This window comes from Sphingomonas flavalba, from assembly GCF_004796535.1.
Taxonomy (GTDB): domain Bacteria; phylum Pseudomonadota; class Alphaproteobacteria; order Sphingomonadales; family Sphingomonadaceae; genus Sphingomonas_L; species Sphingomonas_L flavalba.
Map to the genome: position 1 here is coordinate 56,461 of NZ_SPHY01000009.1, position 57,671 is coordinate 114,131.

The 57,671-nt window shown below is 67.7% G+C and carries 49 protein-coding genes and 1 tRNA gene (2 of these 50 only partly in view); 23 read left to right on the plus strand and 27 right to left on the minus strand.

All coding sequences use genetic code 11. From position 1 onward, the window contains the following. Positions 1–1,032 carry the 3' portion of a carboxyl transferase domain-containing protein gene (locus tag E4A53_RS09915; protein WP_136162949.1) on the plus strand. The gene continues 564 nt to the left of window position 1, outside the view, so the window shows 1,032 of its 1,596 coding nt (coding positions 565–1,596); its start codon lies off the left edge, out of view; the stop codon is at positions 1,030–1,032. A gap of 5 nt (positions 1,033–1,037) precedes the next feature. Next, a complete protein-coding gene (locus E4A53_RS09920; RefSeq protein ID WP_136162950.1) occupies positions 1,038–2,900 on the plus strand; it encodes an acetyl/propionyl/methylcrotonyl-CoA carboxylase subunit alpha in 1,863 nt (620 codons plus the stop codon). Between the two features lie 9 nt (positions 2,901–2,909). On the opposite strand, the gene E4A53_RS09925 is transcribed toward E4A53_RS09920, so the two are convergent. Beyond that, complete coding sequence (locus E4A53_RS09925; protein WP_136162951.1) at positions 2,910–4,214, minus strand: MFS family transporter; 1,305 nt, start codon at positions 4,212–4,214, stop codon at positions 2,910–2,912. Positions 4,215–4,243: 29 nt separating this feature from the next. Next, on the minus strand, positions 4,244–5,446 hold the full coding sequence (pcaF, locus tag E4A53_RS09930) for a 3-oxoadipyl-CoA thiolase (protein ID WP_136162952.1): 1,203 nt from the start codon (positions 5,444–5,446) through the stop codon (positions 4,244–4,246). 219 nt (positions 5,447–5,665) lie between these two features. On the opposite strand from pcaF, the gene E4A53_RS09935 reads away from it, so the two are divergent. Both E4A53_RS09935 and E4A53_RS09940 read left to right on the plus strand, forming a co-directional pair. Then, positions 5,666–6,403 (plus strand): DUF1134 domain-containing protein, encoded by a 738-nt coding sequence (locus tag E4A53_RS09935; protein WP_136162953.1) that lies wholly within the window; start codon positions 5,666–5,668, stop codon positions 6,401–6,403. A gap of 85 nt (positions 6,404–6,488) precedes the next feature. Continuing rightward, positions 6,489–6,579 (plus strand) — tRNA-Ser (locus tag E4A53_RS09940). 79 nt (positions 6,580–6,658) lie between these two features. Here E4A53_RS09940 and araD1 read toward each other — a convergent pair. From araD1 to E4A53_RS09970, 6 genes are all read right to left on the minus strand, one after another. Continuing rightward, positions 6,659–7,624 (minus strand): AraD1 family protein, encoded by a 966-nt coding sequence (gene araD1, locus E4A53_RS09945; RefSeq protein ID WP_136162954.1) that lies wholly within the window; start codon positions 7,622–7,624, stop codon positions 6,659–6,661. An 84-nt stretch (positions 7,625–7,708) separates the two neighbouring features. Then, positions 7,709–8,302, minus strand: a complete 594-nt coding sequence (locus tag E4A53_RS09950) for a hypothetical protein (RefSeq protein ID WP_136162955.1) — start codon at positions 8,300–8,302, stop codon at positions 7,709–7,711. A 361-nt stretch (positions 8,303–8,663) separates the two neighbouring features. Then, positions 8,664–10,886 carry a glycoside hydrolase family 31 protein gene (locus E4A53_RS09955; protein ID WP_136162956.1) on the minus strand — a complete coding sequence of 741 codons (2,223 nt, stop codon included), beginning with the start codon at positions 10,884–10,886 and terminating at the stop codon, positions 8,664–8,666. Next, on the minus strand, positions 10,883–11,785 hold the full coding sequence (locus E4A53_RS09960) for an NAD(P)-dependent oxidoreductase (protein ID WP_136162957.1): 903 nt from the start codon (positions 11,783–11,785) through the stop codon (positions 10,883–10,885). The genes E4A53_RS09955 and E4A53_RS09960 overlap by 4 nt, the downstream gene beginning before the upstream one ends. Then, a complete protein-coding gene (locus E4A53_RS09965) occupies positions 11,782–12,960 on the minus strand; it encodes an L-rhamnonate dehydratase (RefSeq protein ID WP_136162958.1) in 1,179 nt (392 codons plus the stop codon). Before E4A53_RS09965 ends, E4A53_RS09960 begins: the two co-directional genes overlap by 4 nt. Before the next feature lie 2 nt (positions 12,961–12,962). Beyond that, the gene (locus E4A53_RS09970) at positions 12,963–14,222 is read right to left on the minus strand and encodes an MFS transporter (RefSeq protein ID WP_239018245.1); all 1,260 of its coding nucleotides are present in this window, start codon (positions 14,220–14,222) and stop codon (positions 12,963–12,965) included. Between the two features lie 194 nt (positions 14,223–14,416). Between E4A53_RS09970 and E4A53_RS09975 the strand changes: the two genes are divergently transcribed. After that, complete coding sequence (locus E4A53_RS09975) at positions 14,417–15,169, plus strand: FadR/GntR family transcriptional regulator (RefSeq protein WP_136162960.1); 753 nt, start codon at positions 14,417–14,419, stop codon at positions 15,167–15,169. A 25-nt stretch (positions 15,170–15,194) separates the two neighbouring features. On the opposite strand, the gene E4A53_RS09980 is transcribed toward E4A53_RS09975, so the two are convergent. Beyond that, positions 15,195–16,799, minus strand: a complete 1,605-nt coding sequence (locus E4A53_RS09980; protein ID WP_239018246.1) for an amidohydrolase — start codon at positions 16,797–16,799, stop codon at positions 15,195–15,197. 265 nt (positions 16,800–17,064) lie between these two features. Here E4A53_RS09980 and E4A53_RS09985 point away from each other — a divergent pair, with 265 nt between their 5' ends. The 5 genes from E4A53_RS09985 to E4A53_RS10005 all read left to right on the plus strand — a co-directional run bounded on the left by E4A53_RS09985 (position 17,065) and on the right by E4A53_RS10005 (position 22,041). Then, positions 17,065–17,952 carry an ROK family protein gene (locus tag E4A53_RS09985; RefSeq protein WP_206366295.1) on the plus strand — a complete coding sequence of 296 codons (888 nt, stop codon included), beginning with the start codon at positions 17,065–17,067 and terminating at the stop codon, positions 17,950–17,952. Between the two features lie 54 nt (positions 17,953–18,006). Continuing rightward, entirely contained in the window at positions 18,007–18,780 is a 774-nt protein-coding gene (locus E4A53_RS09990) for a hypothetical protein (RefSeq protein WP_136162962.1), read from the plus strand. Positions 18,781–18,783: 3 nt separating this feature from the next. Then, a complete protein-coding gene (locus E4A53_RS09995; RefSeq protein ID WP_136162963.1) occupies positions 18,784–19,272 on the plus strand; it encodes a GNAT family N-acetyltransferase in 489 nt (162 codons plus the stop codon). Positions 19,273–19,346: 74 nt separating this feature from the next. Next, positions 19,347–21,116 carry a tetratricopeptide repeat protein gene (locus E4A53_RS10000; RefSeq protein WP_136162964.1) on the plus strand — a complete coding sequence of 590 codons (1,770 nt, stop codon included), beginning with the start codon at positions 19,347–19,349 and terminating at the stop codon, positions 21,114–21,116. Positions 21,117–21,288: 172 nt separating this feature from the next. Beyond that, positions 21,289–22,041 carry a maleate cis-trans isomerase family protein gene (locus tag E4A53_RS10005; RefSeq protein ID WP_136162965.1) on the plus strand — a complete coding sequence of 251 codons (753 nt, stop codon included), beginning with the start codon at positions 21,289–21,291 and terminating at the stop codon, positions 22,039–22,041. On the opposite strand, the gene E4A53_RS10010 is transcribed toward E4A53_RS10005, so the two are convergent. The 3 genes from E4A53_RS10010 to E4A53_RS10020 are packed head-to-tail and all read right to left on the minus strand — an operon-like array spanning position 22,038 to position 24,650. Further along, complete coding sequence (locus tag E4A53_RS10010; RefSeq protein WP_136162966.1) at positions 22,038–23,210, minus strand: hypothetical protein; 1,173 nt, start codon at positions 23,208–23,210, stop codon at positions 22,038–22,040. The genes E4A53_RS10005 and E4A53_RS10010 overlap by 4 nt on opposite strands. Positions 23,211–23,239: 29 nt before the next feature. Then, positions 23,240–23,632, minus strand: a complete 393-nt coding sequence (locus E4A53_RS10015) for a RidA family protein (protein WP_136162967.1) — start codon at positions 23,630–23,632, stop codon at positions 23,240–23,242. 43 nt (positions 23,633–23,675) lie between these two features. Continuing rightward, a complete protein-coding gene (locus tag E4A53_RS10020; protein ID WP_168694353.1) occupies positions 23,676–24,650 on the minus strand; it encodes a LysR family transcriptional regulator in 975 nt (324 codons plus the stop codon). A 234-nt stretch (positions 24,651–24,884) separates the two neighbouring features. Here E4A53_RS10020 and E4A53_RS10025 point away from each other — a divergent pair, with 234 nt between their 5' ends. The 5 genes from E4A53_RS10025 to E4A53_RS10045 all read left to right on the plus strand — a co-directional run bounded on the left by E4A53_RS10025 (position 24,885) and on the right by E4A53_RS10045 (position 32,123). Next, positions 24,885–25,979: an Ldh family oxidoreductase gene (locus E4A53_RS10025; protein ID WP_168694354.1), complete on the plus strand. Its 1,095-nt coding sequence runs from the start codon at positions 24,885–24,887 to the stop codon at positions 25,977–25,979. Between the two features lie 157 nt (positions 25,980–26,136). Continuing rightward, a complete protein-coding gene (locus tag E4A53_RS10030) occupies positions 26,137–28,401 on the plus strand; it encodes a TonB-dependent receptor (protein ID WP_136162970.1) in 2,265 nt (754 codons plus the stop codon). Positions 28,402–28,457: 56 nt separating this feature from the next. Next, entirely contained in the window at positions 28,458–29,648 is a 1,191-nt protein-coding gene (locus E4A53_RS10035) for a M24 family metallopeptidase (RefSeq protein WP_136162971.1), read from the plus strand. A 109-nt stretch (positions 29,649–29,757) separates the two neighbouring features. Beyond that, positions 29,758–30,858: an aminotransferase class V-fold PLP-dependent enzyme gene (locus tag E4A53_RS10040; protein ID WP_168694355.1), complete on the plus strand. Its 1,101-nt coding sequence runs from the start codon at positions 29,758–29,760 to the stop codon at positions 30,856–30,858. Then, positions 30,855–32,123: a hydantoinase/carbamoylase family amidase gene (locus E4A53_RS10045; protein WP_136162973.1), complete on the plus strand. Its 1,269-nt coding sequence runs from the start codon at positions 30,855–30,857 to the stop codon at positions 32,121–32,123. The genes E4A53_RS10040 and E4A53_RS10045 overlap by 4 nt, the downstream gene beginning before the upstream one ends. Positions 32,124–32,150: 27 nt before the next feature. Here the strand turns inward: E4A53_RS10045 and E4A53_RS10050 are convergent, their stop codons facing one another. The 4 genes from E4A53_RS10050 to E4A53_RS10065 all read right to left on the minus strand — a co-directional run bounded on the left by E4A53_RS10050 (position 32,151) and on the right by E4A53_RS10065 (position 34,354). Beyond that, entirely contained in the window at positions 32,151–32,654 is a 504-nt protein-coding gene (locus E4A53_RS10050; protein WP_136162974.1) for a flavin reductase family protein, read from the minus strand. A 71-nt stretch (positions 32,655–32,725) separates the two neighbouring features. After that, a complete protein-coding gene (locus tag E4A53_RS10055) occupies positions 32,726–33,505 on the minus strand; it encodes a sulfite exporter TauE/SafE family protein (RefSeq protein ID WP_136162975.1) in 780 nt (259 codons plus the stop codon). A 7-nt stretch (positions 33,506–33,512) separates the two neighbouring features. Continuing rightward, on the minus strand, positions 33,513–34,031 hold the full coding sequence (locus tag E4A53_RS10060) for a rhodanese family protein (protein WP_136162976.1): 519 nt from the start codon (positions 34,029–34,031) through the stop codon (positions 33,513–33,515). A gap of 5 nt (positions 34,032–34,036) precedes the next feature. Beyond that, positions 34,037–34,354 carry an ArsR/SmtB family transcription factor gene (locus E4A53_RS10065; RefSeq protein WP_136162977.1) on the minus strand — a complete coding sequence of 106 codons (318 nt, stop codon included), beginning with the start codon at positions 34,352–34,354 and terminating at the stop codon, positions 34,037–34,039. Between the two features lie 69 nt (positions 34,355–34,423). Between E4A53_RS10065 and E4A53_RS10070 the strand changes: the two genes are divergently transcribed. Then, entirely contained in the window at positions 34,424–35,317 is an 894-nt protein-coding gene (locus E4A53_RS10070; RefSeq protein ID WP_136162978.1) for an MBL fold metallo-hydrolase, read from the plus strand. On the opposite strand, the gene E4A53_RS10075 is transcribed toward E4A53_RS10070, so the two are convergent. After that, complete coding sequence (locus tag E4A53_RS10075; protein WP_136162979.1) at positions 35,257–35,967, minus strand: GntR family transcriptional regulator; 711 nt, start codon at positions 35,965–35,967, stop codon at positions 35,257–35,259. The two genes, E4A53_RS10070 and E4A53_RS10075, sit on opposite strands and share 61 nt — an antisense overlap. A gap of 163 nt (positions 35,968–36,130) precedes the next feature. On the opposite strand from E4A53_RS10075, the gene E4A53_RS10080 reads away from it, so the two are divergent. The 7 genes from E4A53_RS10080 (at position 36,131) to E4A53_RS10110 (ending at position 43,684) form a co-directional block, all read left to right on the plus strand. After that, positions 36,131–37,369, plus strand: coding sequence for an NRAMP family divalent metal transporter (locus E4A53_RS10080; RefSeq protein WP_136162980.1), 1,239 nt, complete (start codon positions 36,131–36,133; stop codon positions 37,367–37,369). Between the two features lie 11 nt (positions 37,370–37,380). After that, the gene (locus E4A53_RS10085) at positions 37,381–38,151 is read left to right on the plus strand and encodes a LamB/YcsF family protein (RefSeq protein WP_136162981.1); all 771 of its coding nucleotides are present in this window, start codon (positions 37,381–37,383) and stop codon (positions 38,149–38,151) included. A gap of 55 nt (positions 38,152–38,206) precedes the next feature. Next, positions 38,207–39,802, plus strand: coding sequence for a 5-oxoprolinase subunit B/C family protein (locus tag E4A53_RS10090; protein ID WP_136162982.1), 1,596 nt, complete (start codon positions 38,207–38,209; stop codon positions 39,800–39,802). After that, positions 39,780–41,564, plus strand: a complete 1,785-nt coding sequence (locus tag E4A53_RS10095; RefSeq protein ID WP_338054989.1) for an acetyl/propionyl/methylcrotonyl-CoA carboxylase subunit alpha — start codon at positions 39,780–39,782, stop codon at positions 41,562–41,564. The genes E4A53_RS10090 and E4A53_RS10095 overlap by 23 nt, the downstream gene beginning before the upstream one ends. 154 nt (positions 41,565–41,718) lie before the next feature. Next, positions 41,719–42,081, plus strand: coding sequence for a DUF2147 domain-containing protein (locus E4A53_RS10100; RefSeq protein WP_239018247.1), 363 nt, complete (start codon positions 41,719–41,721; stop codon positions 42,079–42,081). Further along, entirely contained in the window at positions 42,078–43,073 is a 996-nt protein-coding gene (locus E4A53_RS10105; RefSeq protein WP_136162984.1) for a L,D-transpeptidase, read from the plus strand. Before E4A53_RS10100 ends, E4A53_RS10105 begins: the two co-directional genes overlap by 4 nt. Continuing rightward, positions 43,070–43,684, plus strand: coding sequence for a murein L,D-transpeptidase catalytic domain family protein (locus E4A53_RS10110; protein WP_136162985.1), 615 nt, complete (start codon positions 43,070–43,072; stop codon positions 43,682–43,684). Before E4A53_RS10105 ends, E4A53_RS10110 begins: the two co-directional genes overlap by 4 nt. 98 nt (positions 43,685–43,782) lie before the next feature. On the opposite strand, the gene E4A53_RS10115 is transcribed toward E4A53_RS10110, so the two are convergent. From E4A53_RS10115 to E4A53_RS10160, 10 genes are all read right to left on the minus strand, one after another. After that, complete coding sequence (locus E4A53_RS10115) at positions 43,783–46,569, minus strand: TonB-dependent receptor plug domain-containing protein (protein WP_206366296.1); 2,787 nt, start codon at positions 46,567–46,569, stop codon at positions 43,783–43,785. A gap of 110 nt (positions 46,570–46,679) precedes the next feature. Continuing rightward, positions 46,680–48,740, minus strand: a complete 2,061-nt coding sequence (locus E4A53_RS10120; protein ID WP_136162987.1) for a c-type cytochrome — start codon at positions 48,738–48,740, stop codon at positions 46,680–46,682. A gap of 341 nt (positions 48,741–49,081) precedes the next feature. Beyond that, positions 49,082–49,936, minus strand: a complete 855-nt coding sequence (locus E4A53_RS10125) for a 3-keto-disaccharide hydrolase (protein ID WP_168694356.1) — start codon at positions 49,934–49,936, stop codon at positions 49,082–49,084. Between the two features lie 65 nt (positions 49,937–50,001). Then, positions 50,002–51,237, minus strand: a complete 1,236-nt coding sequence (locus tag E4A53_RS14650) for a cupin domain-containing protein (protein WP_168694357.1) — start codon at positions 51,235–51,237, stop codon at positions 50,002–50,004. A gap of 29 nt (positions 51,238–51,266) precedes the next feature. Continuing rightward, positions 51,267–52,133, minus strand: coding sequence for a phosphoenolpyruvate hydrolase family protein (locus E4A53_RS10135; RefSeq protein ID WP_136162989.1), 867 nt, complete (start codon positions 52,131–52,133; stop codon positions 51,267–51,269). 28 nt (positions 52,134–52,161) lie between these two features. Beyond that, on the minus strand, positions 52,162–53,391 hold the full coding sequence (locus tag E4A53_RS10140; RefSeq protein ID WP_136162990.1) for a Tm-1-like ATP-binding domain-containing protein: 1,230 nt from the start codon (positions 53,389–53,391) through the stop codon (positions 52,162–52,164). Between the two features lie 157 nt (positions 53,392–53,548). Further along, positions 53,549–55,294 carry a phosphoenolpyruvate hydrolase family protein gene (locus tag E4A53_RS10145; RefSeq protein WP_206366297.1) on the minus strand — a complete coding sequence of 582 codons (1,746 nt, stop codon included), beginning with the start codon at positions 55,292–55,294 and terminating at the stop codon, positions 53,549–53,551. A 255-nt stretch (positions 55,295–55,549) separates the two neighbouring features. Beyond that, positions 55,550–56,749 (minus strand): NnrS family protein, encoded by a 1,200-nt coding sequence (locus E4A53_RS10150; protein ID WP_136162992.1) that lies wholly within the window; start codon positions 56,747–56,749, stop codon positions 55,550–55,552. A 239-nt stretch (positions 56,750–56,988) separates the two neighbouring features. Next, positions 56,989–57,528, minus strand: coding sequence for a DUF488 domain-containing protein (locus E4A53_RS10155; protein WP_136162993.1), 540 nt, complete (start codon positions 57,526–57,528; stop codon positions 56,989–56,991). Next, a protein-coding gene (locus E4A53_RS10160) for a hypervirulence associated TUDOR domain-containing protein (RefSeq protein WP_239018248.1) crosses the window boundary here: on the minus strand, positions 57,525–57,671 show its 3' portion. 93 nt of this gene lie beyond the right edge of the window; only the last 147 of its 240 coding nucleotides appear in the window; the start codon falls outside the window, past its right edge — the gene reads right to left on this strand; it ends in the stop codon at positions 57,525–57,527. Before E4A53_RS10160 ends, E4A53_RS10155 begins: the two co-directional genes overlap by 4 nt.

Below are 57,671 nucleotides of genomic sequence, written 5' to 3' on the forward strand. Positions count from 1 at the left end.
ACTGCCGGCGGTGCCTATGTCCCGGCGATGGCGGATGAAAGCGTCATCGTCCGCAATCAGGGGACGATCTTCCTGGCCGGCCCGCCGCTGGTCAAGGCGGCGACCGGCGAGGTGATCTCGGCGGAGGAACTGGGCGGCGCCGAAACCCATGGCCGTAAATCCGGCGTCGTCGATCACGTCGCCGAAAATGACGAACATGCCCTGCTCATCGTCCGCGACATCGTCGCGACGCTCGGCTCCGGCGGCGGCGCGACGCTCGACCTTACACCGCCCCACCCGCCAAAGCTCGACCCGCAGGACCTTTACGGCATCGTGCCTCAGGACGTGCGCGCGCCCTATGACGTCCGCGAAGTGATCGGGCGGATCGTCGACGGCTCGGAACTGCACGAATTCAAGGCGCTCTACGGCACGACGCTGGTCTGCGGCTTTGCGCGGATCTGGGGGATGCCGGTCGCCATCCTCGCCAATAACGGCGTGCTGTTTTCAGAAAGCGCGCTGAAAGGCGCCCATTTCATCGAACTCGCCTGCCAGCGGCGGGTGCCGCTGCTGTTCCTCCAGAATATCTCCGGCTTCATGGTCGGCGGCAAGTATGAAGCAGAAGGCATTGCAAAACATGGCGCAAAGCTGGTGACGGCGGTCGCCACCGCCAGCGTGCCGAAGGTGACGGTGCTGATCGGCGGCAGCTTCGGCGCCGGCAATTACGGCATGTGCGGCCGGGCCTACCAGCCGCGCTTCCTGTTCACCTGGCCGAACGCGCGGATCAGCGTGATGGGCGGCGAACAGGCCGCGTCGGTGCTGGCCACCGTCCACCGCGATGCCGATACATGGACGCCGGAACAGGCGGAGGCGTTCAAGGCGCCGATCCGCCAGACATATGAGGACGAAGGCAATCCCTATTACGCCACCGCGCGGATGTGGGACGACGGCATCATCGATCCGGTCCAGACCCGCGACGTCCTCGGCCTCGCCTTCGCCGCCGCGCTGAACGCCCCGATCCCGGAGCGCGCCCGCTTCGGCCTGTTCAGGATGTAACCGCGATGATCGAATCCCTGCTGATCGCCAATCGCGGCGAAATCGCCCGGCGGATCATCCGCACCGCGCGGCGGCTCGGCATCCGCACCGTCGCCGTCCATTCCGACGTCGACGCGGCGATGCCGTTCGTGCGCGAAGCCGATGCCGCCGTCTGCATCGGCCCGGCGGCTGCGCGCGAATCCTATCTGGTGCCGGAAAAGATTCTGGCCGCCGCCCGCGAAACCGGCGCGCAGGCCATCCACCCCGGCTATGGATTCCTGTCCGAAAATGCCGATTTCGCGGAAGCGGTGCAGGCCGCCGGGCTGGTCTGGGTCGGCGCGCCGCCGGCGGCGATCCGCGCGATGGGGCTGAAGGACGCGGCAAAGGCGCTGATGATAAAGGCCGGGGTGCCGGTCACCCCCGGCTATCTCGGCGAGAATCAGGACGCCGCCTTCCTTCAGGCCCAGGCCGACGCGATCGGCTATCCGGTGCTGATCAAGGCGGTCGCCGGCGGCGGCGGCAAGGGCATGCGCCGCGTCGATGCCGCCGGTGCCTTCGCCGACGCGCTCGACTCCTGCCGGCGCGAGGCGGCGGCCGCGTTCGGCGACGATCGGGTGCTGATCGAGAAATACATCCTCGGCCCCCGCCATATCGAGGTGCAGGTGTTCGGCGACAGCCATGGCAATGTCGTGCATCTGTTCGAACGCGACTGCTCGCTGCAACGCCGCCATCAAAAGGTGATCGAGGAAGCCCCCGCCCCCGGCATGGACGCGGACACCCGCGCCGCCCTCTGCGCCGCGGCGGTCAAGGCGGCTCAGGCCGTGGATTATATCGGTGCCGGAACGATCGAATTCATCGCCGACGCCTCCGAAGGCCTCCGCCCCGACCGCATCTGGTTCATGGAAATGAACACCCGCCTACAGGTGGAACACCCGATAACCGAGGCGGTAACCGGGCAGGATCTGGTCGAATGGCAGCTCCGCGTCGCCAGCGGCGAACCCCTGCCCCGCCGGCAGGAAGAACTGGCGATCGGCGGCTGGGCGATGGAGGCCCGGCTCTATGCCGAAAACCCTGCGACCGGCTTCCTGCCGTCGACCGGCCCGCTCGATCGCCTCCGCTTCCCCGCCGGCGCCCGCATCGACAGCGGCGTCGAGGAAGGCGGGGAGGTCACGCCCCATTACGACCCGATGATCGCCAAGCTGATCGTCCACGCCGCCACCCGCCCGGCCGCCGCCACCGCGCTGGCCAGTGCCTGCGCTGCGGTTCAGGTCTGGCCGGTCAAGACCAATGCCGGCTTCCTCGCCCGCGCTGCCGCCCACCCTGATTTCGTCGCCGGCCGCATCGACACCGGATTCATCGAACGCCACGCCGCCGCGCTGATCCCCGACGGCGCACCACCCGCCGCTGCGTGGCAGACCGCCGCCCACGCACTGCTCCCCACGGATGCCACCGCGCCATGGACGGCACTGACCGGCTTCCGCGCCAATGCCGCGCCGGAATGCCGCGTCGCGGTCGCCATCGCCGGAGAAACGCAGCTCGTCACCGTCGACGGCCCCGCCCCCGGCACCGTCGTCGAAGTCGCCGGCGAAACCGTTTTATTCCTGAACGGAGAGGCATGGCGCTGCGGCCCGGCTGTCGCCGCCGGCGCCGGCGGCGACGGTCCGTCGGACGGCATGATCCTGGCGCCGATGCCCGGCCGCGTCGTCGCGGTCGACATCGCGCAGGGCGATACGGTCAGCCGTGGCCAGCGGCTGGTGGTGCTGGAAGCGATGAAGATGGAGCAGGCGCTGCTCGCCCCGTTCGACGGCGTCGTCGCCACGCTGAAAGCGGTTACCGGCGCTCAGGTCTCCGAAGGCAGCCTGCTCGTCCAGGTCGACAAGCCGGCCTGATCGCGCTGTTCAAACCAGAGCATCGGCCAGCGGGTCGTGCCGCCGGGTGTCGCGCATCAGCAACGCGGTCACCAGCGACAGCAGGCAAACGCAGGTGACATACCAATAGAAGCCGCTCTCATGCCCGCCCTGCTTGAAACGCAAGGCGATGAACTCCGCCGTCCCGCCAAACAGCGCGTTGCCGATGCCATAGGCCAGGCTGACGCCCAGCGCGCGGACATGGACCGGGAACAGCTCCGCTTTGAACAGACCGCTGATCGCGGTGTAGAAGCTGTTGATCGCCAGCCCGCACAGCACCAGTGCAAAGGCGGCGAACGGGCTGCGGACGGTGGCGAGCAGCGACAGTAGCGGCAGGGTAAACAGCGTCGCCAGCACCCCGAACAGCAGCATGTTGCTGCGCCGCCCGATATGGTCCGACAGCAGGCCGAACAACGGCTGCATCAGCGCGAACGGGATCAGCACCGCCGTCATCACCCAATTGGCGGTCGGCGCGGCCATATGGGCGGTGTTGACCAGATATTTCTGCATGTAGGTCGAAAACACGTAAAAGATCAGCGAACCGCCGGCGGTCAGCCCCAACACGGTCAGGAACGCCCGCCAGTGCGGCAGCAACGCGCGGATGCTGCCGGCATCGGCGCGGCGCCCCTCCTCGCGTGTCGTCTCGTGCAGGACATGGCGGAACAGCAGGATCGTCATCGCCGCCACCGCGCCGACCAGGAAGACGATGCGCCAGCCATAGCTGCGCATCGCCTCGTCGCTGATCGTCGATTGCAGGACGAGGATGACGAGCAGCGCGAGCAACTGCCCGCCGATCAGCGTCACATACTGGAAGGATGCGTAGAAACCGCGCCGGCCGCTGAACGCGATCTCGCTCAGATAGGTCGCGGCCGTGCCGTACTGGCCGCCGGTCGAAAAGCCCTGGATCATCCGGCCGATCAGCAGCAGCAACGGCGCGAGCGCGCCGATCTGCGCATAGGTCGGCAGCAGCGCGATCAGCAGCGCGCCCAACCCCATCATCACGATAGAGACGACCATCGCGGCGCGCCGGCCGTGCCGATCGGCATACCAACCGAAATACCAGCCGCCGAGCGGCCGCATCAGGAAGCCGACCGCGAAGATCCCGGCGCTGGCCAGCAGTTGCGCGGTGCGGTCGCCGCTCGGAAAGAAGGCGGATGAGAAATAGAGCGCGGTGAACGCGTAGGCGAAATAATCGTACCACTCGATCAGATTGCCCATCGAGCCGGCGATGATCGCCCGCATGCGCTGGCTCGCGGCCAGGCCGGGGGCAGCGGCGGATATGCCGGTCGTCGTCATCCCCTACGGCTCCGCCTTCGCGCCCTGCCCTAGACTCGTTCGACCGCCATCGCGATGCCCTGCCCGACGCCGATGCACATCGTCGCCAGCGCATAGCGGCCCTGGCGGCGCTGCAATTCTTCCACCGCCGTCATCAGGATACGCGCGCCACTCATCCCCAGCGGATGGCCGAGCGCGATCGCGCCGCCGTTCGGGTTCACATGCTCGGCATCGTCGGGCAGGCCGAGCCGGCGGGTAACCGCCAGCCCCTGCGCCGCGAACGCTTCGTTCAGTTCGATCACGTCGATCGCGCCGATGCCGAGGCCAAGCCGGGCGAGCAGCTTCTCGGTGGCCGGCGCAGGGCCGATCCCCATCACCCGGGGCGCTACCCCCGCCACCGCCATGCCCAGAACTCGCGCGCGCGGCGTCAAGCCATGGCGCTTCGCTGCCGCTTCAGACGCGACGATCAGCGCGGCGGCGCCGTCGTTGACCCCGGATGCATTGCCCGCCGTCACCGTGCCGTCGGGCCGGACGATCGGCCTCAGCGCCGCCAGCGCCTCAAGGCTGGTCGCGCGCGGATGCTCGTCGCGATCGACCACGACGGGGGGCTTCTTGCGTTGCGGGATTTCGACCGGAACGATCTCCGCATCGAAACGGCCGCTGGCCTGGGCCGCAGCGGCGCGCATCTGGCTGCGCAGCGCGAACGCATCCTGGTCCTCGCGCGAAATGCCGTGCTCGTCCGCGACGTTCTCCGCCGTCTCCGGCATCGAATCGATGCCCCAGGCGTCGCGGAACCGCTTGTTGACGAAGCGCCAGCCGATCGTCGTATCGTGGATCTCCGGGGCGCGGGCGAAGGCGGCGGACGCCTTCGGCATCACGAACGGCGCCCGACTCATGCTCTCCACCCCGCCGGCGATCAGCAGGTCCAATTCCCCGGCGCGGACCGCCCGCGCCGCCGTCCCGGCCGCGTCCAGGCCCGATCCGCACAGCCGGTTGATCGTCGCGCCGCTGGCGGTTTCCCCCAGGCCAGCAAGCAGCGCCGCCATCCGCGCGACATTGCGGTTGTCTTCGCCCGCCTGGTTGGCGCAGCCGAGCAGCACGTCGTCCAACGCGCCCCAGTCGACCGACGGGTTGCGCGCGATCAGCGCCTTGATAGGTTCCGCAGCAAGGTCGTCGGTCCGCACCGGCGCCAGCGCGCCGCCATATCGGCCGATCGGAGTCCGCACCGCATCACAGATGAAGGCTTCGGTCACACGCATTTCTCCGTTCCGCAATCCGCCCCCCCGCTGTGACGGCGAAACGCGCCCAAGCCAAGCCCCCCGGCCTGCGCTCGCCCGAAAATGCTGCGCGTGGGCCGTTGCTTGACCCCACCGACTCACTCTGGCGCAGAATCGACTCGGGCCGTCGTGCGTTCATTGAAGGGTCAGGCGGCGCGGCGTTACTCTCGGTGCTCATGGGTGGGGTTTGACGCAATGACAATTTCTCTCGGCAGCCGAATGACGATCCTGCTGGCTGCGCTGGCCATCGCCACAGCCCCGGCGACGGCGCAGGTGCGCACCGTGGATCCGAACACGGCGATCGACGCGGACGTGACGCCGCCGCCCGGCCAGGCGAACATCCCCTACGACCAGACGTTGCCAGCGGAAGCACCGCCGCCCCCTGCCCCGGCGACCGATCCGGCCGCAACGTCATACGCTGCCCCCGCCTCGACCCCGGCGCCGGCGTCGGCCACCTACAAGCAGGACGATCTGATCGGCGCGGCGGAGGGCGTATTCGGCAAGGGCGCAAAGGGCCTCGCCGACCTGATCGAGAAAATCCTGAAGGATCAGGGCGAACCCAATGCCTATATCGCCGGGCGCGAGGCGGGCGGCGCGCTGGTCGCCGGGCTGCGCTACGGCTCCGGCACGCTGTTCCACAAGGTGGAGGGCGAGCGCCCGGCCTACTGGACCGGCCCGTCGATCGGGTTCGACGTGGGGGGCAACGCCGGCAAGACGTTCATCCTCGTCTATAACCTCTACGACAGCCAGGACCTGTACCAGCGCTTCCCGGCGGGCGAGGGCAACGCCTATTTCATCGGCGGCTTCACCGCCAGCTACATGCGCCACGGCGACATCGTGCTCATCCCGATCCGCGTCGGCGTCGGCTACCGCCTTGGCGCCAATGTCGGCTACATGAAATTCAGCGAAAAGCAGCGCTGGCTGCCGTTCTAGATGGCAAGCCCAGCCCGCATGCCTGAACGCAGCCAGCGCTTGCCCGCGCCGCCGCCAGCGATTAGGGGCGTGCTTCCCAGGACGCGGAGCGGTGGCCGAGTGGTCGAAGGCGCACGCCTGGAAAGTGTGTAGGGGTTAACAGCCCCTCGAGGGTTCGAATCCCTCCCGCTCCGCCATTTATGCCGACAACACGCTGGGTGATTTTCGGCTAGACATCGACATTGAGGGACACGACTGATCCCGCGGCATCAAGCCTCATAGGGTTTTCACCCGGACATCTTCGATGGGCGCGATCTCCACGGCATTGCGGACCGGAAGGCGAAACGGCGCCGCTTCGATCTCGAACAGGTCGCCCGGTTCAGTGCGGAGCCCCGCGCTGAACGACAAGGTCGCCGTGCCGAAGAAATGAACGTGGAGGTCGCCGGGGCGGCGGAACAGCCGGTATTTGAAATGATGGTGTTCGAGATTCTCGATGCTGTGCGACATATTGGCTTCGCCCGAAAGAAAAGGCTTGTCCCATATGGCCACGCCATCGCGCAGAATGCGGCTGGTGCCGCGCACATCGGCGGGCAGGCCGCTCACCAGCAATTCGGGGCCAAGCGCCGCCTGGCGTAGCTTCGAGTGGGCAAGCCAGAGATAGTTTCGGCTTTCCGTCACATGATCCGAAAATTCGTTCGCCAGCGCAAAACCAAGGCGGACCGGCACCCCATCGTCGTCAATCAGGTAAACCCCGGCGATCTCCGGCTCTTCGCCGGCATCGCCCGCGAATGACGGTGAACGGATCGGCTGGCCGGGGGCGACCAGGGACGAACCGTCTCCCTTGTAGAACCATTCGGGCTGCACGCCCGGGCCGCCGCCGGCTGGCTTTCCGCCCTCCATTCCCATCAGGAACATCTTCATCGAATCCGTCAGCTCGGCCGTTTCGGTGACGGCGCGATGCATCTTGTCGCGTCCCTCGGCCGAGCCGAGATGGGTGAGGCCGGTGCCGGTAAGCAGCATATGCGCGGGATCGGGGTGGTCGATCGGCGGCAGCAGTTCGACGGTATCGAGGTCGATGCCCTCGCCGCCGGGAACATCGGTAAGCCTGGTTCCGCTGCGCAGTGCCGCCAGCGCCAGTTCACGCACGCTTGTCGCACCCGGCACGACGCGCACGCCGGCATCGTCGAACCGCGCCACGCCACGCGCGCCATCGCGGGCAAACTGAATGAGCGAAACCGTCATATCTTGTCCGTCTCCCGATGCGACGGTCCGGGCAGCCCCGGCCAGTCGCCAATTTTCACCCACCCCGTCATCGGCAGGCGCCACCTAGCGTTCGGCGATTTCGCCTTCGTCCAGCCAGCTTGCGGTGGGCGCGACGCGCCCGCGCTGATGGGCCGGATCCGATGCCGGCTTGCCCTGATTGGCGTTTGGCCCGTAGAAACTCTGTTTGGCGACCGACCGGTCACGACCGGAGATCAACCAGATTTCGCCGAACGCGTCCTCCGGGATAACCGGCGCCGGCTTGTCGGTGGCGCGCGCGATGATTTCCGACGCGTAATCCTTGCTCGCAATGACGAGCACGGGGCCTCGTTCCTGGGCAAGGTCGCTCAGGAGCGCATCGATCTTTTGCGGATCGAACAGCTTGGGGTTCACGCGAAGCTCGATCGACAGCCAGGCGGAAGTGTCGAGCGAAACTTGTTCGGTCGCGGTGTAGATCGCCACCGGCGGCCGGGCGTTGAACGCGTAGTGGGAGAGCCGGCGCGCGTTATTGGCACCCACCTCCGTCAAGCGCGCATGGCTACCCTCACCCCGATATTCGAGATGGCGCATGACGTACAAATCGGGAAGCTGAGGAGCCGCGACGGTTGCGACGCCGTTCACCAGCAAAACAAATGCAATAAGTGTGCGGAGAAGAAACATCGAACGGCTCCTCAAGCCATGGTTAACAGGATGAAATTGGCAGCCTCGATCGCGGCGCCCAGGCCATGCGCCGCCGCCGGGGCAGGCGGGGCACCGCCGCGCCTTTCTCGCCAACCACATCGGGAACGCCGGCGAGGGCCAGGAGGCCATCCGAACCGGCCGGGGCGACACGGCACCCGTCGACGTTTCCCGGCGCCCGTATCGCGCCAAGGCGGATGGATTTGGTGACGCCGCTGAATAGTACAGGCGCCAGTATCGCGCGACGCGGCGGAGAGAAAATAGGCGCGCCGGTGACCATAGGCATTATAACTCCCGCTTTTCGCTCATAGCGTTTTTGTCCACGAACCGGGCGCCCGTCCGGTCAGACCCGGAGCGTCGCCTCGCCGTTTTGGAGTTCGAGCTGCAGTGTCTTGTCTTCGCCCGCGATGCGCACGGCGAAGCTGCGCGGCCCGGCGGGGCCATGCGATTGCCGAACCCGGAGCGTGCGAGTTTTGTCGGTCCAGCTGAAGGCGAAGCGCATATAGGCGCCCTGCCGATAGTCGAAGCTGTCGCCGTCGTCCTCGTAAAGGTCGCCGGTGCCGTCGGCGCCAGGGTGGACGAGCAGCGTGATCGGCTCATCGCTTTTTTCGCCGGTATGCTGCTTGACCGGGCCAAGCGGCACGACCGCGCCGGCGCGCACGTAAAGCGGGGTGGTCGCCAGATCGACCGCACGCTCGATCTCCCGCCCGCCTTCGACCGTCTCGCCGGTCCAGAAGTCGATCCACTGCCCTTTCGGAAGATAGAGGCGGCGTTGCGTGGCCCCCTTTTCCACGACTGGTGCGACAAGAATATGCGGGCCGAACAGATACTGGTCGCCCTGCTTCACCGCTTCTGGCTCGTCGTGGTGGAACCACAGCGAACGAATGATCGGCATACCCGTGGTGACGCTCTCGTGGACCGCGGTGTAGAGATAGGGGATCAGGCGATACCGCAGCTCCAGATATTGGCGACAGATCGGTTCGACACGCGGATCGATCAGATCCGCCGGGTCGGGATTCCACTGGGCCGTCTCAGGAAAGCCGCGATCGCCTTTGGTCCAGCCCCAGGGCATGTGCATCCGCCAGTCGCGCCCGTGCGAGCGGAACAGCGGCGTAAAGGCGGCGAACTGGAACCAGCGCGTATAAAGTTCGCCGGTGAACTCGTCCCGGGATTGGAAACCGCCGATGTCGGTGCCCCAATACGGAACGCCGCTGATCGCGGTATTGATGGCGATCGGCACGTGCGTGGCGAGCGCCGACCAGCGCGATTCGATGTCGCCCGACCATAGGAAGGCGGCGAAACGCTGCATGCCCGCAAAGCCATTGCGATGCAGCGCGTAAACCCGCTTACCTGGCCGATAGAGCTGCTGCCCTTCGAAATACATCCGGTTGCGCGCGAGGCGTGAGGACGGATCGAGGCCGTCGCCCTGGTCGGGCCACCAACCGTCGACCCCCATGTCGGTCAGCGGCTTGTGGAAACGCCAGTAGCAGCTCGCCTGCCGGTCCGGCGGCCAGCGCCCGTCGGGCAGGCGGCCGCTGGGCAGCGGCGGTGCGGTACACGGATCGGTCACCCGTCCGGTCAACCGCCGCCCTTCGATGACGACGTGGATGACGACCTTGAAGTTCTCCGCCTTCAGCGCCGCCATCGACGCCTCAGGATTAGGGAAAGCTTTGGGATTCCAGTCGAACTCGCCATTATAGCTGTTCCAGCCCGACGGGGCGAAGCCGGTGCTGAGGTAGATCATCGCGTCGCAGGGCAGCTTGCGCGCACGGAACTCCTTCGCCTCGGCAACGATCTCCTCGGGGGTGCCGAGCGTGCGGTGCGACTGCTGATAGCCAAGCGACCACAGCGGCGGCATCTCGGGATAGCCGGTGATCTCGGCATAGGCGCGCATCAGCTCGGCCGGCTTGCGCGACACGACGATGAAAAGATCCAGCGGACCGCCCGATACCGTCGGCATGAAACGTCCCGGCGCGCTGGTCATGTCGAACGAACCGACCGGCTGGTGGATGAACATCGCCCAGCCGCCGGTGCCGACCAGCCACTGGATGGGCACCCGCGAGCCGTGTGTCGCCAGCTTGTAGCCGCCGGCGCCGCTCTTCATCTCATCAAGGGAGCCGCGGCGGTCGAATTGCGGCCCACCCTGCCCCAACCCCAGCAATGGGCCGTCGCCAAGCGTAAAAGACAGTGCCCCCGCTTCCCAGACAAGCCTTTGCACTTCTGCGCCCGACGCGTCTGTGACAGCGATCGACAGGGGGCTTGAGGCGACACGAAAAGTGAGGCCGCCGCAGCGCAGCGTGCGCGGCTTGCCGCCGGCGGTGAAGCGCACGGACGGCGCCGGCCAGCTGCGCTCGGCAAGCGACCCGCTTTCCTCCGGCTCGACCGCCACGCCGTTGACTACCGGCAACAGCGTGATGCGAACGATGCCGCGCCCGATCTCGGCAAGCCGCAATTCGAGCGGCGGCTGGGTCGCTGCATCCACCGTCGCCGCGGCGCGCGTTCCCAGCATGGTGACGGAGGCGGCAAGCGCTTGCAGGCCACCCCGGCGCGTCAGTCCGTGTTTCATCCCGGCTCCCCTTTTGTCGATGGTATGTCGCGGATCGGCTCGACGATCGACGCGATATCCTGCTCTTCGAATCCCGCTTCCGCGGCGGTGAGAAAGCGCTCGCGCGCCGCACGGGCGGAGACGAGATCGATCCCCGCCGCGCCGAAAGCGTTCGCCGCATAAGCCAGATCCTTGGCCATCAACGGCACGACGAAATGCGGCGTATAGGTGTGATCGAGCATACGCTGCCCGACGGCGCGAACGAGCGGACTGCCGGGCGCTCCGCCCCCCAGCAACGCCAGCGACCGGACGGGGTCGAGCCCGCTCCGCTCGATCATCGCGACGGCTTCCGCCAGCGATGCGACCTGAACCCCGCACAGAAAATTGTTGATCAGCTTCAGCGTCGCGCCGCTGCCTATCGGCCCAAGATGCTCAACGTCGGTGCCGAGCGCTTTCAGTACAGGGCGAGCCCGCGCCAGCGCCTCGGCGTCACCGCCGACGAGGAATTTCAGCGCACCGCTGCCGGCCTGATCGCGACTGCCGGTCACCGGCGCGTCGAGGAAGCCGATGCCGCTCGCCGCCATCTCTCCGGCGAGCGCGCGCACCCAGTCAGCGGTGAGCGTGCTCGATTCGATCGCGACCGCACCCGGCTCCATCGCCTCCAGGGCGCCATCCGGGCCCAACCAGACGGAACGCGAGGCATCGTCCGTCGCCAGCATCGCGATGACGACGGCGGCGCCGCGAACCGCATCGGCCGGGCTCACCGCGACACGTGCCCCCTCAAGCCCCGGTGCCCTGGCGCGCTCTGGGCTCCGGTTCCAGACCGTCACGGGAAAGCCCTGCGCAAGCAGCCGGCGCGCCATTCCGCCGCCCATCAGCCCAAGGCCAAGGACGGCGACCGGGAACGGCCGGGCGGTCATTCCGTCACCTCGAAGCGGGCGAGCGCCCGCTCATCGATTTCGAGGCCGAGGCCCGGCACCGCATCGTCGAGCTCGACGAACCCGTCCTTCGCCATCGGCTCGCCCTTGAAGATCAGCCAGAACAGCTCGTTTCCAACTTCGACGTCGACAGGCGGAAAGAATTCGGCGATCGGCGAATTCAGACTCGCCATGACGACGTGATAATTGTGCATCTGCCCGGCATGCGGCACGACCGGGATCGAATGCGCTTCCGCCAGCGCCGCGATTTTCCGCGCGGCGGTGAGGCCGCCGACGCGGTTGGTGTCGAACTGGATATAGTCGACCGCCTTCGCCTCGATGAGTTGACGGAAGCCGTAAAGCGCGAACTCGTGCTCGCCGGCCGCGATCGGGGTCGTGCCGAATCGGCGCAACTCGGCGTAGCCGTGCACGTCGTCGGGAATAATCGGCTCTTCCAGCCAGCGCAGATTGAACGGTTCCAGCAGCCGCATCATCCGCTTGGCGTAATCGAGGCTCCAGCCCATGTAAGCGTCGGCCATGATGTCCACGCCGTCGCCGACCACCTCACGCACGGTGCGGACAAGGGCGAGGTTGCGCTGCATGCCGTCCGCGCCGTCCACCGGGCCCCAGCCGAAACGCAGCTTCATCGCCTTGTACCCGTCGGCCTTGTAACGCGCCGCCTCGGCAGCAAGCACGTCGAGCGGGGTCGAATAAAGGCGGCTGGCATAAACCGGGATCTTCGGCTTCGTGCGGCCGCCCATCAGCCTGTAGCAGGGCTGGCCGGCGGATTTGCCCATCAGGTCCCACAGCGCGATATCGATCGCGCTGATCGCGACCATCGCCACGCCTTTGCGCCCATAGGCCATCGTGCGGCGGTACATGTGCTGCCACAGGAATTCGGTATCCCACGGGTTCTCGCCGATTAGCAGTGGCGCGAGATGACGGTCGATCAGCGCCTTGGTGACGTGCGGCGACAACGCGGCATTGCCAATGCCGACATGCCCGTCATCGGTGAAGATCTCCACGACAAGCCAGCCGTGGAACGTGAATGCCCCCATCGTTTCCGGCGACAGCATCGGCGACACCAGGTCCATCGGGTTGGTGCAGAAATGCGGCGGCAACGGCGCCGTTTCGCCGGCCCATCTGACGACGCGGGTACGAATCTCGGTTATCTTCAAGATCAGGCCTTTCGAGTGAAATTCAGAGGCGCGATGCGCGGGACGGCGACGCAGACAAGCGCGAAGGCGATGACGTGGAGTGATGCCGCCACCGTCAGCACCGGCGTGTAGCCATAGCCGGCATCAAGCATCCAACCGGCCGCCTGGCCCATCGCAACGCCGCCAAACGCGCCACCAAGGCCGATCAGCCCCGCCAGCTTGCCGAGTGCCCCGCGCGGAACGAGATCGGTCGGGAGAGTCATGACCAGGGTGGACCAGCTCTGCTGGCCGAAGAAAGCAAGGCTGAAAAGGAAAATCACCAGCCCAACCGACGCGGCGAACGGAACGAGCATGACGAACGGCATGAAGGCGACACTGATGCCCATCGCGATCTTGCGCGCCGCGTTGACCGATCGTCCGCGCTTCAACAGGCGGCTCGAAAGATAGCCGCCGGCGAGACTGCCGACGCCAGAGGCGGCATAGGGGATCCAGCCGATCGATGCGGCACTCTTCAGGTCGAAAGCATGGGCCTCGAACAGATATTTGGGCAGCCAGAAGATGTAGAAATACCAGGCGGCGTCGCTGAGGAACTTGGCGCCGACGACACCGGCCACCTCGCGCCGTGCCAGTAGCATGCGGAGCGAGGGCGCGACTGCGGCGGCGGCCTGTTCGGCGTCGTCATCGAACGCCACACCGGGCGTGCGATAACTCCACCACCAGCCCACCGCCCAGGCGATACCCATCGCACCGGTGATGAAGAACACCCACCGCCAGCTGCTCAGCCCCATCCAGTCGCCGTGCGTAAGGATCAGCGCGATCAGCGGCGGCGCGATCACGGCGCCAACGGCGGTGCCGGCATTGATGATGCCCATTGCGGTGGCGCGATCCCGCACGGGAAACCATTCCGCCACCGCCCGCGTCGCCGCCGGAAAGCCGCCACCCTCGCCCACGCCCAGCAAGAGGCGGCTGGCGGCGAGTGCGAGAACGCCGCCAGCCAGCCCGTGACTGGCACAGGCGAGCGACCAGAACAGCATGATGACGAGGAAGCCACGTCGCGTGCCGATGCGGTCGAGCAGCCAGCCGCCGCCGAGATACATCAGCCCGTAGGTGACGAGGAAAGCCGAATCGAGCGCCGCCTTGACCTGGTGGCCGATCGGAATGTCGGCCTCTATGCTCTTGATGGCCCAGGGCAGCGTCTGCCGGTCGAGATAGCTTATCGCGATCGCCGCCGCCACGAGCAGCGCGATCCCCCATCGCCCCCTGAGCGTATCCATCGGCGACATGCGGGCCATATCAGGCGCGGTCTTTCAGGCGGATCAGCATGGCATCGCCTCCTACTAGTCTGACCAGTATCGCACGCTTTAGGGCGGCACAAGATCGTATACGATGAAAATACGTCCACATAGTCTGACCAGTTCAATGGTGTGCGGCTGGTGAGCGGCTTGACGCCATTGAAGGACGACGCCACCACGACACGATGGAAGAAGCGCCCAGCGATCTGCCTGCCAAGCCCGCAGAACCTCCAAAGCAGATACACGACACGATTGCCCACGACCTCGGTGTGGCGATCGTCAGTGGCGCATACGCCCCCGGCGACATGCTTGCTGGGGAAGCCAAGTTCAGCTCGGAACTCAAGGTCTCACGCGGAGCATACCGCGAAGCCATCCGCATTCTCGCCGCCAAAGGGCTGGTGCAGAGCCGGACCAAGAGCGGCACGCGCGTGCGTGAGCGCCGTCATTGGAGCATCCTTGATCTCGATGTCCTCGCCTGGATGTTCGAGACCGAGCCCAGCGAGACCTTCATCCGGGATATCTTCGAATTGAGGCTGATGGTCGAGCCGATGGCGGCGGCGCTTGCCGCAACCCGGCGCACCAGCCGCGAACTGGGCCGCATGGGCCATGCCCTCGAAGAGATGGAGCGGTTCGGCCTATTGAGCGAGCAGGGGCGCGCCGCCGACCAGGCGTTCCATAACCTCGTATTGGAATCGACACGCAACGAGGCGGTGATGTCGCTTTCCAGCACTATTTCGGCAGCGGTGGGCTGGACAACGCTGTTCGCGCGGCGTGAGCGTGCCGCGGTCAGAGACCCGATGCCTGACCATTACCGGCTGTTCGACGCTCTGGCGCAGAGCGATCCGCACCAGGCTCGAACCTGCATGATCGCCCTGATCGACCACGCGTTGCACGACGCGGGTGTCACCTCCGCGCTGGACCCGGCGTTGTCCGCCTAGAATTTGTCGCAGTCCGGCAGGCTACCTACTCCGTCGCCCCGGCCCCCAGCGTCGGCCATTTTACGCCCAGTTGCTCCAGATACGAACCATAGCGTTGCGGGTCATAGTATCGCTTGGCCAGTTCTGGCCTGTACCGCGCCATAAACTCCGCGTTCAGCCAGGTCGCCGGTGCATCGTCCTTGGTCAGGACGGGCACATACTGCTGGTTCTTGGTCTGCACGTCGCGAAAATAGGCTTTGGCGTCGGCCAGCAGGCGCGGCCTGGTCAGCAAGTCGACGATCGTCATCGCCATCACCTTGGCGCCCGCCTGCACGCCCTTGTGCGCAATCGGTGTCGCCATGGCGATCGCATTGGCCCAGTTGTGCCCGGGCAGGCCGGGGATGTTGGAAGGATAGCGGATCGTGATGGTCGGCACCGTCCAGCTGACATCGCCGATGTCGTCCGACCCGCCCGATTTCAGTGCCTCGGGCGCGGGCGGCGGGCCAAGCGCTGCCAGCTTGGTTTCCAGGCCGTCCGTCACCGTCGCTTTTATGTTCGCCTGCACCGCTTTGGCGAACGCCTGGTCGTCGGCATCCCACCTGGGCAGTCCAATCGCGCCGATATTGACCTGCGCCGCTTCCGCCATCGGGCGGTTGAAGTGCTGGATCGCAGCGGAGCCGAGCAGCCGGCGGCTGACGGTGGTGCTGGTCATCTTCGCGGCGCCGTCGGCGATATCGTCGGCGGTCTTCAGCATGTCGGCGATCGCCGCGAAACTCTGCTCGCGCAGGTAGAACCAGATCTTCGCTTCGGAGGGCACGACGTTCGGCTGGTCGCCGCCGTCGCTGATAATATAGTGTGAGCGTTGCTCGGGGCGCAGATGCTCCCGCCGCATCTCCCAGCCCGTCGCCATCGCGACCACGCCGTCCAGCGCCGATTTCCCGCGCCAGGGCGCGCCGGCGGAATGCGCGCTCTCGCCCTTGAACATATATTCGACGCTGACCACGCCCGTGCCACTGGGCTGGCCCCAACTGGTTGAAAGCTGGCTTGAGACATGGCTGAACAGCGCCGCGTCGACATCCTTGAACACGCCGGCGCGGACCATATGGGCCTTGCCGCCCAGCAACTCCTCGGCGACGCCCGGCCAGATCACCAACGTCCCCGGCGTCCGTGTGCGGACCATCCAGTCCTTCACCGCCAGCGCGGCGACGATGTTCACCGCCTGGCCGCTGTTGTGCCCCTCGCCATGGCCGGGCGCGCCGTCGACCATCGGCTGGCGCCACGGGATGCCCGGCGTCTGGCTGGCCTTGGGAATGCCGTCGATATCGCTGCCGACCGCGATGACCGGGCCGCCGGTGCCGTTGGTCCACCGCGCCACCCAGCCGGTCGGCAGGCCGGCGACGTTGCGGTCGATGGCGAAGCCTTCCTTTTCGAGAAGCGCGGTCAGGTAGCGCTCGGTCTCCCGCTCCTGAAAACCAAGCTCGGCATAGCTGAACAACTGGTCGTTGATCACCTGCGCCACCTTCGCCCGCGCTTCGACGCCGCGGACGACATCGGCCTTGGCCCCGGCCGGTACCGCCTGCGCGACCAACGGCGCCGGCAACGCCACGACACCCGCCACCAGGGCAGCGCGCAGCGCCAGCCCCCCGACCACGCTAGCCCATGTGCGCCGATCGCTCCGCATAGTCCGTAATCCTCCCCGTCAACCGAGTAGCCGATGTCACGGCCTCGCCGGCGGAAGAGAACACCAGCCGGCCGAAACCGGCGGCGCCCGCCCCCGTCGGTTCGACTTATAGCCGCACTTTGGCCGTTGCGAAGGCATACCGGCCGACAATGCCGAACTCCAAATCGTTCCGCCCAATCATCGCAAGGGAGGAATGGATATGGCTGCGCGACCGGCAACGGCGCTATACCAGAGCATGGCCCAGCCCGCACTGATCGCCGGCCTCGAGCTGGGCGGCACCAAATGCATCGCCATTCTTGGCAGCGGGCCTGACATCGTTCACGCCAGCGAGACGCTACCGACAACGGACCCGGAAACCACGCTCTCCGGGTTGGAGGCGATACTCGACGGCTGGACGTTCGATGCGCTCGGCGTCACCGCCTTCGGGCCGCTCGAGCTTAACCCGGACCATGCCGCCTTCGGCTCCATTCGCGCGACACCGAAACCGGGCTGGACTGGCACCGACATCGCCAGCCGGCTCGCCGCGCGCTACCGCAAACCCTTGGCGATCCAGACAGACGTCGTCGGCGCCGCGCTGGCCGAAGCGCGCTGGGGCGCTGCACGCGGGCTGGCGAATCATTGCTACATTACGATCGGCACCGGCGTCGGTGTCGGGCTGATTGCCGGAGGCCGCCCGGTGCAAGGCGTGGCGCATGGCGAGGCCGGGCACATGCGCGTCGCCCGCGCTGGTGGCGACGAGTTCCTCGGCAACTGCCCGTTCCACGGCGATTGCGTCGAAGGGCTGATCGCCGGGCCGGCGCTGGCCAGGCGCTTCGGCCGGCCGGGGCGCGAAATCGCCGACGACGCGCCCGAATGGGCCCTGTTCGTCCACGATCTTACCGGGTTGCTGCACAACCTGGTGCTGACAGCCGCACCGGAGCGGATCGCGATCGGCGGCGGCGTTATGGCGACGCGGGAGCAACTGTTCCCCCGATTGCGCAACGCCCTTGCCGACAGCATCGGCGGCTATGGCATTCTGGCCGATTATGCCGCGCAGCTCGACCGGCGCCTCGGCCCACCGGGGCTTGGCACGCTGGCCGGGCCGATGGGGGCAATCGCGATGGGGCTGGACGCGCTCGGGTAGTGACCTGCGCGCGCGCCTGCCCTACGGCATGGCCCGGGCGACCGGGGGAGGACCATGACGGTAGCGGACAAGGCGCAGATCGCGGGGATCATCATCCAGACCAGCGCGCTGATCTGGGCGATATGGCAGTTCCGCCTCGAAAGTACGCGGCGGCGCCTGGCGCAGGAAGCGGAAAACCTGCTGCGGCGGGACAATGAGGCAAAGGCGCTCAGCGCCCAGCGGATCGAGATCTACCAGCGGCTGGAGATCGAATCGAACCGCGTGTTCGAGTTCGAGGCGCGCCACCCCCAGTTGGTGCCGATGATGAAGCGGCGGCTGGCGCCGGTCTACAGCCTCGACGAACTGAACGTCCAGAACGAGTATGGCGACCGCATGGATGCGCGGCAGATCGCGATGATCGCACGCAAATATTACGAGATGAACTGCAACCTGTTCGAAATCGCGGCGCGGCTGCGCAAGCTCGACCTGATCGACGCCGACGTGTTCGGCAGCTGGGTCGCCTGGTATTTCGATACCGGCACCGAATGGGGCTTCCGCGCGCTGTGGGCCGACCTGCGCGACAACTATACCGCCGATCTACGGGGCATCTTCGACCCGCTCTGCGTCGCGCTGATCGCCGCATGGGACGTCCCCCACGCCGAAGGCCGACTGAGTCCGGTCCGCGCCGACAGCAGCCTCCCGGACGTAACAGAGGAGGAGGTGGAACGCCGCCGCGGCGCGTTCTACGAACAGATCGGTACGCTGCTCGCCTGCCCTGTGATTTCGGGGTGGATCCGGAAAGTCGACGAATCCCAGCTACCGCAGCCTCATCCCATGGCGTATTGCTGAACCATGACAGACTATCGCTGGGCGCATGCCGGGGAACTGCCGGCAATCGCATCCTTCTTCGCGCGCATCGTCGCCCTCGACGATTCCTATGTCAGCCATGGCGAAGTGCAGACCGGGCTCAGCGTCGACGGGCGCACATGGGTCGCCGATCTCGACGCCCGTATGGCGGAGGACATGACCGCCCTTGGACCGGAACGCTCGGTAGCGGTGGCGATGGATGGAGACAGGCTGCTCGGCGCCACGATCGTGCTGTGGGAAGTGACGCCGCGGGTATCCTTCATGGTGGTGGAGGACATGGCGATCGATCCGGCGACCCGCTCCGGCGGCGTCGGAGCCGGCCTGCTCGCCTTCGTCGAGGCGGAAGGGGCCGAGCGCGGCATGCAATGGGCCTTCCTGGAAAGCGGCCTGCATAACGACGGCGCGCACCGGTTCTTCGAACGCCACGGCTTCCACGTGATGTCCAAGGTGTTTTCAAAGAAACTGCCCGGGTAAATCGACATACGAAAACGGTCCTCGGCCGCTCGAATTCATGATAGCATCCGCCCTACGCTATCGGGGGAAAGCGTATGCGGCGGTTGTGGAAGGTCTGTGCGATCGGCGGCGCCGGAGTGGTTCTCGCCAGCTTCTCATCGGGGCCGCGCCTGTCGCCCGCCAGCCTGGCCGCGCTTGATCCCAGCCGGCTGGCAGCCGCTGCTTGCGGCTCGAAAGACGCCGGCGCCACCCTTGCCCGCGCACTCCTGGCGGCTGCCGCCGTCGCCGCGCCGGCAAGCGCCGCCCGACCGATGCCGCTCTACCCCGACCTTATGGTCTCGCCGTTCCGGGTGACGACGGACAGCCCCGACGCGCAGCGCTATTTCAGCCAGGGCCTGCTGCTCACCTACGGCTTCAACCACGCCGGCGCGGTCCGCTCGTTCCGCGAAGCCCAGCGGCTCGACCCCGCTTGCGCGTTGTGCTGGTGGGGTGAGGCGCTGGCGCTCGGCCCCAACATCAACGCGCCGATGGACGATCGCGACCACGGCGCCGCGCTGGCGGCACTCGGCCGGGCGCTGGCGCTGCGCGACCGCGCAAGCCCGCGCGAACAGGCGTTGATCGACGCCATGGCCGGCCGCTATTCACCTGCCGCCGATGCCGACCGGGCGGCGCTCGACGTCGCCTATGCCGACGCGATGCTGGCGGTGGCGCGGCAATATCCGGACGACAACGACATCGCCGTGCTCGCCGCCGAGGCGGCGATGGACACCACCCCTTGGAACTACTGGGAAGCGGACCGGCGCACGCCGATCGGCCGCAGCGGCGAAGCGATACGGCTGGTCGAAGCCGTGCTGGCCCGCGACCCCACCCACCCGCAGGCCGCCCATCTCTACATCCACCTGCTCGAAGCGAGCGACCCGGCGCGAGCCGAAGCGGCGGCCGACCGGCTGGCGACGCCGGTTGCACCAAGCGCCGGCCATCTGGTCCACATGCCCGGCCATATCTACGCCCGGCGCGGCCGCCACGCGGACTCGATCCGGGTGAACATCGCCGCCGTCCGCGCCGACGAAGCCTTCATCCGGGCGACCGACGACCAGAGCCTCGTCCGCTACGGCTATTACCCCCATAATATCCACTTCATCGTCACATCCGCCCAGATGGCCGGCGACATGGCGACCGCGATCGGCGAGGCGCGCCGCCTGCGTAGGGTGCTTGATCCGGCAACCTCCGCCCGGATAGCGTGGATCCAGGCGATCGACGCCGCGCCCTATCTGGCGGCGGCGCAATTCGCCGCGCCCAAGGCGATCCTCGCCATGCCGGCACCCGACCGGCGGCTGCCCTATGCGGCGGCGATGCGCCACTATGCCCGTGCCGTCGCGCACGCCCGGTTGCGCGACGGCCGGGGCGTTGCCGGTGAACTGGCGGCGATGGCCGAACTGGCGCAGGCGGACGGCGTCGCTGCGATGGTCGAGCAGGGCGTTCCCGTCCCCGACCTGCTGGCGCTAGCGGCGGCGGTAGTGCGGGGCCGCCTTGCCGGGGCGCAGGGCCGGCACGGTGAAGCGGCGAACGAATATCGGCGGGCGATCGCCATCGAGGCCGGCCTGCCCTATCAGGAACCGTCGCTCTGGTATTATCCGGTCAGCCAGTCGCTCGGTGCCGCACTGTTCCACGACGGCCGCCATGCGGAGGCGGCGGCGGCCTTCCGCACAGCGCTGATCCAGGCGCCGAACAACGGCTGGGCGCTCTACGGCCTGATGCGAAGCGAAGCGGCACAGGGCCACGCGGCAGAAGCGGCGGCGGCGCGGCAGGCGCTCGACCGGGCGTGGCTCGGCGACCGGCGCTGGCTACGCATGGATCGCTTGTAACCCCACCGTGCGGCGAGAATGACCTTATTGGTTTTTGACGATTTATCGCCGGGATCGGCGCGGCGATCCTGCTCGTGCGGGGGCTCCGTAGCGTAGCACGCCCCGCCGGTGTCTCAACCGACGAGGAGAGCGCCTTGCGAACCAGCAAACTTGCAACCGGCCGGGCACCGGCATGACGACGGTCATCGACGCCGCCTATGACGGCGGGCCGGGTAAAAATGCGGTTTTCGGCTTGCTGACCACCCAAAGCGATATGGTGAGCGAGCAGGAGGTCCGCACCTTCATGCCGGAAAGCGACATCGCGCTGTGCGCCAGCCGGTTCGCCACCGGCACCCGCGGAACGATGAAGACGCTGCGCGCTATCGAGGCGGCAATCCCGGCTGCGCTGCGCCTGCTGCTGCCAGACGACCCGATCGACGTGATCAATTTCAGCTGCACCTCCGCCTCAGCCGTCATCGGTATCGATCGGGTCGAGGCGGCGATCGCCGGCGTGCGGCCGAACTGCAGGCAGACCAACCCCGTCACCGCCGGCATCGCCGCCATGCGCCACCTCGACATGCGGCGGATTGGCCTGCTGACGCCCTATCTACCTGACATTCACCAACAAATGGAGGCATGCTTCGCCCGGCATGGCATCGAAACGATGGCAGGCGCAACGTTCGTCACGGAGACCGAAGCGCAGGTCCGCGCACTCAGCCCGGACCGGATACGCACGGCGGCGATGACGCTCGGCGCGGCGGCAGTCGACGGCCTGTTCATCTCCTGCACGTCGCTGCGCTGCTCCGGCATCATTGCGGCGATTGAGCGGGAAACCGGCAAGCCAGTAGTGACCAGCAATCAGGCCGCAGCCTGGCATATGCGCCGCCTGGCCGGGATCACCGCGCCGGTGCCGGGCTTTGGCCGGCTGCTGGCGACGGAGGGCTAAGCCCGCGCTGCTTCCGCCGAGCGGATCAGCAACTGGTAGAGCAGCATAGAGACGAGGGTGATCGCGAAGCCGGCGCTGATCACCGCCGCCATGCCGGACCCGCCGAGCAGGAACGACGCGGTCATCGGCGCCAGGCCGAACCCAGCCTTGACCGCCAGCATATGAACGATCGGCAGCCGCCCGCTGTCGTCCACCTCCGACACCGCGCCGAAGCCGTAGAAGACCGTCGCGGTGGAAAATTGCAGCAGGAAGGTACCGACCAGGAAAACCGACATGCTGCTGGTCAGGCCGATGGCGGCGATACCCACCAGCCCGAGGGCGAACAGGATGCCGGCGATCGTCTTGCGCCGCGTCTGGCCGCCGCCAATCATCGTCAGCAGTGCGCCGACGCAGCCGCCGGCCAGGCCGACGTCGAAGACCAGCACGGTCGCGTCGGCGGGCAGGCCGGCCGCCCTGGCGGCGCCGGGAATGCTGACCCACAATATCATGAAGCCGGCAGCGAACAGGAAGTTGGCGGCGGCGGTGTAGCCGAACAGTGCGGGGGGCAGCGAGTGGCGCGGCGCGGCGCCGGCAGTCGCCGCGTCCGGCAGCACCACCACCCGGTCGAGCAGCATGGCGGAGGCGAGACCGACAAACTGCAGGGCGAACATGCAGCGATAGATGATGCTGAGCCCCCCGGCGCCGCCTTCGCCGAGCGAGGCGACCAGCGCACCGAACAGCATCTGCGCCAAAGTGAGCAGGGCGAAGCAGCGGTCGGGGAAGCGCGCGTGCGACAACGCCGCCAGGCCAAGCGCCATCGCGATGCCGCCGGCCGTGCCCGAAAGCAGGCGCAGGACGAGCAGCAGCCCGGCCGCGTCGAGCGTCAGCGACCCGGCGTTGGCAAGCAGCGCGACCCCAACCGCGATGAGTGCCCATTTGCGCGGCTCTGCGCGGACGAAACGGAACAGGGCCAGCGCGGCGCCGATGAACATGCCGGCCGGGTCGGCAGAGCCGATCAGGCCGGTCCACAACTCCGGCACGCCATTGTGACGCAGCGCCGCCACGACGAGCGGCACGACGAGGAAACCGGCCGATCCGGCCAGTGCGACCAGCAACCCGGCGGTGACCGGCAAACCGTCCCGAAGCTTTTCCCAACTCGTCTGCTTCGCTGGTCGCTCGCTATCCGTCATACCGGATTCCTGGTCCTTTCCCTGCCCGGTCAGGGCAGCAGCGCGATCGCCTCGATCTCAATAAGCAGACCGGGCAAGGCGAGGCCGCTAACCCCGACCAGCGTCTGCGGCGGGTGGGCGGCGCCCCCGGTCACCTCGTCGATCGCGTTGGTGATCAGCTGGAACTCCCCGGGGAAGCGGGTGAAGATCGTCCGCTTGATGATATGGTCCCAGCTGACGCCGGCGACCTGCATCGCCGTTTCCAGGTTGCGCATCGCTGCGACGGTCTGGGCGTGCAGGTCGTCCTCGCCGATCAGGTCGAAATTGGGGTCGAGCGCCGTCTGCCCGGCGAACATGACCAGCTTCGTACCCGATGCGATGGCGATGTGCGAAAAGCCGGGCGCGGGGTGGAGCGATGGGGGGTCGATCAGTTCTCTGGTCATCGTGACGGGCCTCCTCATGGCGAAAAGCCCGAGGCTATGGCAATCAGCTACCCTGCTCCATTGCGCTAATGCGATGGCCATATTGATCGGCCGCTATGGACGCCTTGCTGCCCTCCTCGCCCATCTCGCTCAACTCGCGGGCCGTCTCTATCGCATGGAGGATGATCGGGTTGGACAGCGAACTCTTGCGGAAGACCAGGCCGCCAGGGAAGTTGCAGCCGTAGCGATCCGGAGCGATCCGGTGCAGGTCGCCGCGGCTGAGCCAGGGTTCGGCCAGCACGTCGCTCAGATAACCAACATAGGCGCCCGACATGATGAAGAAGATCGACGATTCCGACGATGACGTAATCTCGCTGTCGTCGCCGCGCAGCGGGTTGATGAACGGCGCGTTGATGTCGAACACCACCGACGCAAAGTTTTTCAGCAGCTCGTCGGTGATCCGGCTGTCCGCCACCTCGGCCAGCGGGTGAGTGCTGGCGCAGTAGATGTTCGAATGCATGTCGAACAGCGCGATCGTCTCCAGGTCGCGGTGGAGGAATCCGGTTTCCATATAGGCAATGTCGAACTCGCCCTTGTCGATGCCGTCCTCCAGTTCGGCGGAACTGCGTACCTCCAGCTTGATCCTGAGCTTCGGGTTGCGTGCATGAAGGCGGTTGATCAGCGCCGGCAACCCGGCGAGCGCATAGTCGCGCGACACCACCTGCGATACGCCGATCGACAGCGAACCGTGCAGCTCGCGCGTCACCTCGGACGCGCTGGAGATGAAATCATTCATATCCTGCTCAAGCTGCCGCGCCGCTTCCAGGATCCGCCGCCCTTCCGGCGTCAGGGTAAAGCCGGCCCGGCCGCGCCGGCACAGCGGCACGCCCAGCCGCTGTTCCAGCAGCTTGAACTGGATGCTGATCGTCGACTGGCTGATGTTCGTCGCGCGAGCGGCGGCGCTGAACCCGGCTCTCTCGGCCACTTGGACGAACAAACGCAACAGCTTGATGTCCGAAGGCTGCAAGCGGGTAATCATTGCATTTCGCCCAAATTCCTGTCTCGCGCCCCGTTTTACGACGCGGCTAGGATGTAGACGCGGCAGGGGACCGTCAAGCAGCCATGATGCGGCGCAGAAAAACGCGGCAGGCGGCGATGGCCCTATTGCCATTCCACTATTCATCGATTTCGCAACTGCTCTCTAGGATGGCCGGTGGGCGCGAGACTTCGACGGGCCCGCCGCGCAGAACTGCGAATGAGGAGCAGGACTCCGATGACCGAACCCGCCGCGCTTCTTCCGTTCGACCAAATCGAACGTCTTTACGCAGACGTCGCCCTGTCGCTCGGCGCCAGCGCCGAGGAAGCGGCACTCTACAGCCGCTGCTTCGCCACCGCCGACCTGCGCCACGATACCCAGGGCCTGCCGCTGTGGCTGGAGTGGGCGCTGCCGATGGTCGAGGCCGGCGGCGCCCGCTTCGGCATCCCGCTGAACGTCACCGCGCAATCGGCGGCGACGCTTGCCGTCGACGGCGGCGGCGGCGTCGGCCAGGTCGTCGCGACGCGAACGATGGGTCGGCTGATCGCCATGGCGGCGGAAAGCGGCGCCGCCATCGGCTGCATTGCCAACGGCACCGATATGGCGATGACCGCCAACTACGCGATGCAGGCGCTCGATCACGGCTATATCGGCCTTGCCGCCAACACCGCCGGCCCGGCCAGCGTCGCGCCATGGGGCGGCCGCTCGGCGGCGTTCGGCACCAATCCCTTCTCCCTGGCCGTGCCGTCCGGGGCGGGCGCGCCAATCGTCATCGACATGTGTTGCGCCGCCTATTCGATCGGCACGCTGGTCGAAGCCGGGCGCGCCGGGCTGGTCACCGGGGCGCCGGTGGTCGCGGCCGCCGACGGCAGTTACAGCACCGATCCGGCGAGCATCATCAGCGACCTTGCCGCGCGCGAACCGGCGCTGCTTGGCGCGATTCTGCCGGAAGGGGTGCGCAGCGCGGCGCTGTTGCTGATGGTCGAACTACTCGCCGGGCTGCTCAGCGGCAACGGCACCTCGCGCGATCAGACAGACTGGTCGATGGTGCGTCCGCCCCGGGTCGGCGCGTTCCTCTGCGTCATTGATATCGCCCGTTTCGTGCCGCTCGCCCGGTTCGAGGCCAGCGTCGCCGCCTTCGCGGACGCGTTGCGCGCGATGCCGCCGGCCGAGGGATTCGAGGCGGTTCGCCTGCCCGGCGACCGCGCAGCACGGCTGGCGGCGGCGCGGCGCAGCGCCGGCATCGCGGTCAGTGCGCGGCATTGGAGAATGATCGAAGCGGTTTGCGCCCGCCGTGGCGTCGCTCTGCCTAGCCCGGTGACGGGTTCATGATGACCCTATCGCAAAACCGCAATTTATCCGTCGGCGCTTCGGGGCGAACCTCCGCACACTTCCCCCGTCCCGGTTCCAGATCGCCGAAAGTCGACGCGACACAGCGCACCGGGAAGGGGCAGGACGGACAGCAAAGTCGCCTTCAGGGAGAGTGAACATGACGACCAGCCGCCCCGCCAATCCTCTTGCCCACCGAATCTGCCTGTCTTGCGTCGCGGCGCTGCTCGGCTCCACCGCCATGCCGGCACTGGCGCAGGCGCCGTCCACCAGTGCCGCCGCCCATGCCGATGACGACAGCATCGTCGTCACAGCCCAACGCCGCGAGCAGCGGCTGAACGATACGCCCGTCGCGGTCAGCGCGCTGTCGTCGGAAGCGATAAGCGATCTGCAGGTCCGCACCGCCGCCAACCTCGTCGGGCTGGTGCCGAACCTGTCGGCCAGCAACCCCGGCACGTCGCTGCAGTTCAACGTGCGCGGCCAGGCGCTTATCGACGTGTCGGATGTCAATGAAGCGCCGGTCGCAGTCTATGTCGACAACGTCTACGTCGCCGCCACCGCCGGCCAGGGTTCGCAGCTGTTCGATCTGGAGCGGGTAGAGGTTCTGCGCGGGCCGCAGGGCACGCTGTTTGGCCGCAACGCCAGCGCCGGCCTGATCCACTTCGTCTCGCGGGCGCCTACCGAGTTGCTCGACGGCTACGCCAACGTCCAATTCGGCAGCTACAGCCAGTTCATTGCCGAGGGGGCTGTCGGCGGGTCGCTGGCGCCGGGCGTGCGCGGGCGCATTTCAGTCCAGCGCAACGTCGACGGCGGCTACCAGAAGAATCTCGGTTCCGGCGGCGGGCGGTTCGGCAAGACCGATACGCTGTCCGGCCGTGCCCAGCTTGCCTTTGATCTCGGCGAGGACGCGACGCTGAACCTGCGCGGCTACGGCACGCGGCAGCGCAACGTCCATCCGCTGTTCGCCTATATGGGCCGGCTGGATTCCAGCGGGAACGAATGCGCCCCCGCTGCGGTGCTGGCCAGCCAGTGCATGTCGGCGACCGGCTACCGCGTCGCCGACCCGAAGCCCGATCGCGGCTATAGCGAGCATACGCCCGACACCCTGCCCGATCACGTCAACCTGTACGGCACCGACGCGCAGCTGAACTGGAATTTCGGCCGGGTCACGCTGACCGCGATCACCGCCTACATGAAGCTGAAGCGCAGCCTGGCGGACGATGTCGATGCGTCGGACATCGGCATCGGCAATTACGGCGATTTCAACTACACTGAATTGTTCAAGGTCAAGGCGCGCCAGTTCTCGCAGGAAGTCCGCCTCTCGGGCGGCGAGGGCGGCCTCTACTGGACAGCTGGCGCCTTCTATTTCAACGACCGGCGCCGCGCATCGCTTTCGGTCGAGGAACTGGCGGCGACACCGTCCGATTACGACACGATGGGCCTGGTGCGGACTAAAAGCTGGTCCGCCTTCGGCCAGGTCGACTATCCGCTGTCGCCGACCGTCACGGTCAGCGGCGGCCTGCGCTACACCAGCGACAGCAAGCGCGCCCATATCGACACCTGCGATCAGTTCAGCGGCTGCGCGACGATCAACAGCGGCAACTTCGCGATCAAGGACGATAACGTATCGTGGCGCGCCGGCCTCGAATGGCGGCCGAACAGCGACTGGCTGCTCTATGGCACCGCATCGTCGGGCTACAAAAGCGGCGAGTTCAACGTCACCTTCCTCGGCGGCGTGCTGGCCAACGCCAATCCGGTCGGCGCGGAAAAGACCTACAGTTTCGAAATCGGGTCGAAGGGCAGCCTGTTCGACGGCGCGGCGCAGTTGAACCTGGCGCTGTTCCACACGACGACCAAGGACAAGCAGGCGATCGCCACCACCTCGCTCAGTTCGACGTCGCTGATCAGCATCGGCGATCTCGTCTCCTACGGCGCGGAAGCGGAGCTGACGGCGAAACCGGCGCACTGGCTGCGCACCAGCCTGTCGGTCGGCCTGCTCAATACCAAGATCGACGCACCGGCGAGCGTCACCGTCACTCGCAACTACGGTCGGGTGCCGCTGGCGCTGGACGGCAATAATTTCGTCAACAGCCCGGCGGTGTCGATCAACGGCCTGATCCGGCCGACGATCCATGACGGCGCGCTTGGCAAGATCGACCTGCAGGCCGACTTCCACTGGCAGTCGAAGAGCGATCTCGACATCGCCAACAGCCCCTACGACAAGCAGGGCAGTTATGGCTGGGTCAACCTGCGCGCCTTCTGGACGGACGCAAACGACCGTTTCAACGCATCGATCTTCGTCGAGAACCTGACCGGCACCGAATACTATGCCCGCGCCGCGTCGATCGGCGGCCTCGACTTCCGCTTCAACGTCTGGGGCAGCAAGCCGCGCATCTTCGGCGCGCAGTTCGGCGTCCGCTTCTGAGCGGCGCCGGCATCTTCCCCAATCCCGCAATCGCAAACAGCATCGAAGGAACAAAAATGTTTTTCATCAATCAGGGCACCGGCCCCCTCGTCGAACCGACAGCGTTCGAGGATGCGGAGTTCGAGCGGCGCCTGGCCGGTACGCGCGCGCTGATGGCCGAACAGGGGCTGGACGCGCTGATCTGCTTCGCGCCGGAGAACCTCTATTACCTGACCGGCCACGACACGCCGGGCTACTACTGGTACCAGGCTTGCGTCGTCACGCACGACCATTTGCCGGTGAACGTCATCCGCAAGCTGGAGGCGACCAACACCCTCGGCCGCAGTTGGTCCCGGATGGTCGTCGAATATGAGGACGTGCAGGACCCCGTCGCCGCGACGCTGTGGCTGCTCCAGGACCTGGGCGTCGCCGGCAAGCGCATCGGCTACGAGAGCGAGACCTTCTTCCTGACGCCGAACCAGTATGACCGGCTGCGCGACGGCGTCGCCAACACCGGCGGCACCTTCGTCGGCACCCCGGCGCTGGTCGAGACGATGCGCTCCGTCAAGTCGGAGCCCGAGCTGGCTTACATTCGCCGCGGCGGCAAGATCCTCGCCAAGGCGATGGCGGCCGGCTTCGAGGTCGCCGGCGAAGGCGTGACCGAACGCGCCGTCGCCGCCCGCGTCAACGAAGTGCTGATCGCTGAAGGCAGTTGTTACCAGGGCCTGCCGACCTTTCTCGGCACCGGCCCGCGCCCGGCGCTGGCGCACTCGACCTGGTCGGACCGGGTGATGGTCAAGGGCGACGCGCTGGCCTACGAGATTTCGGCCAGCGTAGAGCGCTACACCTGCGCGATGTTTCGTATGGGCGTGGTCGGCCAGCCGTCCGACGACTATCTACGCAAGATGGACGCGTGCAAGGCCGCACTCCACGCCATCCTGACCACCGCGCGCGACGGCGTGACGGCGGGCGAGGTGTTCGCGGCGGGCAACAAGGCGTTCCTCGACGCCGGGTTCAATGACGGTCTCGGCCGCCGCCTCGGCTATTCGGTCGGCATTTCCTATCCGCCGGACTGGGGCGAGGGCCACATCATCGACCTGCGCCGCGACAGCGAGAAGGTACTGAAGAAGGGCATGGTTTTCCACACTACGCCGGGCCTGATCTATTTCGGCCACGAGGTGATCAACATCAGCCAGACGATGATCATCACCCAGACGGGCACCGAAGTCGCAACTGGCGGCTTCCCGCTCGACGCCGTCGTGGTATGACGGGGGCATGCTGGTCATGACTGCTGTTCCCACACCCGCCACGTCCGCGGCGGCGCTGCTGCCGGAAGTACTTGCTTTCCGGAAGCGTTTCCCGATCTTTCGGAACAAGGTGCACCTCGCCAACAACGCGATGGGCGCCGTGTCCGACGTCGTCGAGAAGGCGCATCGCCAGTTTCTCGACGATCGAATCGAGCAGGGGGCCAGCTGGGAAGCCGCGCTTGAACAGCATGACAGGCTTCGTGACGGCTTCGCGACCCTGATTGGCGCGAAGCCGCACGAGATCGCCCTTTGCTATGCGGCGACCCAGGCGCTCGGCGTCGTCTCGTCCTGTTTTGACTGGCGCGACCGCCAGACGATCGTGTTCGACGACTACAGCTTCCCGTCGGTGACGCAGTTATGGCGCGTGCAGGAACGGCGCGGCGCCCGCGTCCGCCAGGTCGCCGCCGATGCGGACGGACTGATCCGGCCCGAATATTTCACTCCGCAGATCGACGAAAGCGTAGCGATCGTCTCCGCCTCCCACGTCTGCTACAAGAATGGCCACCGGCTCGACGCCGCCGGCGTCGCACGCGAGGCACATGCCGCCGGCGCGCTGTTCGCCCTCGACGACTATCAGAGCTGCGGTAGCCGGCCGTTCGACGTGCGGGCGGCCGACGTCGACATCCTCGTCGCCGGCACGGTCAAGTTCATGCTCGGCTCGCCGGGCGTTGCGCTGATGTATGTCCGCGAGGAGCTTCACGACCAGTTGCACCCGACCGTCACCGGCTGGTTCGGGCAGGAATCGCCGCACGCGATGCGGATCGACGCCCATGTCGAGGCGCCGGACGCGGCGAAGTTCCAGATCGGCACGCCGGCGCTCTGCGCGATCTACGACAGCGTCGCCGGGCTGGAACTGCTCCAGTCGGTCGGCGTCGACAAGGTGTCGACCTGGATCGACCATATCACCGGCGTGCTGTTCACCCGGCTGGCCGAGGAAGGCTTCGTGTCGGCAACGCCGAGTGATCCGGCGCAGCACGGGCCGCAAGTGGCGATCCGCTCGCACGACGCGGCGAAGGCGGTGGAGATGCTGGCGGCGCGCGACATCACCAGTTCGCATCGCGACAACAACATCCGCACCGCCTGGCACTTCTACAACACGCCCGATGATGTCGAGGCGCTGATCGAGGGGTTGAAGGCGATCCGGCCACTGATGGTAAGCGCCGACGCATGACCGCGCCCGCAGCGGCGGCGCGGTCGCCCGGCGGCGCCATCCGGATCGATGCCGAACGGCTGATGGCCGATATGCGGACGTTCCGCGGCTTCGGCGCGAACGGGACCGGCGTCGTCCGCCGCGCCCTGTCCGCCATCGACGTCCAGTCGCGCGAATGGCTGGCCTGCCGCTACAGGGACGCGGGGCTGGTCGCGACGACCGACCGTGTCGGCAACGTCTTCGGTCATGACCCGCGCCATACGCGTGCGGTACTGATCGGCTCGCACGGCGACACTCAGCCGCGCGGCGGCTGGCTCGACGGGGCGATGGGAGTGATCATCGGGCTGGAAATCGCCCGCGCGGCGCGAGAAGCGGCGCTCGACACAGCGCTCGGCATCGATACCGTGTGCTGGAGCGACGAGGAAGCGCGCTTCGCCCATTTTCTCGGTAGCCGCGCCTATTGCGGCCTGTTGCCCGACGACGAGGTCGCGGCGGCGACCGACGACGCCGGCATACGCCTGACCGACGCGATCGCAGAGGCCGGCTATGCCGGCCTGCCGCCGCGTGGCGCCGATCCGGCTCGCCACGCCGCCTATCTTGAGGCGCATATCGAGCAGGGGCCGGTGCTCGACCGCAGCGGCGATCAGCTTGGCGTCGTCACCGCCATCGTCGGTGCGCGCGAATTCCTTGTATCCTTTTCGGGCGAGGCGAACCACGCCGGCACCACGCCGATGGCGCTGCGCAAGGATGCCGGGCTGGCGATGATCCGCTTCGCAGCCGCGCTCGACGCGCGCTATGCCGACGCGGCCGACGACGCGATCGTCTGGACGATGGGCCGGATCGAGATCGCGCCCAACGCGCCCAGCATCGTGCCGGCCGGCGCGACGATCAGCGTCCAGTTCCGCGGGCCGGACCTGGCGATGCTCGACCGGTTCGAGGCCGAGCTGATGCGGCTTGTCCTTGAGATCGGCAAGGATGGCGGCCCGGTAGGCTGCATCGTGCGCCAGATCCTGGACTATCGCCCGACGCCGATGGACGAAGCGGTCACCACTATCGTCGCCCGCGCCGCAGAACGCACCGCGCCAGGTCGCTGGCGGCGGATGCCAAGCGGCGCCGGCCACGATGCCCAGTTCATGGCACCGCTGATGCCGGCCGGCATGCTGTTCGTGCCCAGCATCGGCGGTATCAGCCATAGCTTTGACGAGGACACCGCCGAAGAGGACATCGTCGCCGGCTGCCGCGCGCTGGCGCTGGCGGCGGAAGAAGTGGCCACCCGCTTCACCTGATTGACACGCTGGCGACCCCGCCCCCGGTCAGCCCCCGTAAAACACCTTCTCGCCCAGATCCTTCATGTGCAGCACCGCCTCGTCCGGGCGGCCGTCGATCGCTCGGTTCAGATGCGCGTCGGTGACTTCGGCGACGAAGATATGGTGATCACCCCGCTCGACCACCTCCAGCAGGGTCAGTTCCACGGCCGCCGGCGCACCGGTCAGGATCGGCGCGCCGTTGGCTGCCCAGGCGACTGTCTCGCCCGACAGCTTGCCGTCGGCATATTCGGCCGGCTTGAAAAAGGCGAAGGCCGGTCCCTGCTGCCCCTGCCCCAGAACATTGAGCACCAGTCGCCCGGCGCTGCGGCCGACCGCATAGGCGCCGGAATCGGCCTTGACCCCGATCGCGACCAGCGGCGGCGCGAAGCTGGTCTGCGTCACCCAGTTGACCGTGGCAGCGGCGATGTCGCCGTCCTTCGTCCCCGCCGTCAGCACGTAGATGCCATAGGGAATCATCCGCAGCGCCGTCTTTTTCGCCTGCTCGTCCATCGCGAATCCTCCTCCTTGCCGTCACCGCCAAGGATGACGCAACGCGGCGCGCCAAGTCCAGAGGGCGGCGGTCAGAGGGCAGTCAGCACGACATAGGCGCCAATCGCGACGACCAGCAACGCGAACAGCCTTTCCAGCAGGCCCTTGCGCGCGCCGATGCGCCGGCCCAACGCCAGCCCGGCGGCAGCACCGCCCAGCCCGCCCGCGACCAGCAACGCCGCCAGCGACCAGTCGACCAGCCCCGACAGCGCATAGGAGGTCGCCGTCGTCAATCCCAACGCGGTGACGACGACCAGCGACGTGCCAACCGCATAGGCGATCGGCATCGCCGTTGCCGCGATCAGCCCCGGCACGATCAGGAAACCGCCGCCGATGCCGAAGAACCCCGCCGCCAGCCCAACCGCGAGACCGATGCCGACCAGCCGGGGGAGCAGTGCCGGGGCGCTGGCGACGGTCAGGCCCACGTCGGGCACCTCCGGTACCCGGCGGCCGCGCAACATTGACAAGCCGACACCGATCATCAGCAGCCCGAACAGCATCAGCAGGCGCTGGCCGTCGATCGCCTTGCCCAGCTCGGCGCCGATCGCCGCCCCGGCGACACCAGCGGCGGCGAAGATCATCGCGCACGGCCATTTGACCGTGCCGGTGCGGGCATGGCCGGCAAGGCCGATCAGCGCATTGGCGGCAACCGCGACCGCACCGGTGCCGATCGCGACATGCGGCGACCCGACGCCGACCAGATAGACGAGCAACGGCACCGCCAGGATCGAGCCGCCACCGCCGACCAGGCCCAGGACCACGCCGATCAGCCCCCCGGAAGCGAGCGCGGCCGCCACGGTCGCCGCTGTCATCGCCGGCTCAGGCCGTCACTCGGCGGTTCCACGGCATCACCCGCAGCAACCGCGCCATGCCGCACCAGCCCGTCGCCCCGGCAAACATCAGCCCGCCGCCGACAAAGGCGGGGATCGCGAAGAAGCCGGGCGCAACCAGCAGGCCGAGCACGACACCGGCAAGCACCAGCGCGCCGGCCGCCAGTTGCACCTGCCGCATGATCTCCAGCGGCTGGCGGCGGTCGACGCGGGTGGCGAGCCCGGCCGCCCGCCAGCCTTGCAGGCCGCCGTCGAGGATGTGGCAAGGCACATCGCCTGCTGCCTGCTCCAGCGCCGCGGCGCAGGCGGCGGTGCGCGCGCCGGACCGGCAATGAAACACCACCGGACGGCCGCTATGGGTCAGCGTGCCAAGTGCGGCGAGCGGAATGTTGACCGCCCCGGCGATATGTTCACGGGCAAATTCGTCCGGCTCGCGGATGTCGACGAGCAACGCACCCGCCGCGATCGCGCGTTCGGCCTCGCGAGGGTGAAGGGTCGGTATCGCCATGGCGGCTACTCCTTGCAGTAAAGTTGATAGAGGGTGGCGAGTAGCGTCTCGACGCGCGGATCGACGATCCGGTACCACAGCGTCTGACTCTCGCGGCGGAAGGCGACCAGTCCCTCGTCGCGCATCCGCGCTAGGTGCTGCGACAGCGCGGACTGGGACAGGCCGATCGCCCCGGCAAGATCGCCGACCGTCATCTCCCCGTGCTCGACCAGCTTGCACAGCACCATCAGCCGGCGCCCGTTACCGATCGCCTTCAGCATGCCGGCAACCGCCGCCGCCTTCGTCTCAAATGTCGCCAGGTCCATTGGCGCCATCGTCATCATATTTACTCCATTAGATATTGCTAATTTAGTAATTACGCATATATTGTCAACCAACATTGGAGGCTGCGCATGACAACCCCTTTCATCACGTCCTTCTTCGACGAGCCGACCAACACGATCAGCCATCTGGTTGGCGACCCAACGACCCGCACCGCGGCGGTCATCGATCCGGTGCTCGATTTCGACCTCGCCAGCGGAGAGGCCGACACCCGCTCCGCGGAGCGGATCGTCGCCTTCGCCGCCGATAACGGCTGGACCATCGCGATGGTGCTCGAAACCCACGCCCATGCCGACCACCTGTCAGCCGCGCCGTACATCAAGGCGCGCACCGGCGCATGGATCGGCATCGGCGAGCATATCCGTCAGGTGCAACGCACCTTCCGCCCGGTGTTCGCGCTTGACGACCTGAACACCGACGGTTCCGATTTCGATCGGCTGTTCGTCGACGGCGAACATTTCGCGCTCGGCGAAATGGACGTGGAGGTGATGCACGTTCCCGGCCACACCCCGGCCGACATCGCCTACCGGATCGGCGCCGTCGCGTTCGTCGGCGATACGCTGTTCATGCCCGATTACGGCACCGCCCGCGCCGACTTCCCCGGCGGAGACGCCCGCGCGCTCTACCGCTCGATCCGGCGGTTGCTCGCCCTGCCGGACGACACCCGCCTGTTCCTCTGCCACGACTACAAGGCGCCAGGCCGCGACGACTATCGCTGGGAAGCCACCGTTGGCGAACAACGTCGTAACAGCATCCACGTCCACGACGGCGTCAGCGAAAGGGAATTCGTCGCGATGCGCGAGGCGCGGGACCAGACGCTAGCAGTGCCAAAGCTGCTGCTGCCGTCGATCCAGGTCAACATCCGCGCCGGCCGCATGCCCCGCGCAGAGGCAAACGGTGTGTCCTATCTGAAAATACCAGTACGCTGCAAAGCCGGCCCGGTCGGCGAAACGGCCGGCGCCTGATCGTCAGCCAACCGCGCGAATGCGTCGAGCACCACCCGCTCCGACTGGTCGAGATAGGTGGTTAGGCGCGCAGCGGCACCGGCCGGGTCTCCCTGCTCCAGCAGACGGACGATCGTCTCGTTATCCTCGACATAGGGGGCGTGCAGCCGCTCGGCACTATCGAGCAGTCCGAAGGCAAGCCGCAGCTCGGCGGCGATCCGCACGTAGAACGCGGCGAGGCGCGGGCTGTCGGTTAACGCGACGATGGCCGCGTGGAACGCCATGTTGGCGCTGCCGACGCTGCGCCAATCCCCAGCCGCCCGCGCCGCTGTCGCCTCATCGACTGCCGTCCGCATCCGCGCAACGGCATCGTGGCGCGGCCAGGCCTGCGTCACCGCCGGAATCTCGATCAGCCGGCGCACGCGGTAGATATCGATGATCGCCGCCATCGACGGCGCCGCCACGAACATGCCGCGATGCGGTTCGTGGCGCAGCAGTCCGTCGCGCGACAGCAGGCGGAACGCCTCGCGCAGCGTGTTGCGCGACACGCCGAGGTCGCGGGTGAGCCGCACCTCCGCCAGCCGGGTTCCAGGCGGCAGGCCGCCGCCGGTGATTTCCTCGCGCAGCCGGGTCGCGACCGTTTCCGCAAGGCCGAGCGGATCACCGGACATGCTCGTTCTCCCAAAGGCCGGGCAGCGCCGTGGCCTCCCGTACATAATCGGACAATTGTTGAACAACCAGTGCCCCTTTGTCAGATGACATTGACTCCGGTGCGTACCGGGCACAGGATTTTGGCCGGGCGATGACGCCGCCCGCCCGCGACAGGAGCGCCCGATGCCCGAAACGCCAACCGCCGGCCTTTCCGCCGCGACGGCAGCACGGCGCGGTGGTTTTATGGGCGCAGTATTCCTGATGGCGACATCCGCCATCGGTCCCGGTTTCATCACTCAGACCGCCACCTTCACCGCCACGCTCGGCGCTGCCTTCGCCTTCGCGATCCTCGCCTCGATCCTGATCGATTTCGTCGTTCAGCTGAACATCTGGCGGATCACCGCGCTGACCGGCCGGCTCGCGCCGGATACCGCCAACCGTGCCATTCCCGGCTCCGGCTATCTGCTGGCGGTGCTGGTCGTCGTCGGCGGCCTCGCCTTCAACATCGGCAACATCGCCGGCGCCGGCCTCGGCCTGAACGCCATGGTCGGGCTGGATCCGAAAGCCGGCGGTGCGCTGTCCGTCCTGCTGGCGATCGGCGTGTTCCTCGCGCGGCGTGCCGGCATGCTGCTCGACCGGCTGATAGTCGCCCTTGGCCTGGTGATGATCGGCATGACCCTCGTCGTCGCGCTGCTGTCCGATCCCCCGGTCGGGGAGGCGCTGCGCCAGGCCGTGCTGCCCGACCGCGTTGACTTCGCGACGATCATGACCATCGTCGGCGGCACCGTCGGCGGCTACATCACCTATGCCGGCGCCCACCGCATGCTCGATACGGGGCTGGGCGGCGCCGGCAATCTGGCTGCCGTCTCGCGCGCGGCGCTGACCGGCATCGCCGTCACCGGGGTCATGCGCTTCCTGCTGTTCCTCGCCATTCTCGGCGTCGTCGTGTCGGGTGTCACCCTCGATCTGTCCGGTCAGGCGGCCAACCCCGCCGGCCAGGCCTTCGCCGCCGTGCTCGGCGGCTGGGGCTTGCGGGTGTTCGGGCTGATCTTCTGGGCGGCGGCGATCACCTCGGTGATCGGCGCCGCCTATACCTCGGTCAGCTTCCTGACCGTGTTCCGGGCAATGGACGAGCGGTCGCGCAACCTGGCAACCGTCGCCTTCATCGCCCTGTCGCTGGCGATCTACCTGTCGATCGGCACCGCGCCGGCGCCACTGCTGGTCTTCGTCGGCGGCTTCAACGGACTGATCCTGCCGATCGGGCTCAGCCTCTTTACCTATATCGGCTTCGCACGGCCGGATCTGATGGGCGGCCACCGTTACAGCCGGCCGCTGCTTCTGCTCAGCACCGCCACCTGCGGGCTGACATGGTATATGGGCGTCGTCTCGATCGGCCCGATCTTCGCGTTTCTCGGCAGCTAGGCGGACACGACATGGCAACGACCATCGACCTGAACAGCGATCTCGGCGAAGGCTACGGCGCCTGGGCGATGGGCGACGACACGGCGATGCTCGCCATCGTCAGTTCCGCCAACGTCGCCTGCGGCTTTCATGCCGGCGATCCCCTGACCTTGCGGACCACGGTGCGCGAAGCAGCGGCGCGCGGCGTCGCGATCGGCGCGCACGTCTCCTACCCCGACCGGGTCGGTTTCGGCCGCCGGGCGATGGACCTGACCCAGGCGGAACTGATCGCCGACGTCGTCTACCAGATCGGCGCGCTGCAGGGGATCGCGGCCGCCGCCGGCACCCGCGTCACCTACGTCAAGCCGCACGGTGCCCTCTACAACCGCATCGCCAACGACGCGGAGCAGGCCGACGCGGTGATCCAGGCGATCCGCGAAATCGACCCGGCGCTGGCGCTGATGGGGCTTGCCGGCGCCCCGGTGCTTCACCGGGCACGGGAAGCAGGGTTGCGCACCATCGCCGAGGCGTTCGGCGACCGCGCCTATACCGCGCAGGGCGCGCTGGTCTCGCGCCGCCAGCCGGGGGCGGTGCTGGACGATGCCGGCCTCGTCGCCCGCCGCATGGTGCGGCTGGTTGCCGAAGGGGTGATCGACACGATCGACGGCGGCACGCTGGCGCTGCAGGCCGATAGTATCTGCGTCCATGGTGACAGTCCCGGTGCGGTGGCGATGGCCCGCGCCATCCGTACCGCGCTGGAAGCCGAGGGTTGCACCGTCACCACCTTCACACCGGCCCCATGACCGGCGCGCGGCTCTACGATGCCGGCGGGCGGGGGCCGGGTCGGCAGGACGGCTGATGCGCTTCCTGCCCGTCACCCCGCGCGCCCTACTCGTCGAATTGGCCGATCTCGACCGGACGCTGGCGCTGTTCGACGCGCTCGCCGCCGACCCGGTCGACGGCATAGAAGATATCGTTCCCGCCGCCCGGACGCTGATGGTCCGCACCGCACCCGGCGTCGCCGCCGACCACCGGATCGCTGCCGCCGTCGCCGCCCGCGCGCGGAGGCACAGCGTCATGGAGCGGGCGGCCGCTGCAACACCGGTCGAAATCCCGATGACCTACGACGGCGCTGATCTGGCCGCCGTCGCCCGCCATATGGGTCTCAGTGTCGCAGAAGTGATCGCCGCGCATCAGGCCGCCCTGTGGACCGTCGCCTTTTGCGGCTTTGCCCCAGGCTTCGCCTACATGACCTGCGACGATCCCCGCTTCGACCTGCCGCGCCGTGCCAGCCCGCGCACGCGCATCCCGGCGGGCGCGGTTGCGCTGGCGGCGCGCTTCTGCGGCGTCTACCCGCGCGACACGCCGGGCGGCTGGCAGCTTATCGGGACGACGAGGCTGCGGATGTGGGATCTGGCGCGGTCGCCACCAGCGCTGCTCCGCCCCGGCGTCAGCGCCCGCTTCGTCGCCGGCACGGCCCGCATCCACCCAGGGGCGGCCGCATCCGCGCCGACATCCGTCCCCGCCGGCCTGGCCATCCTCGCCACCGCCTTTCCGATCCTGTTTCAGGATGACGGGCGGCCCGGCCAGACGGGGCAAGGCGTGTCGGCGTCCGGTGCGCTCGATCGCGGCGCGCTGCACCGGGCGAACCGCGCGGTCGGCAACCCGGCCGGCGCCGCCGCGCTGGAAATCACCCTTGGCCCCGTCCGCCTGCGCGCCGATCGGCCGGTGACCCTCGCCTTGACCGGTGCCGCGGATCGCGCGGTGGTCGTCGCCACCGGACGCCCGGTTCCCGTCACTCCCGGCGCCGCTTTCGCGATGGATGCGGGTGACGAGTTGCTGATCCACCCGCCCCGCCGGGGGATGCGCAGCTACCTGGCGCTGCGCGGCGGTTATGCGGTTGCCCCCGTGCTCGGCTCCGCCGCGACCGATACCCTCGCCGGCATCGGCCCGAAACCGCTCGGCACCGGCGACGTCCTCGCCCCGGCCGACCGCCCGGCGCTGGCCGTTGCCCCGCCGGAACCGCAGCCGCCGCTGCCCCGCCCCGGCGAGCTGATCGAACTGCCCGTCACCCTCGGCCCGCGCACCGACTGGTTCGCGCCGGACATCGTCGCTCGCTTCCTGGCGCAGGAGTGGCGGGTAACGCCGCAATCCTCGCGCGTCGGCATCCGGCTGGAAGGCGACGCGCCGATCAACCGCACCGGCACGGCGGAACTGCCGTCCGAAGCGACCGAGGCCGGCGCGGTCCAGATCCCCCATTCCGGCCAGCCGCTGCTGTTCCTCGCCGACCATCCGCTGACCGGCGGCTATCCGGTCATCGCAACGCTGCTGCCGGAAGGGCTTGACCGCGCCGGCCAGTGCCCCCCCGGCGCGCGCATCCGCTTCACCGCCGCGCGCCCGTTCACCCCGATCGAGGCGGAATACGCCAACCATGACCCTGTTCACCAAAGATAGCGCGCTGCGCCCACTGGACCGGCTGCTGATCGCCAATCGCGGCGAGATCGCCGTCCGCATCATCCGCGCTTGCCGCGACGAGGGCATCGAATCCATCGCCGTCTACGCCGACAGCGATCGCGACGCGCCGTTCGTCGGCATGGCCGACCGCGCCTATGCGCTGGGCGGCGATCGCCCGGCCGACAGCTATCTCGACGCCAACCGCATCATCGCCGCCGCGACGCGCGCCGGCGCCGACGCCATTCACCCCGGCTACGGCTTCCTGTCCGAGCAGGCCGCGTTCGCTGCGGCGGTCGAGGCGGCAGGCATGCTCTGGATCGGCCCGCCGCCGCAAGTGATCGCCGCGCTGGGCGACAAGGTGGAGGCGCGACGCATCGCCAGTGCCGTCGGCGCACCGCTGGTCGCCGGCACCCCCGGGCCGGTCGCGACGTCGGCGGAGGCGCTGGCCTTTGCCCGCGAACACGGACTGCCGATCGCGATCAAGGCGGCGTTCGGTGGCGGCGGACGCGGGCTGAAGGTCGCCCGCCGGCTGGACGAGGTCGACGACCTGTTCGCCGCCGCTACGCGAGAGGCGACGGCCGCCTTCGGCCGCGGCGAATGCTTCGTCGAACGCTTCCTCGACCACCCTCGCCATATCGAGGCACAGATTCTAGCCGACGAGCATGGCACGGTAAAAGTCCTCGGGACACGCGACTGTTCGCTCCAGCGCCGCCACCAGAAGCTGGTGGAAGAAGCCCCGGCGCCCTTCCTGACCGACGCACAGCGCACCCGCGTCCACGCCGCCAGCCGGGCGATCTGCGCCAAAGCCGGTTATACTGGCGCCGGCACCGTCGAATTCCTGCTGGCGGCTGACGGCAGCCTCGCCTTCCTTGAAGTGAACACCCGATTGCAGGTCGAGCATCCGGTAACTGAGGAAACGACCGGGATCGACATCGTCCGGGCGATGATCCGCATCGCTCGCGGCGCGCAGCTCACCGACGAATTCGTGCCGCCGGCGCACGGCCACGCAATTGAATTTCGTATCAATGCTGAGGATCCGGCGCGCGGCTTCCTGCCGACGCCGGGCGAAATCCGTCGCTTCGATCAGCCGGCCGGACCGGGCATCCGCGTGGACAGCGGCGTTGCCGGGGGCACGGTGGTGCCGGCGCAGTTCGATTCGCTGATCGCCAAGCTGATCGTCACCGGCGCGACCCGTGCCGAGGCGCTGGCGCGCGCCGCCCGAGCGCTGGCGGAATTCCGTGTCGAGGGGGTGGCGACGGTCCTGCCCTTCGCGCGCGCCCTGCTCGCTGCACCGGAATTCCGCGCCGAGGACGGGGTTTTCGGCGTCCACACCGGCTGGATCGAATCCGGCTTCGCCGAGCGGCTGACGCAGGCCGTCGCCCCGCATCCCCGTGTCACTCCGGTCGAGGCGGCGGCGATGACCAGCGTCGCGGTCGAGATCGACGGTCGTCGCCACACGCTCACCCTGCCCACCGCGCTGCTCGCCATCGCGGCTGCCACCAAAGGTCCGCCACCTACCGCCGATGCTGGCGATGCGGAGAATATGGAGATCCGCGCCCCCGTCGCCGGTGTGCTCGCCGCCTGGCGCATCGCCGATGGAGAGGTGATCGCACCGGGGGATGTCGTCGCCGTCATCGAAGCGATGAAGATGGAAACCCCGATCGTCGCCACTCGCGCCGGACGGCTGATGCACCGCGAAAGGCCTGGCGCCACGCTCGCCGCCGGCACCCCGATCGCCCACATCGTGGACGCCGGTTCCTAGTCGGAGCCCTCGCTGCCGGCCGGACAATCGCGCATGCGGAATGGGGCTGCCCAAGCCGGCGCTGCGACGGTATGAGGCGCCGTTGCGTAAGGGAGTTCCGGCGATGATCACCCGGCTGGCATCGAGATGGGGCTGCGCGGCCCTGGCTGCGGGCATGGCCATGCCGCTGCACGCGGCGGAGGACCGCTCGATCGGCATCTGGCGCAACCCGCAGAACAGCGTCCATGTTCGCTCCGCCCCGTGCGGCGACAGCATGTGCGGCACCGTCGTCTGGGCGAATGACAAGGCGAAGGCCGACGCCCGGCGCGGCGGCACGGACACGCTGGTCGGGCTGGAGTTGTTCCGCAATTTCCGCAAGGACAAGACAGGCAACTGGCGCGGCAAGGTGTTCGTGCCGGACATCAACAAGACCTTCTCCGGCTCGATCCAGGTCATCGACCCGAACACGCTGAAGGGCAGCGGCTGCCTGATCGGCCGCGTCGGCTGCAAATCGCAGACCTGGACGCGGATCGAATGACCAGCCCCGTCGTCCTGACCCGGCGCCGGCTGGTGGCGGCGGCGCCGCTGCTGGCGCTGCTCGGCGTCGCCCCGGCGCTTGCCCAGTCGCTCGCCAGCGGCTCGATCGCCGACACGGTCCAGAAGATGAAGCCCGGCGAATATCTGTGGGCACCCGACATCGCGCCGCAGGGGCCGGTGGTGATCATCGTCAGCGTCGAAACGCAGCGCGCCTACGTCTACCGCAACGGCGTGCTGATCGGCATCTCCACCGCTTCGACCGGCAAGGCCGGGCACGAGACGCCGACCGGGGTATTCACGATCCTGCAGAAGAAGGTCGACCATAAGTCGAACCTCTACAACAACGCGCCGATGCCGTTCATGCAGCGGCTGACCTGGGACGGCATCGCCATGCACGCCGGCAACCTGCCCGGCTATCCCGCCTCGCACGGCTGCATCCGCCTGCCGCGCAAATTCGCCGAGCTGCTCTATGGCGTCACCCGCCTTGGCCTGACCGTCGTCGTCACCGACCGGGCGGAAGTGCCGCGCGTCGCGCCCGGCCCCGGCTTCCTGCAGGAGCCGGCGGGGGAAGCGCCAGACCTTGCCGGCCGCTCCTTCTGGCGGCCGGAACGGGCGCAGGACGGCCCGCTGTCGATCGTCATCAGCACCGCCGACCGGCGGATGCTGGTGTTGCGCAACGGCGTGACGATCGGGTCGGCGCCGGTAGCGATCGCCGAGGCGATCAACGGGCCACGCGCCTACACGCTGCGTGCGATCGACGCGGACGGCTTCCACTGGATGCGGCTGCTGTTGCCGGGACAAAGCGCCGACGGCGAACCGGTCGAGGTCAGCTCGGCCGAGCGCGCCCGGCTGCATCTGGCGGAGGATTTCCGCCAGGCCCTCGCCACCGCGCTGGCCCCCGGCGCCACGGTTGTGGTAACCACCGACACCTTGCAGAGCGGCGCCACCGGCAAGAAGCTGACGGTGATCGCCGGGGAGGACAAACCGGAATGACCGACAGCCTGTCGAGGCGGCAGATTTTATGGGTGGCCGCCGGGGCGGCGCTGGGCAGCGTGGCGTCGCCGGTGTTCGCCGCCTTGCCCGCCGGCGATCCGAAGGCCCTGTCCGGGCTGATAACGCGCGCGAACGCCGCGCTCGAACGGCATGGCGATCGCATCGCCGTTCGCGACCGCTTCGCCGTCGCCGATTTCTCGGCGCCGTCCTGGATGCCGCGCTTCCACCTCGTCGACCGGGCGAGCGGGCGGGTCACCCCTCTGCTCGTCGCCCATGGTCGCGGCTCGGACCCGGCGCACAGTGGCTGGGTCAGGCGGCTGTCCAACGAACCCGGCTCGCTCGCCTCCTCGGCCGGCGCCTATCTCGCCGGCGACGCCTATATCGGCAAGCACGGCCAGTCGCGGCGGCTGATCGGGCTTGATCCGACCAACGACAATGCGGAGGCGCGGGCCATCGTCGTCCACGCCGCCTGGTATGTCGGGCCGAACATGGTGCGCGATCACGGCAAGCTCGGGCGCAGCGAAGGCTGCTTCGCCTTCTCTGAAACCGATCTCGCGCTGGTCATGGATCGGCTGGCGCCCGGCACCCTGCTCTACGCCGACCGCGCCTGAGCGCTCTCTCCTTCCGCAAAAACGACGGCGCCGAAGCGCCGCCAGTGGCTGCCGGATGAAGGCGGGAGATGGCTGCCCCCACCCGGCAGGTGCCGACCCTAGAACCGCGTCCTGACCCCGATTGTGATGTACCGCCCCATCACGTCGTACAGCGCCCGCGCCGTCGGCAACTGGCTGCCCGGGTTCTGGTCGGTGACGAAGAACGGCCCCTTCTTGTTGAACAGATTGTTCACCGTCGCGAACATCTGCAGCCCGTCGCCCATTCCGCCGATATTCTTGCTGAAATTGATATCGGTGTAGAAGGCTGGCGCAATGTGGTTGTCGACATAGTACTGGATCTTCGACTTCACATAGGATCCGATCATCCGTTCCTGCACGCCGATGCTGAAACTGTCGTTGGCGTAGGTGATGCTCAGATTGCCGCGCCATTTCGGCAGCGGATAGGTCGACGACAGGAAGCCCGGCAGGTCGGACGTGCCGGCATATTCGATCAGGTCCGCCGCAGCGGTATCCTGCCGCTTGTACGAAATCAGCCGGGTGCCGAGCAGCCGCGCCGACAACGTGCCGTTGCCCACGTCGGCGCGATAGCCGAATTCGAAGTCGACGCCCTTGGTGCTGAGCACCGCGACGTTGTTGTTCACGCCGGACACTTCGACCGGAATGTTGTTGGCGTCGCGGGTGATCAGGCTGCACAGCGGGCTTTGCGGGTTCGATCCGCAGCCGAGCAGGATCTGGCTGGAGCTACCCGGCGTGCCGATCGCGTCCTTGATCTTGATCCGATAGAAATCGACCGATCCGTAGAAGCCGGCCAGCGCCTGCGGTTGCAGCACGACGCCCAGGGTCAGCGTATCGGCCTTCTCCGGCTTCAGCGCCGGATTGCCGCCGCCGCGCGTGCGCACGTCGTAGGTGCCGTTGGTCACCGGGTCGAACACCGACTGGATCAGCAGCGTCTGCCCGGCGAACAGTTCGAACAGCGAAGGCGCGCGGATGTCGCGTGACACCGCCGCGCGCAGGCGGATGTCGCTCACCGGCTCCCACACGCCGCCGAGCTTGAAGCTGTCAACGCCGCCGCTGGTCGAATAATCGGCATGGCGGAACGCGCCGTTCAGCTCCAGCATCCGGGTGAAGGGCGCATCGGCGATCAGCGGCAGCACCGCTTCAGCATACACCTCCTTCACATTGTACGATCCGTGCGCAACGCCCACGTTCGTCGATGAAAACAGCGTGCCGTTTCCGCCGCGAATGCCCTGGAAATCGACCGGAACGTCCGGGTCGCTATTGCTGGTCTGAACGATCTTCTGCTTGCGGATCTCACCACCAAAGGCGACTGTCACCGGCCCGGCCCAGGTCGAGAACAGCGAACCGCGGACGTTCAGCACGCCGCTGGTCAGCTCGTTTCTGGTCCGCCACCAGGAATCGTCCAGCACCCACTGCATCGCCGCCGGATCGCCACGCCCCATGCCGAGCACGTTCAGCGGCACGCAGTCAGCGAAGCGGCTTGGATCGACTTGAGTGATGCGGCAAACCGGCGTGCCGTTCGGGCCGGCGACCGCATCGACCGCGGCGAACAACTTGTCGCGGCGAATCTCCTGCGTGACGCTGGAAAAGCGGGATTCGCCGTAGGTGAAGGCGGTGTCCCATTTCCAGTCACCGCCCAACCCGCCGGCCGCACCGACCCGCGCGATTACCGATTTCATCTTCTGCTCGCTGGGAATGGCGCCAAGCCGCTTGGCGCGGGTGTCCCATTCGGTGAAGTGGCGGGCGATCTGGATGCTCTGCGTGCCGAGCGCCGCCAACTGTGCCGGGGTCAACTGCTGCTGCAGATAGACGTTGTCGGCATAGATCGGGATATTGGTCGTCCTGAGATTGAAATTCTCGCCGCGATTCTCGTCGGTGTTGAGGCTGGCCTGCGCGAATAGCTCCAGCCCGTCCGCTGCCTCGTAGGTCGCGCGGAAAAACGCCTGCCCGGTGCTCGATTCCGGCACCAGCGTGCAGTCGACGCACTCGTCCGGGCCGTCACTGCCCTGGCCGAAACCGGCGCGGCCGATCGCGGTGCCGGCGTTCAATGGCACCAGCGCGCCGGTCGGCAGGAACTGCAGGTTGCGCAGCGCCGCCGGGCCGGCGGTGATCAGGCCGCCGCGCGTCGTCCGGTTGGTGGTGACGCCCGGATAGTCGAGGAACGGGTTGCCGATCGTGCCGATCGCACCGGACTGCAACGACGGATCACGCGCGCCGGTCACCCACAGATCGCCGGCGCCCGAACGCGCGTTGCGGCGGGGAATGCCGTCGGTCGAATAATATTCGACGCTCGCCTGCACGCGCAGCCGGTCGTCGAACAGCGCAGTGCCGCCGGCGACGCCCAGCCGATAGGAGAAACCGTCGCCATAGGTCGACAGCCCGGCCTGTGCCAGCGCCTTCACCCCCCGGAAACGCGTGTCGGTGACGTAGTTGACCACCCCTGACACCGCATCGGATCCGTAGACTGCCGACGCGCCGCCCGTGACCGTCTCGACCCGCTGGATCAGCATCTGCGGGATGACGTTGGTGTCGACGCCGCCGTTGTTGCCACTCGGCGGCAGGCGGTAGCCATCCTGCAGGACCAGCACACGCTGCGGGCCGAGATTGCGCAGGTTCAGGTAGTTGCCGGAGCGGACACGGTTGGAGCTGACCAGCTGCGCCGTCTGCGCATTGACCGCGCCCTGAAACACCGGAAGCTGGTTCAGTCCCTCGGCAATGCCTCCCGGCGCGTTGGCGGCCAGCGATTCCGTCGTGGCGACGGTCAGCGGCGTCGGCGCACGTGTACCGTCCGAAACGACGCGTGATCCGGTGACGACGATCGCTTCGTCCGCGCCGCTCTCGCCGGCAACCGACGGCGCCTGCGCCATTGCGATAGAGCTGGCCCCGAACAACAGGCAGGCCATTGAGAATGTTGCACGCGACATGATGTTCCCTCCGCAGCTTTTTAATATTTTAAGTGATTACAGTGTATTATGCTCTATTTTTCTTCTTGTGATTTAAGATACTCCGCCACTGCATCGATTTGTTCGGCGCTCATCCCGGCGGCCAGTGGCTGCATCGTCCCGGTGGTCATCGCCGTGATCAGATGCGGCTTGGGCAGGCTGGCGATCGCCGCCTTGGGCGGCGCTTCCGACACGTTGGATTCGTGGCAGGCGGCACAGCGTCCGGCGAACAGCGCCTTGCCCTGTGCGACCTTGCCCACCGGCTGGGCCGGCGCCGGCGTGGGCGTCGCAGTCGGCCGCGGGCGCGGTTTGGCGGATTTCGGCAGCAGGCCGAACGCCTGGACGCGGTCGGTGCCGACCAGCACCAGGCCGTTAACCACCGCCGGCTCGTTATACTTGCCGCTCGGGTACAGCTCGCCCGGCGCGGTCTTCCACAACAGCTTCAACGTCGTCGCATCGAAGGCGTAGAGCGTCGGGCGCGGCGCATCGGCGGTGTCCAGCTTGGTCAGCCGCGGCGCGTTCGGGTCCATCACCCAGACGATGGCGTCCTTGCCGCCATTACTGCTCACCGTCGGCGAGCCGGGGTTGAAGAAGGTCTGGGTCATCTCCCGCGCCGCGATGCGGGGAAAGGCCGGCTTGCCCGGCGCGGTCATGATCCGCACCTTGATCAGCCCCGGCGGCACCGGCGTCGAATAGTCCTGCCCCGCCTTGCTGCTGCCGGTGGCGAAGATGAAATGCTGCTTGCCGTCGGAAAAATAGGCGGCGGTCGACCGGCTCTTGGCCGAATTCATCATGCCGATATCGTCGGAATAAGGGCCGAACAGGTTGATCGGCCCGCGCGTGCCGAACTGCGGCTGCGGTTCCGGGTCGACCAGCGACGTGTCGGTTTCCGGATCGGTACTGCACGGGTGGCGCTTGACCAGGTCGCCGGGCATATGATCCCGGTCCAGCATGTAGAAATTGCCCTGCTTGCCGCCACCCAGCACCATTAGCCGCGGCGTCGCGGTTTCCGACGCCGGCAGGTCGACGACGATCGTGCCACTGCTGCCCAGATCGATGTCGTTGGCGGCCACCTGGCAGTAATTGAACGGCGTATATGTGCCGGTCAGCGTAAAGCCCTTGGCCGGGTCGTCGCGCAGCTGGATGATAGACTGGCCCCAGCTATGCGGGCTGTCCGGGTAGACGCCGGGAATGCCCGCCTTCAGTCGCACCGCCATCAGGTAGCTGGCGCCGGTGGCGATATGCACCCGCCCCTGCTTGTCGATCGACGGGCCGCCGGACGCCCACATGCCGCCCTGCAACTGGTCGCTGACCGGCGTCGTCGAGAACGCGGAGGCCACCTTGGCGTTGCGGGTATCGATGCTGACTACCCAGCCGCTCTGCCCGTCTTTGCCGAACGCCATGTACAGGCGGCTCTTGTCCGGGCTCAGGTTCAGCGCGCCGCGCTGCCAGTGTTTCAGGGTCGACGGAAACTGGTTGGTGCCGTTGCGGGTCACGCCCGGCCGGTTGACGGTGGCGGCGTCGACAGTCAGCGGCCAGCCACGCACATCCTCGCCGGTCCTGACGTCGAGCGCGTGCATCTGCCACTGGCGATCCAGGTCGCAGGAACTGACGTAGATGCGGTTCTGGTCGCGGTCGATAACCGGGGTGCTGAGCACGCCGATCAACTCCAGCGTCCCTTCGCACGGCTTCAACGCCAGCCGCTTGCGCCACAGGATGGTGCCCGGCGCCACGCCCTTATGGGCGGCGGTGCTGATCGCATAGGCGTAGCCGTTGGTCGTCGCGACATAGGCGACGGAGAATCGGCCGCGGTGCTGGCCGGCGGCGATCTTCACCGAATCCAGATAAAGCGGCGACGCCTGCAGCCGCGGCGGCCGCCCCTCGAAACTGTCCAGTTCCGGCGATTCCCACAACAGGCCGAACCGGTCGCCGGCCACCGCCGCCGGCGTCAGCACCGTCTCATGCGGGTTCCAGCCGGTCCGCTGGGCATCATAATGGTATGTCAGCTTGTCGACACGGCCGGGCGCCTCGCCGTCGCCCAGCATCGAGCATGCGGACAACAGGGCGATCGCGGCGAACAGTGGCAGTGTCTTCATCGTCCTCTCCAGGGTCTGCAGGGCAGCCCGTGACCCGGCACCGAAACCGTCGGGCCGGCCGTTAATTGTCTTGTTGGAGCGAGGAAGCGGCACGCGCGTGGCCTAATGTCAGGTACCCTGCTCGTCGCCGCCGGCCGCGCGGCCCGGCGGCTGCGGCGCAGCCGCAACGCTCGGGAATCCGCGGGTTCGGTTCCTCCTCACCCTGTTCCATTCCGGTTCAGCAAATTACGTGCCAAGTCCGAAACCACGCATTTCGGCGGCGGCGGTGCGCCGGGCGGCCTGCCCCCGGCGCAGAATTGTTACCCAATGGTAACAGCCACTGCCAAACTACACAGCACCCCCTATTCGGGCAGCGGCGTGTCGGGCGTCTTGACCCGCGTCGAGTCCTTGTAGGTCCGGCGCGGCTCGGGCGCCGGAACCGGGTTGGAAATGAACCGGCCGCTGATATCCGGGAAACTGTCGAGCGGCTTGATGACGATGTCCTTGAACTGGACATAGCTCGGCTTGGATATGTGGAGCTGGAGGCCGATCAGCCCATCCCTGGGGCTGAGCGGATCGTTGATCGTCGCATCGATCGCCAGATACCCGTTGACCGCCTGGACGACGCGGTTGCCGTGGACGATCACCACGCCCTCGTTCCACGCCTCGCCGGTCGGCTTCACCGCCTTCAATATCGCCTCGCGCGGGTTGACCATCTCGGTCACGCTACGGACGATCCGCCCGGTGCCGCCGCCGCCGGACTGGATCCGGGTGACCTCCGCCCGCTGGCCGAGCAGCACCATTTCCTGCCGGTCGCCCAGCTCGTCATACAGCATCGCGAACCGGTCGATGTCCTTGGTGATCGGCGTCACATTGGCCTGCATTCCGGCCATCGCGAAATTGCCGGGCACCTGGCCGCTGCGGAACTGGATACCGGAATTGCCGAAATCATTGGCGAAGCGATATTTGAACCGCAGCTCGAAATTGGGAAATTCCCGCTCCAGGATCAGATAGGTATTCTTGTCGATCAGCTGTTCCGAACCGCCGGTGATCGCCCCGTCGCGCACCGACCACAACGTCATGTCGCCACGCCAGCCGCTCAGTGTCTTGCCGTCGAACAGCGAAATGAAACCATCCGGCACCGCTGCCGGTGCCTTCGCCACGGCCGGACCGGCCAAGGCGATAAGAACCGCGCCGATCGCTGCGGTTGCACCCATTCGTTTCATGTTACGCTCCCTTTCAGACTGGCCTTTGCTTCTGCCGTTCCCGGCGGCGCCCGGCGTCATTCGCCGATCGCCACGCGGTCGGCGGAGTTGAACGACACCATCAACACCGCATCCTCGGTGCCGATGTTGCGCGCATTGTGGATGGTGCCCTCCGGGATCATCACCGTGTCGCCGGCGCGCATCTCGTATTCCTTGTCACCGACCCGATGCATGATCCGGCCCTGCACGACGTAGAGCACCTCGTCGCAATTCGGGTGCCAGTGCGGTGGGTTTGCGTCGCCGGGGCGGATCGTCGCGCGGCCGGTCGTCAGATGGGACGCGTTGCCCAGCGAACGATGGGCGAACCACTCCAGCTGGCCCCACGGCGTCTTTTCGACGGTGACCTCGCTGCCCGCGCGGACGATCAGCTGCGGCTCGGGCGGCGGTGCGACACCGGGCGCCGGCGCCTCCGGCAGGGCCGCGGTCACCCCGCCGTCCGGTACCGTGTTGCCGCTGCTCCACAGGATCGCGTTCAGCACCATCCGCCGCACCTGCGGCTGGTCGAGGAAGGCGAGGAAATGGCCGCCGGCAAAGCCGAACGACCGGCCGCCGCCGGGCCGCTCATAAGCCCAGGCGGCGACGCCGGGCCGCGCATCCTCGTAAACCGGGGCGCCGCCCTGGTACTGGACATGGGCGCGGGCGCTGAGGATTGGGGTCACCCCGGCGGCGCGGAAATCGATCGCCGCGTAATATTCGTCGAGATGGTCGAAATCGCCGACCCCTTTCGCGACCGGATGCGCCTCGCCAACGACGGCGACCGGGGCGATTTCGATCGACCAGCCGCCGCCGGCCGCGCGCGAGGCGCCCAGCCAGTTCTGCGTCGCGGCCGCCTGCCCGGCATCGGCGACGGTCATCGCCTGGTGCAGCGCGACCAGCCCGACGCCGCGCGCCGCCAGTCGATCCATCTGCCCGCGGGCGGCAGGGCTGAACAGCGAGCCACCGTCGCGGTTCTCGCCCTGCGGCGCCTGATAGAGGACGACGACGCTGGCATCGTCGATCTCGGCCGGGTCGCGGGGAAAGCCGCCGGGATAGGTGCGGATAACCGGGTTCAGCTTCGCGAAATCGGGCGATGCCTTGATCAGCCGCTCCAGCTTGATCACCCCGTTGGGAAAGTCATGCTGCCCCTGGTCGGCCCCCTGCCGCTCGCCGCCGATCAGCACGATCGTCGGTGCGCCCGCCGTGCGAGCAGCCGATGGTGCTGCAAGCAGGGCGATCGCCGCCACCGGCGACAGGATGCGGCATAGTCGAGTCATGGTTCTTCTCTCCTCCATTCCGGCGGCGCTCATCGTGCCGCCGCCCGGGCGGCGCCCGCGCCGGCGCGGCTCAGCGTCAAGCTGGTGAAGCGCCCGACCTGCTCGGTGATCGCGATTTCCGCTGGCAGCCGCTCCATCGACGTCGCGCCGAAGAAGCCGTCGACCTCCGGACAGGCTTGGAGCACGAAGGCGACGTCCTCGGGCGAGGAGATCGGCCCGCCGTGGCACAAGGCGATGATGTCCGGCCGCTCGCTGCGCGCCGCGTCGACGATGGTCCGTACCGTCCGCGCCGCAACGTCCAGCGTCATCGCGGTCTTGGCGCCGATGCGCCCGCCGGTGGTCAGGCCCATATGGGCGACGACGATGTCGGCGCCCGCCCGCGCCATCTGCCGCGCCTGCTCGGCGTCGAAGACATAGGGGGTGGTCAGCAACCCCGCTTCATGGGCGCGGGCGATCAGCGTCACCTCCTTGTCGAAACTCATGCCCGTCTCTTCCAGGTTCAGCCGGAATGATCCGTCGATCAACCCAACGGTCGGGAAGTTCTGGACACCGGCGAAGCCCATGCTGATGATTTCGCGCAGGAACTGGTCGGTCAGCAGGAACGGATCGGTGCCGTTGACCCCGGCCAGCACCGGCGTGCGCTCGACGATGGTCAGCACCTCCCGGCCCATCTCGAGGACGATCTCATTGGCGTTTCCATAGGCCAGCAGCCCGCTCAGCGAGCCGCGCCCGGCCATGCGGAACCGGCCGGAATTATAGATGATCAGCAGGTCGGCGCCGCCGTCCTCGGCGCATTTCGCGGAAATGCCGGTGCCGGCCCCGCTGCCGATGATCGGCTTGCCGGCGGCGATCTTCTCGCGGAACCCGTTGACAATATCTTCGCGCTTCCAGTTCATGTGACCTCCGGGTGGAAATGATGTGATGTCAGCGCGCCAGCCGCCGATAGGCATCGACGACAGCCTGCGCGAAAGCGGGGTCGTTGATGTGCAGCGGGTGGCGGGTGATCGTGCGGTTCGGCCCCTGCGCCACGCTCGCCTCAAGCGTGGCGAACAGCGCGGCATCGGCCTCGGGGTCGTGGAACGGGTTGCCGGGCCGGTCCAGCTCGGACACCCCGCCCTCGGGGATCAGCAGGACAAAGCCGGCATCGGGATAGGCGTTCAGCTTGCCGGCGATCCAGCGCGCGCAAGCGATATTCTCGTCGACGCTGGTCCGCATCAGCGTGATGCTGGCGTTGTGGACGTGCAGCCGGCGCTCGCGAAACTGCGCGGGCACGCTGTCGAGCGGCCCGAAATTGACCATGTCGAGCGCGCCGAGCGACAGCACATAGGGCAAGCGGCGGTCCAGCATCCGTTCGAACCGGTCCGGCCCGCAGGGAAAGATGCCGCCGACGATTTCGTCCGCCACCTCGGTCGTGGTGATGTCGAGCACCCCGTCGAGCAGGCCGCTGGCGACCAGGTCCTCCATCGCCCGCCCGCCGGCGCCGGTGGCGTGGAAGGTCAGGACGTCCGCCCCCTCCCCCTCCAGCATGGCACGCACGCTCGTGACACAGGGCGTCGTCACGCCGAACATGGTGACGCCGATCGCCGCCGCGCCGCCGTCGTCGCGCTGTTCGGGCCGTGCTCGCACCGCGCCAGCAATCGCCCCAGCCGCGTTGCGGAACACCTGCCGCGACACCCGGTTCAGCCCGGCGACGTCAACCACCGACGGCATCAGCATGATATCGCTGGTGCCGATATAGCTGCTGGTGTCGCCGCTCGCGACGGTGCTCACCATCACCTTGGGGAAACCGACCGGCAGCGCCTGCATCGCCCGCGCGATCATCGACGTGCCGCCGGTGCCGCCAAGGCCGATCACCCCGGCGCATCGCCCCGCCGCCACTGCCTCGCCAAGGAAGCCGCGCAGCGCAAGGCTCATCGCGGTGACCGCGCTGCCGCGGTCGCTATGCGCCAGCACCGCCGGCGCCCCGTCCGGATGGTGGCGGGCAACGGCGGCTCGGTCGATATCCGCTTCGCCGCCCGGCGGCGCCAGCGTGCCGACGTCGACCAGCATGGCCGCCTCGCCACATGCCGCGATCGCGTCGGCCACGAAGCGCGCTTCGCTGAACTTGGTGTCCAGCGTCGCCACCACATAGATCGGCCGCGGCCTCGCCATCATGCCTCCTCCCTTTCGCCTTTGCCCAGGGAACCAGCAATAAGCGTGCCACCAGCCAGAACGCCGCAACTCAAGACATTGCACCACCGCTGCGGCGTTACCCTGTTACCGATGCCGGGTCAGGGTTACACCGGTGCGCCAGTAACGGCCGCCGGCGGCGTCATTTCCCGTCGCCGCGCGTCAACTTGGCGTACAGGGTTTTTCGGCTGATCCCCAGCGCCGCCGCCGCGACGCTCTTGTTGCCGTTGGCTCGTTCCAGCGCCGCTTCGATGTCGCGCACGCCGATCCGCCGGGCATTGGCGATCGGCGACAACTCGGCGCCGCCGCTGTCCGGGTGGAAATGGATGCCACGGAGGACCGGCCCGTCCTCCAGGATTGCGGCGCGGGCAATCACCTGCATCAATTCACGGATATTGCCGGGCCAGCTGTGCCGCGCCAGCTTGCGTTCGAACCGTTCGTCGATCGACAGCGCCGGAATACCCAATTCAGCCGCCGTCTTGCGCAGGAATGTGCTGACCAGATCGGGAATGTCGTCGGTCCGCTCGCGCAGCGGCGGCACCGCCAGGGTGACGGTGCTCAGCCGGTAATACAGGTCGGACCGGAACTTGCCCTCCTGCACCAGCCGGGCAAGCGACTGGTTGGTCGCGGCGATCACCCGCACGTTCAGCGGGATCGGGTTGTCGCCGCCGACCCGCACCACCTCGCGCTGCTGGAGCACACGCAGCAGCGCGACCTGCGCCGCCGGGCTGAGATCGGCGATCTCGTCGAGCAGCAGGGTACCGCGATTGGCCAGCTCGAACTTGCCGATGCGCCGCCGGTCGGCGCCGGTAAACGATCCGCGCTCGTGACCGAACAGCTCGCTCTCCAGCAACCCGGCCGGGATCGCGCCGCAATTCAGGGTGATGAACGCCTGCTTGGAGCGCGGGCTGATCTGGTGGATCAGCGCCGCCGCCATTTCCTTGCCGACGCCGGTCTCGCCCTCGATGACGACGTTGACGTCGAACGGCGCAACCCGCTCGATCGTCGCCATCATCTCGCGGCAGGCGTCGGAGCGGCCGACGATCTCGTGGCGCTTGGGGTGCTCCAGGTCCGGCCCGGTCGCCCGCAACGCTTTGCAACGCCGCACGAAGTTGGAGGTGATCGCCTGCACCGGCAACCGCTCGAACACCGATCCGCCGGCGATGCCGTCGATCCGCGCCTGCTGGAACAGCGTGCTGAAATCGTCGACATCGGTGAACGGCCCGCCATAGACGAGGCAGAGCGGCCGCGACGGCAGCGCCTGCAGTACCTCGATCATCTCGTTGATATAGCCGATCGCGCTTTGCAGCGCGTCGCGCCGGTCACCGAGCGCAAAGCGCACCGGGGTCAGGCCTGCGTTGACGATATAGGCGTCGACCTCGACCTCTGCAAACCGGTGCAGGTCGGCCTCGCTCAGCACGAAGGCAAACGTTGCCAGTCCCTTCTCCCCGGCGCGGCGCAGCAGGTCCACCTCGCTGGCGATACCCAGCCCCTCCTCCTCCAGCGCCAGCCGGATCTGCCCGTCGACGAAGCCGGCGGTCGGCCAGTTGGTCACCCCCTGCACGCCGATCGCGCGCAGGTGGTCGAGCTGGCGGTCGAGGTCGATCGCCGGGTCGCTCGCCATCACTCCGGCGACGACCGGCAGGCCGCCGGCGTTGGGCAGGATGTGGCGCCGCAGCAGATCCTCGGTCTGCTCGTTGGCGTTGCCGTAGGCGAGCATTGATGCCAGCGATCCGCAGCCGACACTGCGGTACAACCCGGCGTTCAGCGCCAGCAGCAGGTCCGCGCCCGCGTCGACCGCATATTGCGAAATCTGGCCGGTCCCGGCGGAAACGGCGACGATCGGCGACGCATTGCCGTCCCGCTGCTGCGCCAGGCGCTTGACCATTTCATGCATGGAACGAACCGGGCATTGCGTATGACACTGATACTCTTTCGCTGGCCGATTGCCGCCTCCGGCAGGTCCGGCGGCGCGCTGGCGGCCGATCGGCGCCGCACGGATCATGTTCGATACGGCTTTCCCCACACCACGGATGCCCGGCCGCTGCAGGCGCGCCGAACCTAGGCTGGCCCGTGCCGTGAAATCAACCCGCCGGCGTCTGGACCTTTCGCATGGCCGGTGTCGCAGCCGTGCCGCTTAACTCTAACCCGGCCGCCCGTCGCTGCGCGGCGTCGTATAGATGTGCGCGGCCCACAGCACCCATGGCAGGAATGCGATCAGCCAGCCGAGCGCGGCGGCGCTCTGCCAGGCCAGCCAGTCCTCCGCCAGTTCGCCGCCCACCCGCAACAGGCAGACGATTTGCACCGCGACGAACGCGTACAGCGCGACCGGCGGCAGGACGAGCGGTCGTCCGGAATGTCCCTGCGTCACCCTGGTCACCATCGCCACCAGGATGCTGCCGAAAAAGCCGACGAACAGCGCATGCGCCGGCGCTCGGCCCAGGATCACCTCGCCGTGCAGCGCCAGCGCCAGGTCCTGCACCGTATACAGCGCGAAGGCGATCGGCAGCCAGGTGAGCCCGGCGAACAGCACGAACAGCAGCGGCGGCATCCGGTGGCGCGGAAACCAACGCCACAGCAGGTACAGGCTGAGCAGGAACAGCGGCAGGTCGGCGATCCACAGCCGCTCGGCGGGCAGCGCGACATGCAGCGCCATCAGCGCCCAGCCCGCGCCCAGCACCCAGGCCGGCCGCCACGGCTGGTATCCGGGCACGACATTGCCGGCGAAAAACGGAAACATGCGGTGGGCGACGGTGAAATAGACCGGGGTGAGCAGGCCGAAAGTGCCAATCTTGATCGCCAGGTCGCCCGTGGCCGCATCGCGGCCGAGCAGGTAGACCAGCCACAACACCAGCCCGGCCGCCCCGGCGCACAGCGCGCCATAGCAGCCGACCAGATGCCATGTCCGCCCCCGGTCGCGCCAGGCCAGTCGGCCCAGCGGCACCAGCGCCACCAGCCAGCCGGCCAGCGTCGCCGTCGCCCCCAGCACCGCGCCCGCCTGCCAGCCAAGCGCTCCGCCCAGCGTCAGCAACTGGCCGCCGAGCAGCCCGGCCGCCACCGGCACCGCATAGCCACGCGCGATCTCCGGTTGGCCGATCCAGCGCGGAAACACGGTCAACAGGAAGCCGAAGAAAAAGCTGGGAAGCACCTGATATTGCATCAGAAAGGCGTGCAGCCGCCCGGCATAGGGGTCGGGCTGCGGCATCGGCAGCAGCGGCCAGCGCGCGGCGGCCAGCCACAACGCCCACCACGCCATGGCAAGCAGCAGGTTCAGCCCCCCGACGAAGAACATCATTCGATGCGGCGCCCGGCCGAGATGGACGATCGACGGCGACGAAGACATGGCGCGACACCTCCTTGCTGCGCGATTTTCCCCTGACAACGCAACACACAAGCCCGGCACGCCCCTGTAGCGCAAATTCGGCGACCGCGCGCCGCCATTTCCACACCTTGCGCGAAGATTACGTGGCGTAGGACCATCAACCGGGCGCTGCCCCCGTGCCCCTGCGAAAGCAGCGGCCCGGAACGTATAAACGGCGCGGCGATGCCGGGGAGCGCCCCGGCCCGTTTGCACCACCAGGCTCAGGCGACAGCCGGGTAGGTTACCCTGCCATCCTCACCCACCCGCGCCCCCGGCGTCAGGGTCGCCGTCACCGCCCGGCCGGGGTCCATCAGGTGGAACACGGCCTCGCCGCCGGCCAGTAAATAGTCGGTGACGATCCGCCGGTGGCACCGCCACCATACCGCCTCGGAACACATGATCGCGCAGCGCCGCGCGCGGCCAAGCGCGATCAGTTGGTCAAGCCCGGCACGGAACGGCGCGGTCAGCGCATAGTCGGCATAGTTGTGGAAGCTGCGATTGTCCCAGAACCCGTTGGTATCCGGCTCGGCCGCTTTCACCCGGCCGCGCAGCCCGCCCAGTTCTGCGATATGGGTATAGCCGATCTGGAACGGTGCCAGCGCATCGCCCAGGACGTCGAAATTATACTGCGGGTTGGTCCGCGACCGCGGCACAGATCGAATGTCGACGACGACATCGACCGCGCCGACCCGCAGCAATGCGCAAAACGCCTCGATCGTCCGGGTCGAATGGCCGATGGTGTGGAACGGCGACGCCGTCATTGCCCGTTGCGCGGCAACCGGGTCAGCGCACTGCCCTTGTGCGCGGCGATGTGGTCGGTCCTGTCGCTCTTGATTTCGTATTGCGGGTCATCGGGCGTCGCGTGGCGCGGGTGGCCCTTGTAGGTGAAATCGCGGGTGTGGAT

Excerpts from the sequence above, each read along its gene's own strand:
- E4A53_RS10120 (WP_136162987.1), bottom strand. The coding sequence starts at position 48,740 with ATGAAGACACTGCCACTGTTCGCCGCGATCGCCCTGTTGTCCGCATGC.
- E4A53_RS10015 (WP_136162967.1), bottom strand. The coding sequence starts at position 23,632 with ATGACCAGAGAACTGATCGACCCCCCATCGCTCCACCCCGCGCCCGGC.
- E4A53_RS10075 (WP_136162979.1), bottom strand. The coding sequence starts at position 35,967 with ATGTCCGGTGATCCGCTCGGCCTTGCGGAAACGGTCGCGACCCGGCTG.
- E4A53_RS09960 (WP_136162957.1), bottom strand. The coding sequence starts at position 11,785 with ATGACCGCCCGGCCGTTCCCGGTCGCCGTCCTTGGCCTTGGGCTGATG.
- E4A53_RS10105 (WP_136162984.1), top strand. The coding sequence starts at position 42,078 with ATGACCAGCCCCGTCGTCCTGACCCGGCGCCGGCTGGTGGCGGCGGCG.
- E4A53_RS10135 (WP_136162989.1), bottom strand. The coding sequence starts at position 52,133 with ATGAACTGGAAGCGCGAAGATATTGTCAACGGGTTCCGCGAGAAGATC.
- E4A53_RS10010 (WP_136162966.1), bottom strand. The coding sequence starts at position 23,210 with ATGACGGATAGCGAGCGACCAGCGAAGCAGACGAGTTGGGAAAAGCTT.
- E4A53_RS14650 (WP_168694357.1), bottom strand. The coding sequence starts at position 51,237 with ATGACTCGACTATGCCGCATCCTGTCGCCGGTGGCGGCGATCGCCCTG.
- E4A53_RS10110 (WP_136162985.1), top strand. The coding sequence starts at position 43,070 with ATGACCGACAGCCTGTCGAGGCGGCAGATTTTATGGGTGGCCGCCGGG.
- E4A53_RS10085 (WP_136162981.1), top strand. The coding sequence starts at position 37,381 with ATGGCAACGACCATCGACCTGAACAGCGATCTCGGCGAAGGCTACGGC.
- araD1 (WP_136162954.1), bottom strand. The coding sequence starts at position 7,624 with ATGACGGTTTCGCTCATTCAGTTTGCCCGCGATGGCGCGCGTGGCGTG.
- E4A53_RS09935 (WP_136162953.1), top strand. The coding sequence starts at position 5,666 with ATGACAATTTCTCTCGGCAGCCGAATGACGATCCTGCTGGCTGCGCTG.
- E4A53_RS10030 (WP_136162970.1), top strand. The coding sequence starts at position 26,137 with ATGACGACCAGCCGCCCCGCCAATCCTCTTGCCCACCGAATCTGCCTG.
- E4A53_RS10115 (WP_206366296.1), bottom strand. The coding sequence starts at position 46,569 with ATGGCGCAGGCGCCGTCGGTTGCCGGCGAGAGCGGCGCGGACGAAGCG.
- E4A53_RS10080 (WP_136162980.1), top strand. The coding sequence starts at position 36,131 with ATGCCCGAAACGCCAACCGCCGGCCTTTCCGCCGCGACGGCAGCACGG.
- E4A53_RS10155 (WP_136162993.1), bottom strand. The coding sequence starts at position 57,528 with ATGACGGCGTCGCCGTTCCACACCATCGGCCATTCGACCCGGACGATC.
- E4A53_RS10140 (WP_136162990.1), bottom strand. The coding sequence starts at position 53,391 with ATGATGGCGAGGCCGCGGCCGATCTATGTGGTGGCGACGCTGGACACC.
- E4A53_RS10045 (WP_136162973.1), top strand. The coding sequence starts at position 30,855 with ATGACCGCGCCCGCAGCGGCGGCGCGGTCGCCCGGCGGCGCCATCCGG.
- E4A53_RS10095 (WP_338054989.1), top strand. The coding sequence starts at position 39,780 with ATGACCCTGTTCACCAAAGATAGCGCGCTGCGCCCACTGGACCGGCTG.
- E4A53_RS10060 (WP_136162976.1), bottom strand. The coding sequence starts at position 34,031 with ATGGCGATACCGACCCTTCACCCTCGCGAGGCCGAACGCGCGATCGCG.
- E4A53_RS09925 (WP_136162951.1), bottom strand. The coding sequence starts at position 4,214 with ATGACGACGACCGGCATATCCGCCGCTGCCCCCGGCCTGGCCGCGAGC.
- E4A53_RS09995 (WP_136162963.1), top strand. The coding sequence starts at position 18,784 with ATGACAGACTATCGCTGGGCGCATGCCGGGGAACTGCCGGCAATCGCA.
- E4A53_RS10020 (WP_168694353.1), bottom strand. The coding sequence starts at position 24,650 with ATGATTACCCGCTTGCAGCCTTCGGACATCAAGCTGTTGCGTTTGTTC.
- E4A53_RS10050 (WP_136162974.1), bottom strand. The coding sequence starts at position 32,654 with ATGGACGAGCAGGCGAAAAAGACGGCGCTGCGGATGATTCCCTATGGC.
- E4A53_RS10150 (WP_136162992.1), bottom strand. The coding sequence starts at position 56,749 with ATGTCTTCGTCGCCGTCGATCGTCCATCTCGGCCGGGCGCCGCATCGA.
- E4A53_RS10005 (WP_136162965.1), top strand. The coding sequence starts at position 21,289 with ATGACGACGGTCATCGACGCCGCCTATGACGGCGGGCCGGGTAAAAAT.
- E4A53_RS09920 (WP_136162950.1), top strand. The coding sequence starts at position 1,038 with ATGATCGAATCCCTGCTGATCGCCAATCGCGGCGAAATCGCCCGGCGG.
- E4A53_RS09970 (WP_239018245.1), bottom strand. The coding sequence starts at position 14,222 with ATGTCGCCGATGGATACGCTCAGGGGGCGATGGGGGATCGCGCTGCTC.
- E4A53_RS09975 (WP_136162960.1), top strand. The coding sequence starts at position 14,417 with ATGGAAGAAGCGCCCAGCGATCTGCCTGCCAAGCCCGCAGAACCTCCA.
- E4A53_RS09985 (WP_206366295.1), top strand. The coding sequence starts at position 17,065 with ATGGCCCAGCCCGCACTGATCGCCGGCCTCGAGCTGGGCGGCACCAAA.
- E4A53_RS10100 (WP_239018247.1), top strand. The coding sequence starts at position 41,719 with ATGGCCATGCCGCTGCACGCGGCGGAGGACCGCTCGATCGGCATCTGG.
- E4A53_RS10055 (WP_136162975.1), bottom strand. The coding sequence starts at position 33,505 with ATGACAGCGGCGACCGTGGCGGCCGCGCTCGCTTCCGGGGGGCTGATC.
- E4A53_RS10065 (WP_136162977.1), bottom strand. The coding sequence starts at position 34,354 with ATGATGACGATGGCGCCAATGGACCTGGCGACATTTGAGACGAAGGCG.
- E4A53_RS10070 (WP_136162978.1), top strand. The coding sequence starts at position 34,424 with ATGACAACCCCTTTCATCACGTCCTTCTTCGACGAGCCGACCAACACG.
- E4A53_RS10090 (WP_136162982.1), top strand. The coding sequence starts at position 38,207 with ATGCGCTTCCTGCCCGTCACCCCGCGCGCCCTACTCGTCGAATTGGCC.
- E4A53_RS09990 (WP_136162962.1), top strand. The coding sequence starts at position 18,007 with ATGACGGTAGCGGACAAGGCGCAGATCGCGGGGATCATCATCCAGACC.
- E4A53_RS10145 (WP_206366297.1), bottom strand. The coding sequence starts at position 55,294 with ATGGTCAAGCGCCTGGCGCAGCAGCGGGACGGCAATGCGTCGCCGATC.
- E4A53_RS09950 (WP_136162955.1), bottom strand. The coding sequence starts at position 8,302 with ATGTTTCTTCTCCGCACACTTATTGCATTTGTTTTGCTGGTGAACGGC.
- E4A53_RS10035 (WP_136162971.1), top strand. The coding sequence starts at position 28,458 with ATGTTTTTCATCAATCAGGGCACCGGCCCCCTCGTCGAACCGACAGCG.
- E4A53_RS10125 (WP_168694356.1), bottom strand. The coding sequence starts at position 49,936 with ATGGGTGCAACCGCAGCGATCGGCGCGGTTCTTATCGCCTTGGCCGGT.
- E4A53_RS09955 (WP_136162956.1), bottom strand. The coding sequence starts at position 10,886 with ATGAAACACGGACTGACGCGCCGGGGTGGCCTGCAAGCGCTTGCCGCC.
- E4A53_RS10025 (WP_168694354.1), top strand. The coding sequence starts at position 24,885 with ATGACCGAACCCGCCGCGCTTCTTCCGTTCGACCAAATCGAACGTCTT.
- E4A53_RS10000 (WP_136162964.1), top strand. The coding sequence starts at position 19,347 with ATGCGGCGGTTGTGGAAGGTCTGTGCGATCGGCGGCGCCGGAGTGGTT.